Origin of the sequence: Escherichia sp. E14S1 (genome assembly GCF_004211995.1) — a bacterium.
Classification (GTDB): Bacteria; Pseudomonadota; Gammaproteobacteria; order Enterobacterales; family Enterobacteriaceae; genus Escherichia.
The window spans coordinates 1-56,762 of the sequence record NZ_RHJQ01000011.1; the positions used below are offsets into that span (position 1 = coordinate 1).

The 56,762-nt window shown below is 47.9% G+C and carries 61 protein-coding genes and 1 other RNA gene (1 of these 62 running past the window's edge); 33 read left to right on the forward strand and 29 right to left on the reverse strand.

The annotated features are described in order from the left end of the window. Window positions 1-363: 363 nt before the first annotated feature. From proX to D9734_RS13355, 8 genes are all read right to left on the reverse strand, one after another. Window positions 364-1,356 (reverse strand): glycine betaine/L-proline ABC transporter substrate-binding protein ProX, encoded by a 993-nt coding sequence (gene proX / locus D9734_RS13310; protein WP_130208065.1) that lies wholly within the window; start codon window positions 1,354-1,356, stop codon window positions 364-366. Window positions 1,357-1,412: 56 nt separating this feature from the next. Then, the gene (proW, locus tag D9734_RS13315) at window positions 1,413-2,477 is read right to left on the reverse strand and encodes a glycine betaine/L-proline ABC transporter permease ProW (RefSeq protein WP_130208067.1); all 1,065 of its coding nucleotides are present in this window, start codon (window positions 2,475-2,477) and stop codon (window positions 1,413-1,415) included. After that, on the reverse strand, window positions 2,470-3,672 hold the full coding sequence (proV, locus tag D9734_RS13320; RefSeq protein WP_000985481.1) for a glycine betaine/L-proline ABC transporter ATP-binding protein ProV: 1,203 nt from the start codon (window positions 3,670-3,672) through the stop codon (window positions 2,470-2,472). The genes proW and proV overlap by 8 nt, the downstream gene beginning before the upstream one ends. 481 nt (window positions 3,673-4,153) lie before the next feature. Next, entirely contained in the window at window positions 4,154-5,113 is a 960-nt protein-coding gene (gene nrdF, locus D9734_RS13330; protein ID WP_130208069.1) for a class 1b ribonucleoside-diphosphate reductase subunit beta, read from the reverse strand. A gap of 138 nt (window positions 5,114-5,251) precedes the next feature. Then, complete coding sequence (nrdE, locus tag D9734_RS13335; RefSeq protein WP_130208071.1) at window positions 5,252-7,396, reverse strand: class 1b ribonucleoside-diphosphate reductase subunit alpha; 2,145 nt, start codon at window positions 7,394-7,396, stop codon at window positions 5,252-5,254. Continuing rightward, a complete protein-coding gene (nrdI, locus tag D9734_RS13340) occupies window positions 7,369-7,779 on the reverse strand; it encodes a class Ib ribonucleoside-diphosphate reductase assembly flavoprotein NrdI (protein ID WP_000080944.1) in 411 nt (136 codons plus the stop codon). Before nrdI ends, nrdE begins: the two co-directional genes overlap by 28 nt. Continuing rightward, the gene (gene nrdH, locus D9734_RS13345; RefSeq protein ID WP_130208073.1) at window positions 7,776-8,021 is read right to left on the reverse strand and encodes a glutaredoxin-like protein NrdH; all 246 of its coding nucleotides are present in this window, start codon (window positions 8,019-8,021) and stop codon (window positions 7,776-7,778) included. Before nrdH ends, nrdI begins: the two co-directional genes overlap by 4 nt. 208 nt (window positions 8,022-8,229) lie before the next feature. Then, the gene (locus D9734_RS13355; protein ID WP_130208077.1) at window positions 8,230-8,661 is read right to left on the reverse strand and encodes a carboxymuconolactone decarboxylase family protein; all 432 of its coding nucleotides are present in this window, start codon (window positions 8,659-8,661) and stop codon (window positions 8,230-8,232) included. Window positions 8,662-8,748: 87 nt separating this feature from the next. On the opposite strand from D9734_RS13355, the gene D9734_RS13360 reads away from it, so the two are divergent. Beyond that, window positions 8,749-10,083, forward strand: a complete 1,335-nt coding sequence (locus tag D9734_RS13360) for a PLP-dependent aminotransferase family protein (protein WP_130208079.1) — start codon at window positions 8,749-8,751, stop codon at window positions 10,081-10,083. A 55-nt stretch (window positions 10,084-10,138) separates the two neighbouring features. On the opposite strand, the gene D9734_RS13365 is transcribed toward D9734_RS13360, so the two are convergent. Beyond that, on the reverse strand, window positions 10,139-10,468 hold the full coding sequence (locus D9734_RS13365) for a DUF883 domain-containing protein (RefSeq protein WP_001295174.1): 330 nt from the start codon (window positions 10,466-10,468) through the stop codon (window positions 10,139-10,141). Between the two features lie 151 nt (window positions 10,469-10,619). Between D9734_RS13365 and D9734_RS13370 the strand changes: the two genes are divergently transcribed. Next, entirely contained in the window at window positions 10,620-10,964 is a 345-nt protein-coding gene (locus D9734_RS13370; RefSeq protein ID WP_130208081.1) for a DUF2002 family protein, read from the forward strand. Window positions 10,965-11,001: 37 nt separating this feature from the next. Here the strand turns inward: D9734_RS13370 and alaE are convergent, their stop codons facing one another. Then, on the reverse strand, window positions 11,002-11,451 hold the full coding sequence (alaE, locus tag D9734_RS13375) for an L-alanine exporter AlaE (protein ID WP_130208083.1): 450 nt from the start codon (window positions 11,449-11,451) through the stop codon (window positions 11,002-11,004). Between the two features lie 662 nt (window positions 11,452-12,113). Between alaE and stpA the strand changes: the two genes are divergently transcribed. Further along, window positions 12,114-12,515, forward strand: coding sequence for a DNA-binding protein StpA (stpA, locus tag D9734_RS13380; protein ID WP_064529914.1), 402 nt, complete (start codon window positions 12,114-12,116; stop codon window positions 12,513-12,515). A 46-nt stretch (window positions 12,516-12,561) separates the two neighbouring features. On the opposite strand, the gene D9734_RS13385 is transcribed toward stpA, so the two are convergent. Together D9734_RS13385 and D9734_RS13390 are read right to left on the reverse strand one after the other, a co-directional pair. Next, the gene (locus D9734_RS13385) at window positions 12,562-13,086 is read right to left on the reverse strand and encodes a rhodanese family protein (protein WP_130208085.1); all 525 of its coding nucleotides are present in this window, start codon (window positions 13,084-13,086) and stop codon (window positions 12,562-12,564) included. A 9-nt stretch (window positions 13,087-13,095) separates the two neighbouring features. Continuing rightward, a complete protein-coding gene (locus D9734_RS13390) occupies window positions 13,096-13,395 on the reverse strand; it encodes a metalloregulator ArsR/SmtB family transcription factor (protein WP_130208087.1) in 300 nt (99 codons plus the stop codon). Window positions 13,396-13,577: 182 nt separating this feature from the next. Between D9734_RS13390 and D9734_RS13395 the strand changes: the two genes are divergently transcribed. Further along, window positions 13,578-13,736: a YqaE/Pmp3 family membrane protein gene (locus D9734_RS13395; RefSeq protein ID WP_000508177.1), complete on the forward strand. Its 159-nt coding sequence runs from the start codon at window positions 13,578-13,580 to the stop codon at window positions 13,734-13,736. Between the two features lie 82 nt (window positions 13,737-13,818). Next, complete coding sequence (gene kbp / locus D9734_RS13400) at window positions 13,819-14,265, forward strand: potassium binding protein Kbp (protein ID WP_064529911.1); 447 nt, start codon at window positions 13,819-13,821, stop codon at window positions 14,263-14,265. 6 nt (window positions 14,266-14,271) lie between these two features. Here the strand turns inward: kbp and csiR are convergent, their stop codons facing one another. The 6 genes from csiR to glaH all read right to left on the reverse strand — a co-directional run bounded on the left by csiR (window position 14,272) and on the right by glaH (window position 21,620). After that, the gene (csiR, locus tag D9734_RS13405; RefSeq protein ID WP_130208089.1) at window positions 14,272-14,931 is read right to left on the reverse strand and encodes a DNA-binding transcriptional regulator CsiR; all 660 of its coding nucleotides are present in this window, start codon (window positions 14,929-14,931) and stop codon (window positions 14,272-14,274) included. 20 nt (window positions 14,932-14,951) lie between these two features. Further along, window positions 14,952-16,352 (reverse strand): GABA permease, encoded by a 1,401-nt coding sequence (gene gabP / locus D9734_RS13410; protein ID WP_130208091.1) that lies wholly within the window; start codon window positions 16,350-16,352, stop codon window positions 14,952-14,954. A 237-nt stretch (window positions 16,353-16,589) separates the two neighbouring features. Then, window positions 16,590-17,870, reverse strand: coding sequence for a 4-aminobutyrate--2-oxoglutarate transaminase (gene gabT, locus D9734_RS13415; protein ID WP_130208093.1), 1,281 nt, complete (start codon window positions 17,868-17,870; stop codon window positions 16,590-16,592). Window positions 17,871-17,883: 13 nt separating this feature from the next. After that, the gene (gene gabD / locus D9734_RS13420; RefSeq protein ID WP_088128690.1) at window positions 17,884-19,332 is read right to left on the reverse strand and encodes an NADP-dependent succinate-semialdehyde dehydrogenase; all 1,449 of its coding nucleotides are present in this window, start codon (window positions 19,330-19,332) and stop codon (window positions 17,884-17,886) included. 22 nt (window positions 19,333-19,354) lie between these two features. Then, entirely contained in the window at window positions 19,355-20,623 is a 1,269-nt protein-coding gene (lhgO, locus tag D9734_RS13425) for an L-2-hydroxyglutarate oxidase (RefSeq protein ID WP_130208095.1), read from the reverse strand. A 19-nt stretch (window positions 20,624-20,642) separates the two neighbouring features. Next, entirely contained in the window at window positions 20,643-21,620 is a 978-nt protein-coding gene (glaH, locus tag D9734_RS13430; RefSeq protein WP_130208097.1) for a glutarate dioxygenase GlaH, read from the reverse strand. Window positions 21,621-22,248: 628 nt separating this feature from the next. On the opposite strand from glaH, the gene D9734_RS13435 reads away from it, so the two are divergent. From D9734_RS13435 to D9734_RS13525, 18 genes are all read left to right on the forward strand, one after another. Further along, window positions 22,249-22,932, forward strand: coding sequence for an ABC transporter ATP-binding protein (locus D9734_RS13435; RefSeq protein ID WP_130208099.1), 684 nt, complete (start codon window positions 22,249-22,251; stop codon window positions 22,930-22,932). Further along, on the forward strand, window positions 22,920-24,179 hold the full coding sequence (locus D9734_RS13440; protein ID WP_130208101.1) for an FtsX-like permease family protein: 1,260 nt from the start codon (window positions 22,920-22,922) through the stop codon (window positions 24,177-24,179). The genes D9734_RS13435 and D9734_RS13440 overlap by 13 nt, the downstream gene beginning before the upstream one ends. Beyond that, entirely contained in the window at window positions 24,172-24,918 is a 747-nt protein-coding gene (locus D9734_RS13445; protein WP_130208103.1) for an outer membrane lipoprotein-sorting protein, read from the forward strand. Before D9734_RS13440 ends, D9734_RS13445 begins: the two co-directional genes overlap by 8 nt. Next, entirely contained in the window at window positions 24,915-26,168 is a 1,254-nt protein-coding gene (locus D9734_RS13450) for a hypothetical protein (RefSeq protein ID WP_130208105.1), read from the forward strand. Before D9734_RS13445 ends, D9734_RS13450 begins: the two co-directional genes overlap by 4 nt. A gap of 208 nt (window positions 26,169-26,376) precedes the next feature. Continuing rightward, window positions 26,377-27,372: a histidine kinase gene (locus tag D9734_RS13455; RefSeq protein ID WP_165383285.1), complete on the forward strand. Its 996-nt coding sequence runs from the start codon at window positions 26,377-26,379 to the stop codon at window positions 27,370-27,372. Further along, window positions 27,365-28,156, forward strand: a complete 792-nt coding sequence (locus tag D9734_RS13460; RefSeq protein ID WP_130208109.1) for a LytTR family DNA-binding domain-containing protein — start codon at window positions 27,365-27,367, stop codon at window positions 28,154-28,156. Before D9734_RS13455 ends, D9734_RS13460 begins: the two co-directional genes overlap by 8 nt. Window positions 28,157-28,608: 452 nt before the next feature. Then, entirely contained in the window at window positions 28,609-29,388 is a 780-nt protein-coding gene (locus D9734_RS13465; RefSeq protein WP_130208111.1) for an SDR family oxidoreductase, read from the forward strand. Continuing rightward, window positions 29,388-29,777: an acyl carrier protein gene (locus tag D9734_RS13470; RefSeq protein ID WP_130208113.1), complete on the forward strand. Its 390-nt coding sequence runs from the start codon at window positions 29,388-29,390 to the stop codon at window positions 29,775-29,777. The genes D9734_RS13465 and D9734_RS13470 overlap by 1 nt, the downstream gene beginning before the upstream one ends. Then, window positions 29,774-30,841, forward strand: coding sequence for a hypothetical protein (locus tag D9734_RS13475; protein WP_130208115.1), 1,068 nt, complete (start codon window positions 29,774-29,776; stop codon window positions 30,839-30,841). Before D9734_RS13470 ends, D9734_RS13475 begins: the two co-directional genes overlap by 4 nt. 13 nt (window positions 30,842-30,854) lie before the next feature. After that, complete coding sequence (locus D9734_RS13480) at window positions 30,855-32,141, forward strand: beta-ketoacyl-[acyl-carrier-protein] synthase family protein (RefSeq protein ID WP_130208117.1); 1,287 nt, start codon at window positions 30,855-30,857, stop codon at window positions 32,139-32,141. Between the two features lie 10 nt (window positions 32,142-32,151). Continuing rightward, the gene (locus tag D9734_RS13485; protein WP_130208119.1) at window positions 32,152-33,558 is read left to right on the forward strand and encodes an AMP-binding protein; all 1,407 of its coding nucleotides are present in this window, start codon (window positions 32,152-32,154) and stop codon (window positions 33,556-33,558) included. A gap of 147 nt (window positions 33,559-33,705) precedes the next feature. Next, complete coding sequence (locus D9734_RS13490) at window positions 33,706-34,251, forward strand: hypothetical protein (protein ID WP_130208121.1); 546 nt, start codon at window positions 33,706-33,708, stop codon at window positions 34,249-34,251. A gap of 57 nt (window positions 34,252-34,308) precedes the next feature. Further along, window positions 34,309-34,971 carry a class I SAM-dependent methyltransferase gene (locus D9734_RS13495; protein ID WP_165383286.1) on the forward strand — a complete coding sequence of 221 codons (663 nt, stop codon included), beginning with the start codon at window positions 34,309-34,311 and terminating at the stop codon, window positions 34,969-34,971. Between the two features lie 171 nt (window positions 34,972-35,142). Next, complete coding sequence (locus D9734_RS13500) at window positions 35,143-36,183, forward strand: AMP-binding protein (protein WP_165383287.1); 1,041 nt, start codon at window positions 35,143-35,145, stop codon at window positions 36,181-36,183. Next, entirely contained in the window at window positions 36,183-36,992 is an 810-nt protein-coding gene (locus D9734_RS13505) for a hypothetical protein (protein WP_130208127.1), read from the forward strand. The genes D9734_RS13500 and D9734_RS13505 overlap by 1 nt, the downstream gene beginning before the upstream one ends. Before the next feature lie 3 nt (window positions 36,993-36,995). Further along, window positions 36,996-38,069 (forward strand): citrate/2-methylcitrate synthase, encoded by a 1,074-nt coding sequence (locus D9734_RS13510; protein WP_130208129.1) that lies wholly within the window; start codon window positions 36,996-36,998, stop codon window positions 38,067-38,069. Then, complete coding sequence (locus D9734_RS13515; RefSeq protein ID WP_130208131.1) at window positions 38,060-38,860, forward strand: beta-hydroxyacyl-ACP dehydratase; 801 nt, start codon at window positions 38,060-38,062, stop codon at window positions 38,858-38,860. The genes D9734_RS13510 and D9734_RS13515 overlap by 10 nt, the downstream gene beginning before the upstream one ends. A 543-nt stretch (window positions 38,861-39,403) precedes the next feature. Next, on the forward strand, window positions 39,404-39,907 hold the full coding sequence (locus tag D9734_RS13525; protein ID WP_130208135.1) for a DUF6622 family protein: 504 nt from the start codon (window positions 39,404-39,406) through the stop codon (window positions 39,905-39,907). Window positions 39,908-40,902: 995 nt separating this feature from the next. Here the strand turns inward: D9734_RS13525 and ssrA are convergent. Then, window positions 40,903-41,265, reverse strand: a transfer-messenger RNA (tmRNA) gene (gene ssrA / locus D9734_RS13535). Window positions 41,266-41,479: 214 nt separating this feature from the next. After that, window positions 41,480-41,962 carry an SsrA-binding protein SmpB gene (gene smpB, locus D9734_RS13540; protein WP_000162574.1) on the reverse strand — a complete coding sequence of 161 codons (483 nt, stop codon included), beginning with the start codon at window positions 41,960-41,962 and terminating at the stop codon, window positions 41,480-41,482. A gap of 170 nt (window positions 41,963-42,132) precedes the next feature. Between smpB and ratA the strand changes: the two genes are divergently transcribed. Beyond that, on the forward strand, window positions 42,133-42,570 hold the full coding sequence (gene ratA, locus D9734_RS13545; RefSeq protein WP_001339419.1) for a type II toxin-antitoxin system toxin RatA: 438 nt from the start codon (window positions 42,133-42,135) through the stop codon (window positions 42,568-42,570). Next, a complete protein-coding gene (locus D9734_RS13550; RefSeq protein WP_130208139.1) occupies window positions 42,560-42,850 on the forward strand; it encodes an RnfH family protein in 291 nt (96 codons plus the stop codon). The genes ratA and D9734_RS13550 overlap by 11 nt, the downstream gene beginning before the upstream one ends. Window positions 42,851-42,907: 57 nt before the next feature. Here D9734_RS13550 and bamE read toward each other — a convergent pair whose 3' ends face one another. The 3 genes from bamE to nadK all read right to left on the reverse strand — a co-directional run bounded on the left by bamE (window position 42,908) and on the right by nadK (window position 46,026). Next, a complete protein-coding gene (bamE, locus tag D9734_RS13555; RefSeq protein ID WP_064529892.1) occupies window positions 42,908-43,252 on the reverse strand; it encodes an outer membrane protein assembly factor BamE in 345 nt (114 codons plus the stop codon). A 148-nt stretch (window positions 43,253-43,400) separates the two neighbouring features. Further along, window positions 43,401-45,062 (reverse strand): DNA repair protein RecN, encoded by a 1,662-nt coding sequence (gene recN, locus D9734_RS13560; protein ID WP_130208141.1) that lies wholly within the window; start codon window positions 45,060-45,062, stop codon window positions 43,401-43,403. 85 nt (window positions 45,063-45,147) lie between these two features. Then, window positions 45,148-46,026: an NAD(+) kinase gene (gene nadK / locus D9734_RS13565; protein ID WP_001059169.1), complete on the reverse strand. Its 879-nt coding sequence runs from the start codon at window positions 46,024-46,026 to the stop codon at window positions 45,148-45,150. A gap of 122 nt (window positions 46,027-46,148) precedes the next feature. Between nadK and grpE the strand changes: the two genes are divergently transcribed. Continuing rightward, the gene (gene grpE, locus D9734_RS13575; protein ID WP_001296310.1) at window positions 46,149-46,742 is read left to right on the forward strand and encodes a nucleotide exchange factor GrpE; all 594 of its coding nucleotides are present in this window, start codon (window positions 46,149-46,151) and stop codon (window positions 46,740-46,742) included. A gap of 54 nt (window positions 46,743-46,796) precedes the next feature. On the opposite strand, the gene D9734_RS13580 is transcribed toward grpE, so the two are convergent. After that, on the reverse strand, window positions 46,797-48,083 hold the full coding sequence (locus D9734_RS13580; protein ID WP_010723175.1) for an HlyC/CorC family transporter: 1,287 nt from the start codon (window positions 48,081-48,083) through the stop codon (window positions 46,797-46,799). A gap of 20 nt (window positions 48,084-48,103) precedes the next feature. Next, window positions 48,104-48,895, reverse strand: coding sequence for an inner membrane protein YpjD (locus D9734_RS13585; RefSeq protein ID WP_024165303.1), 792 nt, complete (start codon window positions 48,893-48,895; stop codon window positions 48,104-48,106). A 166-nt stretch (window positions 48,896-49,061) separates the two neighbouring features. Between D9734_RS13585 and ffh the strand changes: the two genes are divergently transcribed. The 5 genes from ffh (at window position 49,062) to rplS (ending at window position 52,562) form a co-directional block, all read left to right on the forward strand. Next, a complete protein-coding gene (gene ffh / locus D9734_RS13590; RefSeq protein WP_000460035.1) occupies window positions 49,062-50,423 on the forward strand; it encodes a signal recognition particle protein in 1,362 nt (453 codons plus the stop codon). Window positions 50,424-50,559: 136 nt separating this feature from the next. Further along, entirely contained in the window at window positions 50,560-50,808 is a 249-nt protein-coding gene (rpsP, locus tag D9734_RS13595) for a 30S ribosomal protein S16 (RefSeq protein ID WP_000256450.1), read from the forward strand. Between the two features lie 18 nt (window positions 50,809-50,826). Beyond that, window positions 50,827-51,375, forward strand: coding sequence for a ribosome maturation factor RimM (rimM, locus tag D9734_RS13600; protein WP_000043330.1), 549 nt, complete (start codon window positions 50,827-50,829; stop codon window positions 51,373-51,375). Window positions 51,376-51,405: 30 nt separating this feature from the next. Beyond that, on the forward strand, window positions 51,406-52,173 hold the full coding sequence (gene trmD / locus D9734_RS13605) for a tRNA (guanosine(37)-N1)-methyltransferase TrmD (protein WP_000264781.1): 768 nt from the start codon (window positions 51,406-51,408) through the stop codon (window positions 52,171-52,173). Between the two features lie 41 nt (window positions 52,174-52,214). Continuing rightward, complete coding sequence (gene rplS / locus D9734_RS13610; protein WP_000065253.1) at window positions 52,215-52,562, forward strand: 50S ribosomal protein L19; 348 nt, start codon at window positions 52,215-52,217, stop codon at window positions 52,560-52,562. Window positions 52,563-52,638: 76 nt separating this feature from the next. Here rplS and D9734_RS13615 read toward each other — a convergent pair whose 3' ends face one another. The 4 genes from D9734_RS13615 to D9734_RS13630 form a co-directional block, all read right to left on the reverse strand. Next, the gene (locus D9734_RS13615) at window positions 52,639-53,121 is read right to left on the reverse strand and encodes an OmpA family protein (protein WP_064529888.1); all 483 of its coding nucleotides are present in this window, start codon (window positions 53,119-53,121) and stop codon (window positions 52,639-52,641) included. Window positions 53,122-53,136: 15 nt separating this feature from the next. Beyond that, the gene (gene dgcN / locus D9734_RS13620; protein ID WP_130208143.1) at window positions 53,137-54,360 is read right to left on the reverse strand and encodes a diguanylate cyclase DgcN; all 1,224 of its coding nucleotides are present in this window, start codon (window positions 54,358-54,360) and stop codon (window positions 53,137-53,139) included. Continuing rightward, entirely contained in the window at window positions 54,353-54,871 is a 519-nt protein-coding gene (locus D9734_RS13625) for a YfiR family protein (RefSeq protein WP_130208145.1), read from the reverse strand. The genes dgcN and D9734_RS13625 overlap by 8 nt, the downstream gene beginning before the upstream one ends. 150 nt (window positions 54,872-55,021) lie before the next feature. Continuing rightward, a complete protein-coding gene (locus D9734_RS13630) occupies window positions 55,022-55,384 on the reverse strand; it encodes a DUF2799 domain-containing protein (RefSeq protein ID WP_130208147.1) in 363 nt (120 codons plus the stop codon). Window positions 55,385-55,595: 211 nt separating this feature from the next. Here D9734_RS13630 and aroF point away from each other — a divergent pair, with 211 nt between their 5' ends. Beyond that, window positions 55,596-56,666 carry a 3-deoxy-7-phosphoheptulonate synthase AroF gene (gene aroF / locus D9734_RS13635; RefSeq protein ID WP_130208149.1) on the forward strand — a complete coding sequence of 357 codons (1,071 nt, stop codon included), beginning with the start codon at window positions 55,596-55,598 and terminating at the stop codon, window positions 56,664-56,666. 10 nt (window positions 56,667-56,676) lie between these two features. After that, window positions 56,677-56,762: the beginning of a bifunctional chorismate mutase/prephenate dehydrogenase gene (tyrA, locus tag D9734_RS13640; protein WP_130208151.1), read on the forward strand. The gene runs 1,036 nt beyond the window's last position; 86 of the gene's 1,122 nt are visible here — the first part of the coding sequence; it begins with the start codon at window positions 56,677-56,679; the stop codon falls past the right edge of the window.

Here is a 56,762-nt window from a genome sequence, read left to right on the forward strand (position 1 = left end):
CACAAATCTATGTACAGGCTCTTTGAAGGTGAAATATGTCACTAAGGCAAATGTTACGTTCACTTCCAGACTATAGCTACTTTGTCACTATTTTGCTGGTGAACGTGCCAAGGTGGCTCAGTCGCCACCACCCTGGCGACCCAGGCTTTTGGCACAAAATCGCCGCTACGCGGTACATTCGACTTATTTCTTACGGCTATCGGGTACGGGCGCGAGGTAACATCCCTGTAAGACGCGCCCTCGCCGCGCATCCCTGCGCGTCGCCCCGGCCTTCAGAAAACGTCTCATCGATTTTCAGCCGGATTAAAACCATCGCTGCAATTGTTTTACTCACATGAGCATTATCTGCGCGGTTATCAATATTTACTTCTGCGCTGCCAGCGCCTCCTTCACCCAGCCATCGAACTGCTGCTGGTGGGCTTTGATCCAGCCATCAACGTGCCCCTGAATATCGCCTTCTGAGGCTTTTCCGTCATGCATAATGGCGTTCTGGGCGTTAATATCTGCCACTGGCAACTGCATAATGGCAAATAGTTTGGCTGCCGCCGGATTTTTCTCGGCCCAGGCTTTGTTGGCAACGATATGCATGGTGCTGACCGGGAAGCCGTAATTCGCGCCATTCGGCAGCTTGGTGTCGGCATTTTTATCGCCCGGCAGTGCGGAGAACGGTACCTGCAACCAGACCACATCTTTCCCCGGCTTCAGTTCGTTACTCACCCAGTACGGCGTCCAGGTGTAGTAAAACACCGGTTTGCCCTCTTTGTAGCGACTGATGGTGTCGGCCATCATCGCCGCATAGTTCCCCTGATTATGCGTCACGGTGTTGGTCAGTTCATACGCAGCAAGCTGGTGGTTGATGGCTCCTTCGCAGCCCCAGCCAGGATTACAGCCGGTTAAATCCGCTTTGCCATCGCCGTTGGTATCGAACAGTTTAGCGAGCTTCGGATCTTTCAGTTGCGCGATGTTGGTGATTTTGTACTGGTCGGCAGTTTTCTTATCGATCAGGTAACCCTGCGCCGCGCCGTTAACAAATACCCCTTCACGATAAAATTTCTTATCGCCACCGGCAGCTTCGTACATGTTGTCATGCAGCGGCGTCCAGTTCACGGCGGTAAAGGTCGCATCGCCAGATGCAAGCGAGGTATAGCCAACGTTGTAATCCACTTCGCTGGGTTTATTGACGGTATAACCTAATTTCTCCAGCGCACGGCTGACCAGCAGCGTCTGGAAGGTTTCTTCAGTGATGGTGCTCTGAACTGGATTAACAGTAATGCCTTTGCCCGGCAGATCGGCAGCAAAAGTTTGTGTAGAGATAAGCGTGGCAAACGCTGTCGCAAAAAGTACGCTATGTCGCATTGTTATTCCTTTTTTTGGCAGGGTGATATGCCCGGCGTCACCGGGCAAGTGCAGAGTTACTTAATGAATGGACGGGTCAGCAGACCGACAGGGCCAGTGGTGTACCAGCGACGGTTGCCGCGGCTGCGTGAGTCACGCCCAACGGCCTGCGTCAGGCGATCGAGGATAATGGCGAGGATCACAATCCCGACGCCGCCTACGGTGGCAAGCCCCATATCCAGACGACCGATACCGCGAAGTACCATCTGACCCAGCCCGCCGACGGCAATCATCGAGGCAATGACCACCATAGAAAGGGCCAGCATCAGCGTCTGGTTAACGCCCGCCATAATGGTCGGCATCGCCAGCGGTAACTGAACTTTGAACAGCATCTGGCGCGGGCTGGCACCGAATGAGCGCGAGGCTTCAATCAGATCCGCCGGAACCTGGTTAATCCCCAGAATAGTCAGACGGATAATCGGCGGCAGCGCAAAGATGATCGTCACCACCACGCCCGGCACGTTACCGATACCAAATAGCATGACGATTGGCACCAGATAAACAAACGCTGGCGTGGTCTGCATGGCATCAAGCAGTGGACGAATAATTTTCGCCGCTCGCGGACTTCTCGCCAGCCAGATCCCCAACGGCAAACCGATGACGATACAGAACAGCAGGGCGGTTAACACCAGCGCCAGGGTAACCATGGCCTGCGACCAGGCACCGATTGCGCCGATGGCAATCAGCGAAACCAGCGTCGCGACGCCCATTCCGACACCGGAAATTTGCCAGGCGATGAGAGCGAATACGATAATCGCCACCGGCGCGGGCATACCCAGCAGCAGTTGCTGGAAACCGTTGAGGATATAATCGACCGGAACGCGCACGCCCTGGAAGACGGGACGGAAATGGGTAACGACCCAGTCGATCCCTTCAGTGACCCAACTGTCGAGTGGGATCAGCGTCTTATGGAACGGATCGAGAATATTAAAATGCTCGGCGTTTGGCGCAGGCGTGCTGGTCAGCCAGTCGGCGCCACCACCGTCAGTCGGTGTAGCAGCCGGTGTACCCCAGGCATCTGCGGATTGTGCGGCACTGTCCGCCGCTGGTGTGGTATCCCACGGATTATTTTGATCAGCCATTATTTACCCCCTCACGATCTAAAGCGCGCAGCAGCATTCCTTTCGAAATGATGCCGACATACTGTTGGTCCTCGTCGACCACGGGCACCGCACAGGGCGCCTGTCCGACATGAGAGAGCAATTCGCTAAGAGGCGTTTGCGCATCGACCGCTAACGGCGCATCAATCAGTGCTGCATCAAGACCTTGCTGCTGCGTTAATGCGGCCTTAAGCGAATCGATAGACACTGCGCCGACAAACTTATTACCGCGTTCGATAACGTAGCCATATTCGCGATCTTCATCCTGCAATAATTTCAGTGCCGAACGCGGGCCGAAGCCAGGGGTTTTACGAATTAAGCCATTAGGGCTGCGGCGGGCAATATCTTTCGCACTGAATACTTGACTAATATCGACGCCACGGAAGAAGGTGCGGACATAATCATTCGCTGGATTATTGAGAATTTCATCCGGTGTGCCGACCTGTACCACTTCACCATTTTGCATAATGGCAATTCGGTCGCCAATACGCATGGCTTCATCGAGATCGTGGGAAATAAAGACAATGGTACGCTGATGTTTCGCCTGTAATTTTACCAGCTCATCCTGCATCTCGGTGCGAATTAATGGATCGAGCGCCGAGAAGGCTTCGTCCATTAATAATATATCCGGATTAATCGCTAACGCGCGGGCTAATCCCACACGTTGACGCATCCCGCCAGAGAGTTCGTCCGGGTAGCTGTGGGCATAATTTTCCAGCCCGACCTGACGCAGTGCATCAATGGCTTTTTCCCGGCGTTCTTCGGCATTAATTCCGGCCAATTCCATACCGAACGCAGTATTGTCCAGTACGGTCATATGCGGCATTAAGGCAAAGGACTGGAAGACCATCGCAATCTTTTTTCTGCGCACCTCACGGAGTTCGGCGTCGGATATTTTGGCAATATCCACACCGTCAATCAGCACTTGCCCGCGGGTGGGTTCAATCAGGCGATTGAGAAGGCGTACCATTGTGGATTTACCCGAACCGGATAATCCCATGATGACAAATATCTCGCCTTCTTCAATGGCCAGACTGGCGTCTTTTACGCCAAGCGATAGCCCAGTTTTTTCCAGAATTTGTTCTTTTGAAAGTCCTTGTTCGATATATTTGAAAGCTCGCTGTGGATGCTCGCCAAATATTTTATAAAGATTTTTAATTTCTAATTTAATTGCCATGCAATAGAAAGATTCCTGTTATTTGTTTATGTCGATATATTACCCAATGGAAATAGTCACTTTTTTCTACCCTAACATACTGAGAATCTGAGGCAACCCCTGATGACAAATGTGGCATGAATATTGATACGAGCAAATTGCCGGAATTTCCCGTGATATAAGGGCTGAGAGCAAATCGAGAAAAGTTGATATTTTTTGTTATGGATAGTGAAAAAACGCCTGAATATTGTAGTTTCAGGCGAATAATGCAACAGAGAGTCAGTGTAGATCACCACAAATTATTTGCGTGATATAAAGCTATACTCTAAATAATTCGAGTTGCAGGAAGGCGACAAGCGAGTGAATCCCCATGAGCTTACATAAGTAAGTGACTGGGGTGAGCGAACGCAGACGCAGCACATGCAACTTGAAGTATGACGAGTATATTTGGCGGGAATTATTTCCCTGCTGCGGGTAGTGATATTTTTGAAAAATAACCCTGTCAGAAATTCCAGTCTTCATCTTCTGTTTCAACCGCTTTCCCCATCACATAAGAGGAGCCTGAACCGGAAAAGAAATCGTGATTTTCATCGGCATTCGGCGAAAGTGCGGCGAGGATTGCCGGATTCACTTCCGCCATTTCTGCGGAAAATAACGGTTCGTAGCCCAGATTCATCAACGCCTTATTGGCGTTGTAGCAGAGAAACGCTTTCACATCGTCAGCCCATGTGGTTTCGGCGTACAGCTCATCGGTGTATTGCAACTCGTTGTCGTAGAGTTCCAGCAACAAATCGAAGGCGAAACTCTTTAACTCTTCACGTTGTGCCTGGGAAATCTTTTCCATTTTTTTCTGATATTTATAGCCGATGTAGTAACCGTGGACTGCTTCATCACGGATAATCAGACGGATCAGGTCTGCGGTATTGGTCAGCTTTCCGCGACTGGAAAAATACATCGGCAGCCAGAAGCCAGAATAGAACAAAAATGATTCAAGAAAGACACTGGCGATTTTCTTTTTCAGCGGATTATCGCCTCGATAATGTTGCTGAATAATCTGCGCTTTTCGCTGCAACGGTGCGTTTTCTTCACTCCAGGCGTAGGCGGCATCGACATCTTTGGTCTGGCACAACGTCGAGAAAATCGAACTGTAAGAGCGGGCATGAACCGCTTCCATAAAGCTGATATTCGATAATACCGCCTCTTCATGAGGCGTGAGCGCATCGGGCATCAGCGAAGGCGCGCCGATAACATTTTGCAGCGTGTCGAGCAGCGTCAGGCCAGTAAAAACGCGCATCGTCAGTTGCTGTTCTACGACACTTAATGTCTGCCACGCAGGAATATCGTTCGATAGTGGCACCTTTTCTGGTAGCCAGAAATTGCTGGTCAGGCGATTCCACACCTCCAGATCTTTATCGTCAGTTATCTTGTTCCAGTTGATGGCGCTGATATGTGAGAGTTTCATAGATATTCCTTAAAGCCAGACTCATCAGACTCCGATTTTTGGCAATGTGCGCTTTGTTCCTGCCGGATGCGGCGTGAACGCCTTATCCGACCTACAAAATCATGCAAATTCAATATATTGCAATTATTTTTCAGTCTCTTAGAGCGAGCAGGAGACGCAGCCTTCAATTTCAGTGCCTTCCAGCGCCATCTGACGCAGGCGAATGTAATAGAGCGTTTTGATGCCTTTGCGCCAGGCGTAAATCTGCGCTTTGTTGATATCGCGAGTGGTAGCGGTATCGGGGAAAAATAGCGTCAGCGACAGCCCCTGATCGACATGGCGAGTCGCTTCGGCGTAGGTGTCGATGATCTTTTCTGCGCCAATTTCGTAAGCATCCTGATACAGCGCCAGATTTTCGTTAGTCATAAACGGGGCAGGGTAGTAAACGCGTCCTGTTTTGCCCTCTTTGCGTATCTCTACTTTCGCCACAATCGGATGAATACTCGACGTGGCATGGTTGATATAAGAGATGGAACCGGTTGGTGGCACCGCCTGGAGATTCTGGTTGTAAATGCCGTAGCGCATCACGTCGTCGCGCAGCTGCGCCCACATCTCACGGGTAGGTAACGTAATTCCGCTGCGGGCAAACAGTTCGCCAACTTTCGCCGTTTTCGGCTGCCAGTTACCTTGCAGATATTGGCTAAAATATTCACCACTGGCATAGCGTGACTGTTTGAACCCGGCGAAGGTTTCACCGCGTTCGCGCGCCAGCAACATCGAGGTACGCAGTGCGTGCCAGGTGATGGTGTAGAAATAGAGATTGGTGAAATCCAGTGCTTCCGGTGAACCATAAGCGATGCCTTCTCGCGCCAGATAACCGTGTAAATTCATCTGCCCCAGTCCGATGGCGTGTGAGGCGGCATTTCCGGCTTCGATGGACGGCACGCTGCGGATATGACTCATATCTGACACCGCTGTTAAACCGCGTACGGCAGTCTCTACCGTGCGGGCAAAGTCGGGGGAATCCATGGTGTGGGCAATATTCAACGAACCTAAATTGCAGGAAATATCATGGCCTGTGCGGGCATAGTCGAGATTCTCGTCATACTCTGAGGCGCTGTTAACCTGCAAAATCTCTGAGCAGAGATTACTCATATTTATGCGCCCGGCGATAGGGTTAGCACGGTTAACCGTGTCTTCATACATGATGTAGGGATAGCCGGACTCAAACTGGATCTCTGCCAGTCGCTGGAAGAAATCACGGGCGTTGATGTATTTTTTGCAGATGCGTTCATCGGCAACCAGTTCGTCATAGTGTTGGCTGATGGCGATATCGGCAAATGGCTTGCCATAAACTCGCTCAACGTCATAAGGCGAAAACAGTGCCATCTGCGCATTCTCTTTTGCCAGATGGAAAGTGATATCCGGGATCACCACGCCCAGGGACAGCGTTTTAATGCGGATTTTTTCGTCGGCATTTTCCCGTTTTGTATCGAGAAAACGCAGAATATCGGGATGATGGGCATGTAAATAGACTGCGCCAGCACCCTGACGAGCGCCGAGCTGGTTGGCATAGGAAAATGCGTCTTCCAGCATTTTCATCACCGGAATTACGCCAGAAGATTGATTTTCAATACGTTTAATTGGCGCGCCCGCTTCCCGCAGATTCGACAGCAAAAATGCCACGCCGCCGCCGCGTTTCGACAGTTGCAGTGCGGAATTTACCGCCCGGCCAATCGACTCCATATTGTCTTCAATACGCAGCAGAAAACAGGAAACCAGCTCGCCGCGCTGCTGTTTACCGCAGTTGAGGAATGTTGGCGTGGCAGGCTGAAAGCGTCCTGACAGCATCTCATCAGTCAGTTGCGTCGCCAGTGTTTCATCGCCTTGTGCCAGCGTCAGCGCCACCATCGTGACTCGATCGGCAAAATCTTCCAGATAACGCTTACCGTCGAATGTCTTCAACGTATAGCTGGTGTAAAACTTCCATGCTCCGAGGAATGTCTGAAAACGAAAACCGCTGGCGTGCGCGTGGGCAAACAGTGTAATGACAAAATCGCGAGAGTAGCGATTAAGAACGCTTTCATCATAGTAACCTTCGTTGACCAGCCAGTTCAGGCGCTGCTGCTGGCTACTGAAGGTCACACTGTTCGGGCGCACATGCGTCGCCATAAAGGCGTCAACGGCCTGGCGATCTTTATCGAACTGAATGCGACCTGCGCTATCGTAAAGGTTAAGCATCGCATTCAGCGCGTGGTAATCCATCGTTTCCTGCGTCAGGCGTTCTGCGGTTGTCGTTGCCAAAATTCGGTTACTCCTTTACGAACGTTTTCGATATCGCTTTGCGTACCCATGAGTTCAAAGCGGTATAGCCACGGCACGCCGCATTTTTGAGCAATCACATCTCCGGCGCGGCCATACGCCTCACCAAAGTTGCGATTACCCGAAGCAATCACGCCGCGCAGCAACGCCCGGTTATGCTCGTCGTTTAAAAAACGAATTACCTGTCGAGGTACCGCGCCAGCCGTACCGCCGCCGCCGTAAGAGGGCACGATCAGGATATAAGGCTCGTCTACCTGAATCCGTTCCCGCTCATTGAGCGGGATGCGCACCGCGGGCAGCCCTAAACGTTCGATAAAACGCTGCGTATTTTCGGAGCTGCTGGAGAAGTAGACGAGCTGGCTCATGCACTGGCCGCGTGTGGCGCTGGATGCAGACGGTTGATCATGTCCGGGCGGAAACCAGACCAGCTAAGATCGCCAGCAATTACCACCGGTAACTGGCGAAAGCCCTGAGCACGCAACGTTTCTGCTGCTTCAGGGACGTGATCGACATTAATCATTTCAAAGTCAAAGCCCCGGTTTTCCATCGCCCGTTTGGTGGCGTGGCACTGAACGCAATCGTTACGAGTGTAAATAGTAATGCGCATGATTCGTATTTCCGTTTAAAATGAAGATACGGCGCGATGATACGCGTCGGGTTGTCTCTCTGTTGATACAGAGATACTAGATGTAGTTGAAAAAAGATTCAACCATACAGGATATGGGAATTTTAGATTGATTACGCCACCGCTGAATGGCTCAACGGGGTAGGGGATTTTGTGTTTTTTGGCCGGGCTAATACCCGGCATCAAGAAGTTACATGCGCATGGAAACGGCCAGACGGTTAAAACAATTCATTAGCCCGATGGCAAACGTTAAGTCGCTGATCTCTGCTGCACTGAAATATTCAAGCAAAGGCTGATAAACCTCGTCTTCCGCATGGGTTCTGGCAATATCGGTCACCGATTCCGCCCATGCCAGCGCCGCCCGCTCGCGATCGTCAAAATGATGGCTTACGCGCCAGCCTGCCAGGGCGTCCAGTTTGTGCTGCGGCACACCGGATTTGCGTAATGCTTTGCTGTGCATCTCCAGACAAAATGCGCAGCCATTGATTTGCGAGACGCGCAAATAAATTAACTCCATCAGCGTGGTATCCAGCGCGCTATTTTCCAGTGCCGTTTTGGCCTGCACCAGTGCGTTATACACTGCCGGGCTAAGTTCGTAGTAAGGCTGACGTAATGTAGTCATACAGTTTCTCCTCTTATTAACGCCCGCAATGTAGCACTATAATGGACTGCTAAAGAGAGCCATAAATTACGTAAAAAAGCAGACCATATGCCACGTTATCAGGATATCGCCCGTCAGTTAAAAACGGCTATTGAGCAAGGGGAACTGAAACCTGGTGCAAGGCTACCTTCGAGTCGTACCTGGTCGCAGGAACTGGGTGTGTCTCGATCCACTGTCGAAAATGCGTATGCTGAGTTGGTGGCGCAAGGATGGCTGGTCAGACGGGGACAGGCTGGCACATTTGTCAGTGAGCAGATACATCCGCAACAATCTGCTGTGGATGTCGTGGCTTTTGCTGGTGAAAGTCAGCAGCCACTGCCATTTCAATTGGGATTACCCGCACTCGATCTCTTTCCGCGAGAGCAGTGGTCGCGGGTGATGGGGCGTCGCCTTCGTACCCAGACGCGTTTTGATTTGGCATTAGGCGATGTCTGCGGTGAGGCGGCGTTGCGCGAGGCAATAGTTGATTACTTACGCGTTTCACGCGGGATTGATTGTCAGCCAGAGCAGGTCTTTATCACTCATGGTTATGCGGCCTCAATGGCTTTAATTCTGCACGCGCTGGCGAAACCGGGAAACGGGATGTGGATGGAAGATCCCGGCTTTCCACTGATTCGCCCGATTGTCACTCGCCACGGTGTGGAAATTTTACCGGTGCCGGTTGATGACAACGGACTGGATGTCACAAGCGGAATACAAAATTATCCTGATGCGCGTTTTGCTCTGATTACTCCGGCACACCAGAGCCCGCTGGGCGTGGCGCTCTCTTTAGCGCGCAGGCACCAGATGCTGGAATGGGCAGAACGTAGTCAGGCATGGATTATTGAAGATGATTACGACAGTGAGTTTCGCTATCACGGTAAGCCGTTACCGGCACTAAAAAGTCTCGACGCACCGCAGCGGGTGATTTATGCCGGAACATTCAGCAAATCGCTATTTCCTGCACTGCGCTGTGCATGGCTGGTGGTGCCGGTGGAGCAGATTACGCAATTCCGGCAACAGGCGTCACTGGAGCCATGTGCGGTACCCGTACTGTGGCAGAACACACTGGCAGATTTCATTCGTGAGGGGTATTTCTGGCGGCATCTGAAGAAAATGCGTCAGCACTATGCTCAACGTCGGCAGTGGATTGAGCAGGCGTTGACGCAGCAGGGATTTCAGGTTGTGCCGCAAAAAGGTGGTATCCAGATGGTTATCAGCATGGTGGGCGACGATATTGTCCATGCTCGTAAAGCCAATGCTGCTGGCCTTGCGGTGCAGGCACTTAGCGACTGGCGTATCCGCTCAAATGGGGAAGGAGGATTGCTGCTCTCGTTTACCAATATCGTTAGCGAAAGTATGGCGCAGCAGGTGGCACAACAATTACGCAGTGCCTTAAGTTAAAAACCCCGAAGTCAGGCTTCGGGGCCAGGGACGTGTATTTATTATCATTGTTTCACTACGATTTACGCATGCTTAACAACGCGCCGATAAAAATACCTACCGCAGCAGCTGTTCCCACACTACACCAGGGTCTTTCACGAACAAAAGAGTCTGCGCAGCCAACAGCATCGCGCGCGGCTTGCTGGACGCGAGTTCGACCATGCATCCGCGCCCTGGTTTCTTTCAGTAAAGCCTGAGCTTTACTGCGTGCGGCTTCGGCTTCCCCTTTGGCGTCGCTGCCCCAGGACTTCAATACAGATTCCAGGCTGTCAGCTAATTGATTGACATCATTCTGAATATCCTGCACGCCATCATCGACGTCGTTACGGTTCGGTCTGTTAAACATATGATCTCCCATCAGGATTCAATGTAATTTTCAGTGTAGACCATAATTTTCTTAACAGAGATTCATCGTGGCTTTATGGACTTTTCTGAAAGCGTTGTGAATGCTCAATCAGGTAAGGTAGGGCCGCGGTAGATAATAACGAGGATAGAATATGTATTTACGACCAGACGAGGTGGCGCGCGTACTTGAGAAAGTCGGTTTTACCGTCGATGTGGTAACCCAGAAAGCTTATGGTTATCGCCGCGGGGAAAATTATGTCTATGTTAATCGCGAAGCGCGAATGGGACGTACCGCACTGGTAATTCATCCCACGTTAAAAGAACGTAGTTCGACACTGGCAGAACCGGCTTCCGATATTAAAACTTGCGATCATTACCAGCGGTTCCCGCTCTATTTAGCGGGTGAGCGTCACGAGCATTACGGCATTCCACACGGTTTCAGCTCGCGTGTTGCGCTTGAACGTTATTTACATGGATTGTTTGGCGAAGCCAATTAAAGACGCGACTGGCATTGCCAGTCGCGACAAAGAAGGATCAGGCTTTTACCTGCTGGTAATTGCTGACTTTGAACAGGCGGCGGCAGTAATCAAGGAAGTAGCCATAGACCGCACCCATCAACATCGAAACGACGATGTTTGAACTGACCGCTGCCATAATCTGGTGCCAACCCGCGCCCACGACGAGTAAGATTGCCATATATACCGGTGACTGGAACGTCACATAAGCCAGAATATCCGCAAGATTTTTTACCCAGCCCGACGAGCCAACTTTGCGTGCCATTCGCATAAATAGATCGCGGTACATACCGTATGGCCATGCAATTAAGATGTTCACCGGAATCGCTACCAGTCTGGAATAAAGGGACTGTTCGAAGCTCATTCCGGAGAGAAATACTTCGATAAACATGTTCACGACAGAACAGTAAACAACCATCGCGAACGTATCTGCTACTGCATGACGCAAGCGTGACTGCGGTGAGAACATGCCCATGCTCCTTAATAAACGCGAAATCGGATGAATGTGAATGCAGTGGTTTAAATTACCGTTTGCACTTTCGCATAGCGTATATCGCTGGCTATGACTTATCAATTAGTGAAAAATTTTTATTTCCTTGGTTTTTGTAGATAAAATATTCCGTAGTGGCGCATTTTTTGTACATTCTGGGTTTTTTTATGTCTTAAAGTATAATGTTATTTTAAATCATTATGTTATGACGTAGTTCAGATGTCTTTTGGCAGAGTGATCAAGGTGTGTTTACGCAGCAAAGCGTAGAGAATTCGGCTTAGGAGCGCGCCTGGCCTCATTCAGCATCTTTTATGTTGTAAAGCCTGTAATGGCAGCACAAAGTTTCAGGTTTGAATAACTAATATGTATTCTTTTTATATGCATATTTATGCTGCTTGCGTGTTCCATTATCGGCCGGGAGGTTGTATCGTACGCCGGAACACTCGCCAGTCGCTGTAATAAGTAAGTTAAATGACTGCTATATAATTTGCATATAAGCATTAATGTGTCAGCAAATAACGCACGAAATAATATCCCTTCGCGATTGTAAATATATTAAATTTTGTGGAAATATAATAAGTGATCGCTTACACTACGCGGCGAAATACTTTTTGTTTTGGCGTTAAAAGGTTTTCTTTATTATGTCTGTAATGTTACAAAGCTTAAATAACATCCGCACCCTTCGTGCAATGGCTCGCGAATTCTCCATTGACGTTCTTGAAGAAATGCTCGAAAAATTCAGGGTTGTCACTAAAGAAAGACGTGAAGAAGAAGAACAGCAGCAGCGTGAACTGGCAGAACGCCAGGAAAAAATTAGCACCTGGCTGGAGCTGATGAAAGCTGACGGTATTAACCCGGAAGAGTTATTAGCTAACGGCACAGCTGCACCGCGTGCAGGTAAAAAGCGTGAACCGCGTCCAGCAAAATATAAATTCACCGACTTCAATGGTGAAACCAAAACCTGGACCGGTCAGGGCCGTACGCCGAAGCCAATTGCTCAGGCGCTGGCAGAAGGTAAATCTCTCGACGATTTCCTGATCTAATCCCTGGCGCCGGATGCCGCCTCTATGGCGCATCCGGCGTTGCTTCTCAAGTTCGCTGATTCCACGGCATCTTATCTAATAGCCTTGCCATCCCGCAAAAACCACTGATTCCTGCAAACATTAATCCTGCGCCGACAAATCCACTTAATAAGAAGAAGTTGCTATTAATGGCATAACCCAGTACGACGCCGATTAATATTAAGCCGCCAGCGGCGATCTGTACCTGACGCATTAATGGCAACGGTTGAGATTTATTTTCTGCTACCGGCAATCCCGCTTTTTTCCAGCCATCGATCCCATCTTCCAGTAAAAAGACCTCTGCGGGGGCGGCAATCGCTGCTAATTTATCGGCGTTATTGCTGGTGCGTTTACCTGCCTGGCAGTGGAATATAATTTGTTCGCTACGCAATTTATCCGGAAGACCAGACTGTTCTATCACGGATAATGGTGCCAGACAGGCTGCTGGAATATGTTCACGAAGATATTCGTCGGCATCACGAATATCGATTAACTTTGCACCACGCGCGATTAATTCTTGCGCGTCATGCGGTGAAATTGTTATCAAAGCCATCGTCACTCCTTACGGACAATAGATATTTTTCAGGGTGGCGATAATGGCATTTACCGCCTCATTTTTAATGGAATAAAGAATGCGTTGGGCGTCCCGCTGGCTGTCAATAAGTCCCTCGTCACGCATGCGAGCCAGATGCTGTGACGTGGCGGAGGCGCTAAGTCCGGTAATGCGAGCCAGTTCTCCGGCGCTGGTCCCTGGTGACCCGCAAAGCATGCACAGAATCAACAACCGTTTGGGGTGACTCATTGCTTTCAGTAAGGCCGCAGCCTGTTCGGCGCTGGCCTGTAGTTGGGCGAGTTCAGTCATAGTTATTTAAGTATTTTCTAAATTAAGTGAATTCTAAACTAAAAATGCAACGTATACCAGCGTCAGCAGCGTAAATGAGGGTAAACGCGTAGGCTGAAACTGGCTGGTTCCGCTAAAATTATTACGCTTAAGAGATAAAATCTCTTTTTAAACAATGGTTAATTTTCTTATAGGGAGTAAATATGGGTTTCTGGAGAATTGTCATCACCATCATTTTGCCGCCGCTCGGCGTGCTGCTTGGCAAAGGATTTGGCTGGGCGTTCATCATTAATATCTTGTTGACGCTGCTTGGGTATATCCCTGGTTTAATTCACGCTTTCTGGGTGCAAACCCGCGATTAACTCTGTACTTACTCCGCGGCGTTAGTGCGCCGCGTTCCTCTGCTACACTTTCTGAGTGTTTCCGTTAACGAACGAGGTAACTATGGGTCTGTTCAATTTTGTGAAAGATGCCGGAGAAAAGCTCTGGGATACAGTTACTGGTCAGCATGATAAAGACGATCAGGCGAAGAAGGTGCAGGAGCATCTGAACAAAACCGGCATTCCAGATGCCGATAAAGTAAATATCCAAATTACCGATGGCAAAGCGACGGTGACTGGTGATGGTTTGAGCCAGGAAGCGAAGGAAAAAATCCTTGTTGCGGTGGGGAATATTTCTGGTATCGCCAGCGTCGACGATCAGGTAAAAACTGCGACACCAGCCACTGCCAGCCAGTTTTATACCGTCAAGTCTGGCGACACTCTTAGCGCCATTTCCAAACAGGTCTACGGCAACGCCAATCTGTACAATAAAATCTTCGAAGCGAATAAACCGATGCTGAAAAGCCCGGATAAAATTTATCCGGGACAAGTGTTGCGTATTCCAGAGTAATGGCGGTTAGTCCGCCATCGCCTGCTGGATAATGGGAATCGGCGTCAGCAAATGCTGGCGCATTAACTCACTGGCGCGCGCGGCATCCCGCGCCAGCACAGCTTCGGTTAAAATTTGATGTTGGTTGTGTTTATCCTCCAGCATTTCCACCGAAAGCACTGTTCGCCGCAGCCAGATAAATCGATAGCGCGCCGCCAGATCAAACAACCGTTCACGCATTTGCAGCAAATAGTGAGAACCACAGCCTGTCACAATTGCAGTATGAAACGCCTGATGACGCAGATCCCACTCATCAAGCATTTTCTCACTGGCGTCACGGGCCTCCAGCTTACTGAGCAGATGCGCCTTCGCAATAACGTCAGCCTCCCACTCATCGCCACCACGGGCAATCGCCAGACTCACCAGCATTGCTTCCATATTGGCGCGGGCATCGAAAATATCGAGCAACTCCTGCTCTGACATCGAGGCTACCCGATACCCTTTTTGATTCACCACCGTGACCAGTCGTTCTGCCACCAGTTGCGAAAGCGCTTCCCGCAACGGCCCGACGCCAAGTGCATAACGCGATGTCAGCAAACTCATCCGTAATTTTTCATCCGGCTGAAAATTGCCGCGAATAATATCGTTCTTCAGCCAGCGATAGCCATCCAGAGACGTAATGGTCATGGTGTGACTCCTGATCATTATCAGCGCGTATTATGAATGGGTGTTTTTTGCCACATTATCAGCTTTTTCCAGCGCGCCATAATTGGCACGGTACAGATAATCCCTATCGCTAATAAGCCGGTGGAGATCACTTCTAACTGTTGCGCCGGACGGAATAGCATCACCACCAACACAAAAGTAATAAAGCCAATCACCAGCCAGGTGAGCCACGGATAAAGCCACATCCGCAGGCGAATTTCTCCGCCTTCCGCCAGCAGAATTTTGCGCATTCGTAATTGCGAAACGGCGATGACTAAATAAACCAGCAGGGCGATAGCGCCGGAGCTGTCTATCAGGAATTTAAACACTTTCGCAGGCGCGTAATAGTTCACCACCACCGTTAAAAACGCCGCACCGGTGGAGAGTAATACTGCCACATAAGGGGTTTTGCTGCGGTTGATTTTACCCATTACTGCTGGCGCATCCCCACGACGGCTTAAGGAGTAGAGCATTCTTGACGCGGTATACAGCGCCGAGTTCAGACAGCTGGTTACGGAAAGTAATATCACGCAGTCCATGATTAATTTCGCATGGGGAATATTGAGCAATTCCAGTACCGAGCGATAAGAACCGACAGCTTTTAGTCCGGGCATATTCCACGGAATTAAGGCCACGACGACAAAAATAGAACACAAATAGAAAATAGAGATACGCCAGATAACCGAGTTGGTGGCGCGAACAATATGTTTATCCGGCGTGTCGGATTCTGCGGCGGCGATGGTGACAATTTCCGCGCCCATAAACGAGAACATGGTGATCAGCATCGCGCTTAATACCGCCCCGAAGCCGTTGGGCATAAAGCCGCCGCTATCCCATAATCTTGAAATACCGCTCACTTCTGCATATGGGTAAAAACCGCTAATCGCCACTGCGCCGAGGAAAATAAATGCCAGGATGGCAATCACTTTGCATATCGCCAACCAGAACTCAAATTCTCCGTAGTTTTTAACGCTTAATAAATTACTGCCGGTTAAGGCGAGGGTGATAACGAGGGAAAATAACCAGATGGGAATACCGGGAACCCACGAGTGCAGGATCATGGCGGCGATGTTGGCTTCCAGAGGTATAACCAGTACCCAAAACCACCAGTACAGCCAGCCGATGGTATAGCCCGCCCAGCGGCCAATAGCTTTATCGGCATAGGTGGAAAAGGAGCCGGTGTCGGGCGTGGCTACTGCCATTTCCGCCAGCATCCGCATAATCATAACCACCAGTAGCCCGGCGAACAGATAGGCCAGCAATACCGCCGGGCCCGCTTCGGCGATGGCGACGCTGGAACCGACAAACAGACTTGCGCCGATAACACCGGCAATAGACAACATGGTGACGTGGCGTGATTTCAGCCCGCCGCCTAACTCATGTGATTGCGATGATTGCCCCATCCTGAATCCTCTCGAAAGTGTGTCACTTGGGAGAGCGCCCCGACATTTCCCGCGTCGGGTCACGCGTTTAATTGTTATTGATTCTTTTTGCCGGAGAGCGGCTCCGCCTTATCCGGCCGACATAGATTTATTCCTGTTCACGTACAGATTGTCGGATGCGGCGTAAACGCCTTATCCGACCTGGATTCTCGTAGGCCGGACAAGACGCAAAGCGTCGCCTCCGGCATGGGTACGGACTTACTGTTTCGCCTCAGCAAAACACTGGCTGATGATATCCAGACCCTGCCGGATCTGAGCGTCTTCAATGGTGAGCGGTACCAGGATGCGCAGCACGTTGTAATACGGGCCGCAGGAGAGAAGAATCAGGCCTTTATCGCGCGCGCGCGCCACGATGTCGGCGGTGAGTTTGGCGTTCGGTTTGCTGTGATCGCCATCTTCAAACAGCTCGATGGCGATCATCGCCCCCAGCCCGCGTACGTCGCCGATCTCAGTGTGTTTTTCGGCGATCGCCAGCAATCCGTCTTTCAGCTTCTGCCCCAGGTCGTTGGCTTTTTGCAGCAGATTTTCCTGCTCGAACACCTTCAACACTTCCAGCGCCGCCACGCAGGCAATCGGGTTACCCGCATAGGTGCCGCCCAGCCCGCCCGGTGCGACAGCGTCCATCACTTCAGCGCGCCCGGTGACGCCTGCCAGCGGGAAGCCGCCTGCGATCGATTTCGCGAAGGTGGTGAGATCCGGCGCCACTCCCATTTGCTCCATCGCAAACAGCGTGCCGGTACGCCCCGCGCCGCTCTGCACTTCATCGGCAATCAGCATGATCCCGTGTTCGTCACACAGCGCGCGTAAACGTTGCATAAAGGCTGGCGTCGCGGCGTAGAAACCGCCTTCGCCCTGAACCGGCTCAATCACGATGGCGGCGATATCTTCCGGCGCCGCGTCATTTTTGAAGATCCGGTGGATACTGGCGATAGCGTCATCTTCACTGATGCCATGCAGCGGGCAAGGATAAAGCGCGCGATAAACGTGCCCTGGCATCAGGCCCATCCCCGCAGAGTAAGGATTCACCTTGCCGGTCAGCGCCAGCGTGTAGTGCGTGCGCCCGTGATACGCGCCGCTAAAGGCAATGGTGCCGCTACGTTTGGTGGCGGCGCGGGCGATTTTCACCGCGTTCTCCACCGCTTCCGAACCCGTGGTGACCAGCAGCGTTTTTTTGGCAAAATCGCCCGGCACCTTCTGATTCATAATCTCGCACAGCTCCAGATACGGCTCGTAGGCCAGTACCTGGAAGCAGGTGTGCGACAGTTTTTTCAACTGCGCTTCCACCGCGGCAACCACCTTCGGATGCAGGTGCCCGGTATTGAGCACCGCAATCCCGCCCGCGAAATCAAGATACTCACGGCCTTCAACGTCCCACACCCGGCAGTTTTCCGCGCGGTCAGCGAAAATCGGGTGAATTTGCCCAACGCCACGGGGAATCGCCTGACTGCGGCGCTGCATTAACTCTTTATTGCTGCTCATTCGCGTTCTCCAGTTAAAGACCGATGCACATATATTTGATTTCTAAGTAATCTTCGATGCCATACTTCGAACCTTCACGACCCAGACCCGAGGCTTTAATGCCGCCGAACGGGGCGACTTCATTGGAAATAATGCCGGTATTGATGCCGACGATGCCGTACTCCAGCGCCTCACCCACGCGGAAGACGCGGCTTAAATCACGGGCGTAGAAATAGGCGGCAAGGCCAAATTCGGTGTCATTGGCTTGCGCAATCACATCAGCTTCATCTTTAAAGCGAAACAGCGGGGCGAGGGGGCCAAACGTCTCTTCTTTCGACACTTTGGCGTTGGCCGGAACGTCCACCAGAATGGTCGGCTGGAAGAAGTTGCCGCCGCGTTCGTGTGCTTTACCGCCGCAAACCACGCGCGCGCCTTTCTCCAGCGCATCGGCGATATGCTCTTCCACTTTTGCTACCGCTTTTTCATCGATCAGCGGCCCGATGGTGACGCCTTTATCCAGCCCGTCGCCGATGTGCAGTTTGCTCACCGCCTGCTGCAATTTTTCGGCAAAGCGGTCATACACGCCGTCCTGCACGTATAAACGGTTGGCGCAAACGCAAGTTTGCCCGGCGTTGCGGAATTTCGAGGCCAGCGCGCCTTCCACGGCTTTGTCGAGATCGGCATCGTCAAAGACGATAAACGGCGCGTTGCCGCCCAGCTCCAGCGACACTTTTTTGATGTCTTTCGCGCACTGTTCCATTAACTGGCGGCCAATTTCGGTCGAGCCGGTAAACGACAGCTTGCGCACCAGCGGGTTGCTGGTCAGTTCGTTACCAACCGCGCCCGCCGAACCTGTGACCACGTTAAATACGCCAGCCGGAATGCCCGCGCGGATCGCCAGTTCTGCCAGCGCGAGCGCAGAGAACGGCGTCTGACTGGCGGGCTTCAGCACCATGGTGCAGCCTGCCGCCAGCGCCGGACCGGCTTTGCGGGTAATCATCGCCGCTGGGAAGTTCCACGGCGTGATGGCAGCGGTAACGCCAATTGGCTGCTTGATCACAATCAGGCGCTTATCGGCCTGATGACCGGGAATGGTGTCGCCATAAATGCGTTTGCCTTCTTCGGCAAACCACTCAATAAAGGAGGCGGCGTAGCTGATTTCGCCTTTCGCTTCAGCCAGCGGTTTGCCCTGTTCGAGGGTCATCAGGCGCGCTAAATCGTCCTGATGCTCCATCATCAAATTGAACCAGTTGCGCAGAATGGTGGCGCGTTCTTTGGCGGTGAGCGCACGCCAGGCGGGCAGGGCGCGGTTGGCGGCGTCGATAGCCGCGCGGGTTTCATCCGCGCCCATTTTGGGTACGCTACCCAGCTTGTCGCCGTTCGCCGGATTGGTGACGTCGATGACCTCGCCATTGTTGGCGTCCAGCCATTCCCCGTTAATCAACGCCTGCTGGCGGAATAAGTTACTGTCATTAAGTTTCATTGTTACGTCCTGTTTTCAAAGGTTATTGATTAAATGCGGCGTGTAAGGCATCCGCACTACGTGCCGCTCGCAGCGTGCGTCCGGGGTTACTCTGGCTTGCCAACAGCGTTTGTACCTTGCTGACAATATGCGCACCAATAGGAATTGCTGATGTCGCTGCCGGGGAGGGCGCATTGCAGGTGTGGATCGTGCGCGGGGTGGTGACAAACAGAAAATCGTCAATCAGCTTGCCGTCCGGCGATACTGCCTGCGCCCGCACACCGGCGGGCCAGGGCTGGAGATCGCTTAACGAAAGCCGGGGACAATACTTTTGCACCAGCCGCAGATAGCCGCTTTTGCACAGCGAGTTTTTCATCTCGCCCAGTCCTGAGCGTAGATGGTTTTGCAGCACCCGGCGAATCCCCGACGAGCCCAAAATTTCCAGCGTGTCGCTAAATGAGAAGTCGCGCTTGCGATAGCCTTCGCGTTTGAAAGCCAGCACCGCGTTTGGCCCGACGGTGACGCTGCCGTCGATCATGCGGGTGAGATGAACGCCCAAAAACGGCATTGCCGGATCGGGAATGGGGTAAATCAGGTGGTTAACAATGTGGTTATGCTCCGGCGCAAGGCGGAAATACTCGCCACGGAACGGGCAGATAATAAAGCCCGGTTCGAGGCCGAGCATTTTCACCAGCCGGTCAGCCATCAGCCCGGAACAGCTGATCACCGTTGACGCTTCATATTCGCCGCCCTGACGGGTATGTATCACCACGCCGTTTTTATGCTCATTAAGGCCGCTGACTTCGGCGTTATAGATAATCTCACCGCCTCTGGCCTGGAAGATTTTTGCCATCGCCGCCGTCACTTCGCGGTAGCTGACAATACCGCTGGACGGCACAAAAATGCCGCCGAGCCCGGTGATATTCGGTTCGCGCTCGCGCAGTTCGTCGGCGTTTAGCCATTCGCGCTCGATACCGTTCGCCGCTGTGCGTTCCCATAAGGCGCGCATCCGTTCCATTTCGAGATCGGACGTGGCAACCAGCATCTTGCCGCAGTTGTCGTAGCGAATGCCGTTTTGATCGCAAAAGGCTTTGGTGGCGCGGTTTCCCGCCAGGCAAAACTGCGCCTTCAGGCTGCCGGGCGTGTAATAGACCCCGGCATGGATCACGCCGCTGTTGTGGCCCGTCTGGTGACAGGCCGGGCCGGACTCTTTTTCCAGCAACGCAATGCGGGCGTCCGGATAGACATCAATCAGTTGCATGGCGGTCGACATGCCGATGATGCCGCCGCCAATAATCACAAAATCATACATCCGCTCAATTCCTTTGCGCTTACTGATGCGTCTGGTAGTGGTGAGTGGCGTAAGCGAAATAGCCGCGCTGGCGCATCAGTTCACGACGCAGATCCGGATGCGCGGTAAAGCGGTCGCGACCGTGCAGCCAGAACAGGTTGTTAATCAACAGGAATTTGCCAACGGGAACGGGCACAGAAAGAATGCCTTTGCTGGTTTCAATGGCGTCCGAAAGCTCGCTCAACCACACTCCTTCTTCGAAGTCTTTTGGCTGGACGAACTGGTCGATATAGCGCATCACTGGGCGACTCTGCTGATCGACGTCGAACACAGGATGGAATACATCTTTACTGACGTTTTTACTCGGCGGCGCGGCAAAGCGCATCGGGCGACGTGCCAGCGGATGGCGGAAATAATGGTCCAGATGTTCCCAGTCATCGAGATGCAGCAGCAGCGAGTTTCCGCCCTGCATGTTCTGCTCGTCGATTTTCATCATCAGCACGTAGTCGGTGATCTCTTCAACGTAGGTACCGTCGTTATGCAATTCCATCACACGGTGCGGCTGACGCAGGTAGCTGTCTGAGTTATCGACATTTTTCACTACAAAACGCGCGTAATACTGACCGCTCATGGCATCGAAATTGGAACGGCCAATCAGATGTGCCACCGCCGTTGCCAGTTTCACCATCTCATCTGCCTGCGCAACATCATCGACACCTAACGCGTTGATCAACAGCGCACCTTCAGCGCGGTTTAACAACGTTTTCAACAGCAACGGTTGCAGCTGATTCGCACACAGATCGTCGAGAATTTTGCCTACCCGAAAACGTAGAAACGATTTGTACTCCAGCGCCTGCACTGGCCATTCGGCAACCTGTTCGAGGAACTGTTTGGTCGTCTGCTTGGTGAAGGTAAGTTCCAGCAGACGCGGGGATTGCGCCGACGGGATGAGGGTGAATCCGCTATAGTCCTGGCCTGAATCGACAGCGTTATTTTGTACGGCGGTCAGTGCATTCATCAGAAGCGATCCTCTTATGAGATGTAGGGTGACATGGCGATGCTCATTTCGTAGCCATAATCTAAAAATATCTACATTTCTGAAAAATGCGCACAAAAGTTACATATTGTTTTCTTATTGTGATCGAAAGCAACAAATAATTAACATTCGATTGAATGGGTACAAGACACTTTTTAAGAGAAATAACTAGTTAAAACAATGCACTATTGTGGGCTGTAGGGGGTATAAGCATGATTTCAAACTCTGGAATAAACTTACCCTGCCATTTAATACAATGTGAACCAATTTGAGATAACCCATCGTAAGCAGGGTATTTTTAGTACTGCACTCTTTTTGCAGAGGGGTAACAAGAGTGTCTCCTTGCGTTTAGGCTCAACGAACACAAGGGGGATTTTCGTTGGGTCTATTAATGGCCTAAAAAGTTCGGATTTAAGTCAGGAACGTATTAATGCAATTCAGCACGGGACAATTTATTCAATAAAGCCTGTAGTTGTCTTTAACGCCTCAGCTCATCGCATTATATGACCATCCATCCCCAAATATAACAGTTTGTCGCATTACGAAGTATTTAGCGGCGATAGTTCTATATGCTTAAAGAAATTAATCTATCTGTTCGAGAGGAATAGATATGTTGTCATTCTTGAATATTGAAAAAGACTACATGTTGGGGACTCAGACTGTACAGGCATTAGGTGGCGTGAGTGGCGAAATCCGTCCCGGAGAGATGGTGGCATTGTGCGGTCCATCAGGTTCAGGTAAAAGCACTTTGCTAAACATTCTGGGCATGCTTGATATGAATTATCAGGGAAGTGCATTTATCAATGGCACACCTTTTCCCCGCAAAGTCAAAGAGGCGACTGAATTACGCCGAAGTAGTCTTGGTTTTGTCTTTCAGCGTTTCAATTTAATTCCGGTCATGACTGCTGTTGAAAATGTCACCTATCCATTAACACTGAATAAATTGAATCCGAGTCTAAAAAAAGAAAAAGCGGAACAAATGCTGGAGAAAGTCGGACTGGAAGATTTTCTTCAATATCGTCCGGATCATTTATCCGGAGGTCAACAACAGCGTGTCGCGATCGCAAGAGCGTTAGTACATCAGCCCCGTCTGGTTATTGCCGATGAGCCGACGGCCAGTCTGGATAGCCATTCAGCCAATATGATCATTCAGATAATGAGAACGCTCGGTCACGAAATGGGTACAACGTTCTTGATAGCCACGCATGATTCGCGGATGGCGAGCCAGTGCGATAGGCAAATCAATCTGGTTGATGGATTTATCTCCTCCGAGGAGATTCAATGGAACACCTGATGCCAATAAGTATTAAAAATGCATGGCTCAACCTGCAACGTAATAGCCGGAGATCGGCGTTATCAATCCTGATTATTGCTGTAGTTGTATTTGCATTATGTTGTACAGGCGGATTTGGTCTGTATACCTATCAATCGCTAATGAAGGAAACAGCGATGAGCATAGGTCATATAACCCTAAGCCAGCCGAACTATTTTGAGCAGGAAGAAGAGAAACCGTTGGAAAATGGTTTATCTGACTATTCTATGCTCGGTAAACAACTGAGTTCAATTCCGGGGGTTCATGCCATTCTACCGCGTATTGAATTTAATGGACTAATTAGCAATGGACGAAAATCAACAATTTATATGGGGACCGGGATCGATCCTCAGGAATTTGCCATTAAAGGTGAGTTTGTGGCTGTGAAGTCCGGGAAGGCGTTATATCCGCAGCGTGACAATCTGGCGGAAAAAGATGATCCTGAGGTGATGCTGGGAGCGAACCTCGCGAAAAACTTGAAAGTCACCGTTGGTGATGTTGTTACACTGCTATCAACCACCACGGATGGTGTGCTTAATGCCATGGATTTCAAAGTACAGAGTATTTTTTCTACCGGTGTTCCCGAGCTTGATAAACGACAGCTTTATATCAATATTGCCGCCGCGCAGGCGCTGCTCGCAACGCATAAAATCAGTACGTTATCCGTCTATTTATTTGAGACACGACAAACAGCGGCTGTACAAAAAGAAATCGATGAAAAACTCAAAGCTCTAAAACTGGATGAATCGATGATCACGACGTCATGGCAGAAATTAGCTGTCTTCTATGATGGTGTGAGAAATTTATACAACCGAATTTTTTCAATTATGGGGGGCGTCATGGCATTGGTTGTTTTTGCAGCGTTATTTAATTCCATGACTATGTCGGTAACGGAAAGAACCCGTGAAATAGGCACTTTGGCTGCTCTCGGAACGTATCCACAGGAAATTATCTGCGGCTTTTTACTTGAATCCGTGTTAATGGCAATGTGCGGCGCGATTGTTGGTGGAGGATTATCTGCGGGGATGGCAATGCTATTAACTGTTGTTGATATTAGAATGCCGCCTGCACCTGGTAGAACTGAAAGTTACCCGCTACATATTTATTTCTCTGCGGAGCTATTTATCTACGTGACGCTTACAGTAGCCATTATTTGTCTTGTCGTTGCATGGCTTGCCGCCCGTAAAGGTGTGAAGAAACCAATCATTGAGGCACTGAATTATGCGTGAAATATTTGTATTATTATTGGTTGGGGGTATTGCTTTCTCGGCGCAAGCAGAAACCGTGGGACAGATGTTACTAAAAGCAGATCAATACCGTTCCAGAGAGCCTTATGCAAAAGTTACCACTGTGGTTAAGCTATATCAAAATAACGAACTTGATACCACCCGAACGTATGATGTATATATCCGCCCAATGCGCGAGTCGCTTGTGTTATTTAAATCGAAAGCCGAAGATGGACAGAAATTACTGATGCTCGGGGATAATTATTGGCTGTTGATGCCGCAAAGTCATCGACCAATCAGAATCACGCCCATACAAAAACTTCTTGGTGATGCCTCGGTAGGGGATATTTCTACCCTTAACTGGAGCGAACACTATCAGGGAACATTGCAAGGGGCACAGGATATCGTAATACAAAATAAACACGTTATGTCAAACCATCTTGAGTTGACAGCAAAAGTGGCAAGTGAAACCTACGCCAAAATTCAATTATGGCTTGATGCGAAAAATGATTTTCCGCTAAAAGCAGATCTCTATTTGCTTTCACAAAAGATGGCAAAGCAGGCAATTTTTACTCCTGATAACCCACTTCACCCGCAAAAAATAGTTTCTATGACATTGCTTGATAGCATACAACCGGAAAAACAAACGGTAATTGATTACCAGAATGTCGTACCCTATCAGTTGGATGAAAAATACTTCAATCCAACCTATTTAATTCAACAACCAAGAGTGGATCTGTGACCGTTTCGGGTCGTCTGTGTCTACTATCCGTGCTGATTATTAGTGTGCGGGCTGAAGCGAAATTTGATGTTAACTGGACGTGGCAAAGCAGTTTTGAAAGCGAACAATATCGCCACACGAAATTAAACGAAACGTCCAGTGGGTCGATACAGTCTCTCAAGTCGTTAGTTACCGCAACCGTCAGGGGGGACAGCATAACCGGGATATTTGACCTGGAAGGTAATAATTTCTTAACCACTGACAGCCAAAGCTCTGTAGATAATAAATTGATAGTACAGGAGTTATTTTGGCAGCCGGAAACTGAACTGGCAGGTGTACCACTTGATTTGAGCATCGGTAAACAACGTCTGGACTGGGGCGTTGGGTATGGGTTCCGTCCCTTAGATATTTTTAAGTCTTATGGGCGAAATCCGGTTGGGATACAGGTTGATGAAGGCGTAGGTGCTGCAACGGTTTCCTATTTTGATGGCGTTGGCCAATGGGAACTGGTGGCGACTGATGAATCCTGGGCCTCAACTAATACGGGGCAGGTCAGTCTGGCGAAAAAACAACACGGCATCGGTCTTCGACGCTATGCCCTGGTGGAGAACACCGAATTACAGGGAATTGTGTACTTTGATCAGGTTCATCGGGGGACTGTCGGGGGGACTGCCGTTACTGTATTGACTCAGGCATTGGAGGTGCACAGTTCGTTTGCTTATGCACAGCGTTATCAAGCATATCAGCAAGGTGATATGAATGAACCGGTCCGGTGGGGATTTCACAACGATTCGTATCAATTTTTACTGGGTTTTAATTGGGCTAATACGGCGGGTTTGAATATTATCGGTGAATATTGGTATGACGGGCGTAGTTGGGATAAAAGCATGTGGAAGAAGGCAGTTAAACGCGAAGAAGAACTATCGCAACATAAGGCAACGATCGACTTGGCCAGAAGTTATTCATACGGGCTCGATAATACCAGCTTAGTTACGCAGAACGTTATGCTGCACTTTAAGATGAATATGTCTGCCTTACATCCCAAATATTTGTGGCTCGAGAAGTTAGAACCAAATCTGGATTTACTGGTTTCGCCAACCGATGGAGGTTTGGTTACAACACCAAGGCTTTCATACCTAGTGTATGAATCAGGAGAGTCTGATATGAAGGTTGAGCTGGTAAACCGGTTTTATACCGGTGCGGGAAATTCAGTATATAGCTATGTTCCCGATCGGGATTTGATTTTTATAAATTGTAAAGGAAATTTTTAGTCAATATGAGATAATCTCCTTAATGCAGTAGGGAAATAGGTTGGAACATACAAATTGGAACATAAAAACCACAAGCTGATAACATATGTCATAGTATAGAGCTAAAAGGAAATTCTGGATGCGCAGGCTATTACTAGTAAGCCAAAAATTTCGAACTCATCTATTACAAACAAGTTTGTATTGTATGGGCGTTGCTGGAATACTTATCTTGTTTGAATCGCCAGCAGATTTATCTCATGACTGGGCGTCCTTATTATTCCTAAAAATGATTATTAGTTTTGGTTATGGTTACAGCGCATTGTTCAGCGCATTACTGTTGAGATGGATAAAGCCATCACTGTCTGAAGCAAAAATTAACTGTATATCGTTAACCTGTTGTATCTTGTTAGGTAGCCTGAATGCCTATTTATGGTTCAGTCCCTCTTCTTATGACGAATTCTTCCTGAATCAACGTTCAACGCTGGTTCCCGGTTTCATTCTGGCCATCATTAGCTTTACATTCTTTTCTATACATGAACAAAAATTGAAAGCGCAGAATGCGCTCGAAGTCGCAAAGCGACAACAGTCAGAGCAGAAGAAATCGCTGGCATTAAGTCAACTGAAACAGCTTCAGAGCCAAATCGAACCCCATTTTCTTTTCAATACGATGGCGAATCTTGACGCCTTAATTGATAAGGACCCAGCCCTTGCAAAATTGTTACTGGTTAATCTGACAAGTTTGCTACGCGGCACCCTGAAAAAAAACCGCAACGATTTTGTTAATATTGATGAAGAGCTGGCGCTAATTGATGCTTATTTGTCTATCCAGAAAATAAGGCTGGGTACTCGTCTGGTTTACAAGATAAGGAATGAATTCAATGCCGGTGCTTTTTGTATTCCCCCCATGTTAATTCAGCCATTGGTTGAAAACGCAATCCGGCATGGTATCGAACCACAACACCAGGCCGGAGCTATCGAAGTTTTGGTGAGAAAAGTGGCGGAAGGCGCGTGTATCCAGGTGATTGATAATGGACGCGGCCTTTCTATGGCGACATCATCCTGCGGGCACGGTCTGGCTCTGGATAATATCCGGCAAAGACTGGATGTAATCTATATGGGTAAGGCGCAGTTATGCATCAAAGAAAATGCATCCCAGGGCGTCACTGCTGAAATTTTCATACCGCTAATGGCAACCAATTCAACGCCTGGAATGTTCAATGACTAAAACAATGACCGCAATTATTGCTGATGATGAGCCCTTATTGCGATATCAACTCAATAAAATGCTGGCGGATGTTTGGCCTGAACTGGATATACTCGCAAGCTGTGAAAACGGTAAAGAAGCGTTTGATGCGATCGCTGAGGAGCAGCCAGATATTGCCTTTCTGGATATCCGTATGCCTGAAATGGACGGTATGACCCTGATACGCAGAATCAACCAACTTGATAAATTTCCGTTAGTCGTTTTTGTGACGGCTTATGATGAGTATGCCGTGCGGGCTTTTGAAACCAATGCCATCGACTATTTGTTAAAACCGTTGAATGAAAAGAGGCTGGAACGATGTGTGTTGAAAATGAAGGCGCGCCTGAATGAGAATTCGGCAGAGAATACCATTCCCGATCTCAATGCGTTGATCGAAAAATTTCAGACCTTTCTTCCTGCTGAGCATAAAAGCTATTTGAAATGGGTCCGCGTGCAAAAAGGGGAAAATATTGAGTTAATCCATTGTTCAGATATCCAGTTTTTTAAGGCGGAAGATAAATACATATCGCTGTATAAGAAAGGTAAAACACAGTCAGACATTTTCCTGCTACGTGGTTCACTGCGGGAACTATTGCTTCAGCTTGATCCTGACGAATTCTGGCAGATTCATCGTTCTGTTGTTGTTAATGTTAACGCAATTGAAAAAATAAAACGAAACTGTACTGGTAAAATGCAATTAGTCATTGATGGGCATGTGTTACAGGTCAGCCGGGCAATGCAGAACAAATTTCTCTATAACATCTAAATCAATAATGAACGAATAGAGATCGCGTTCACTGCAAAATGCGTTTAATCAAAATCAATTATAAACCAGAGAAATACTGTATGAGATAAAAATTTCCATTGAAGAAAAGACTATACTAAATAAATATTATGGCATGTATTAGCAAGGTTGCTTGCGTAAAAATACCTGCGAATGACTATTTCTGAAATTACAGAGTGTTTAATATCTAAGTATTATTCTGATATTAAATTCTGTGGCTTTGTTTATTTTTGTTATTTGGTTTTTGGTAAATATCTTAAAGTAAAAGTGATTGCTTTTGTACAATTAGGTGCTATTTTTGAAAGCAATCAGGCATTGATTTTTTATATATCATCTACGAGGCTTAGGTTTGCATTGAGACTGGATGGTTTACTTTTTGTATAATATAAAACTTGTGGTTACGTTACGCTTTGATATAAGCAAGGAGAAGTATCATGAACCCTATTTTTAATGATATTATAAATAATTCTATAGATAATAAAAAACCTCTGGCGCTGGTAGTTGCAGGCACTGCTGAGATAGGGCGGAATGTCATTGACTCATTAATAAATGATGGTTATCTCGTTATTTTCACATGGTTCAGTAATGAAGCAGTGGTCAGTGATATGAAGCATCGATATCAAGGTGCAGTCTTGCCACTTCGCCTGGATTTGACCTCCGAGCAGGATGTAGTGCAATTTTGTACTACCTTAGAAAATATAAAAATTGACGTAGCTATCTACTGCGCTGGTAATAATCCGGCATGTCTGTGCGATGAGTTGGAACCCGAAAAGATTAGTACTACCACTCGCCTTAACTATCTGTCAGCCGTGCTGATTTTTAATACGATAGTCAAAACGATGAAGCAGTATAAAGAAAATGAAACCAAACTCGTGTTTATCAGTTCGGTAGCTGCAAAAAAAATCAGTGTGGGTAACTCACTGTATGGTTCTACGAAAGCAGCAATGGAAAGATATCTCTCCAGCGTCGCACTGGAAATGGCCCGATTCAATATCAGAACGTTATGCTTAAGACCTGGTTATATCAAAACAAAAATGCTCCAGGACTACTGCGCGAAAGAGGGGCGAAGTATTGCTAGTATAGAAAAAACGATTCCAATGAGAAAAATGCTGGCTACCCAAGATGTTGCGAATACCATCAGCTCATTTATTAATGGCACAATTATTACTACAGGCGTTTCATTAACGATCGGAAATGGTGAGGGGATAATCTAATGTATATTTCAATAATTAATCAGATTTTTAAAGATATCATGTACCTTGACGAGTCAGAAGAGCTTGATCCGCATAAGTCGTTATTCTCTGATTACGGAATGACCTCAATTGATTATATCGATTTTGCCTTCGAGTTAAAAAAACACTTTAAACTTAACGTTAGTCCTGAAAGCCTTTGGCCAGTAAACAAATGGGCCACAGTAGAAGAATTCTATTCATTTGATACCAAGGAGTGGACCAGTAAAGGTCTTACTGAAATCAATAACCTGTTGGGGTTAAAAGGCTCTGAATCTGTTGATAAAACAATTCAGTTCAAAGAACTTTACTCCTATTTCACGCTGAGCTATATCAACCGGCAAATATCCGCTGTCAAAGCACAGGTTGCATGATGGAAAAGGTCTATATAAAAAACTATGGTGTGCACCAGCAATTCGCCCAAAATAGTGCTGCGCTGAGACAGTTACTCGTCACAGAGAGTGACGTTAATCCTCGTGACATGGACTACTATCACTTTCCGACACCGTCTGTTGTGGAAAAGAAATTGGTCAACAGAGAGGACTACTCCGTACTGAATCATATGTCAAAAATGGCTATCAATGCGCTGATTGATTTTAAAAGCAAAGATTGTCTGGAAGAGCATGCAAAAGCCTTTCTATATACAGCATGTGATAGCGAGGAGCACAGTTTTAGCTCGCTTTTTGAAATTTGCCGAAAATATAACGATGATGGTTCAGTCTGGAAGCATATCCAGCAGTATAAAGAGATGAATAACCCTCTGGATATGTTGCGATTGCTGCCAACGAATGTGCTGTATCACACCTCAAAGTTTTTATTAGATCATGAGGAAGGTACGCCATTACGTGCCGCATCGTTAAGTGGTCTGGCTGCATTGAAACTGGCCCATGCAGACATTGCTAACTCAGTTGCAAAAGCTGGGGCGATGGTTATTAGCTCAGCAAATATGCTGACTTTTGATAGTCTGGCTGTGTTTAAAAAGTTTGGTGAAATTCGGCAAAATGATAAAGATGTTTCCGGTATTATCCCCAGTTGGGGCGCGGCGGTGATGTCTTTAGACAATAACAGTCGCAATGCGCTGGCTGAATTAACATCTGTGACTATTAGCTATTGCCCTAAAGTCCGATATGAGCAAGAGGACTGGGAAAGCCTGTTGAGCAAACAACGAGCGCAACAGGGAGAACCCGATGTTATTGTTAGTTATAACAATGGTATTCGTGCACAACAAATAGCAGAATATTCGGCACTGGAGAAATTTTTTCCACAGACACCGATTATTAATTATAAAGCTAAAACCGGATATACTGGAAAACTCAATAATATACTGGATATTTTATGCTGCCTTAATGATCCTGCTATTCCTTCAGGGACCCGGGTCATGCTGAATGGTGCCGGTATCAATTATGGTATCGGGAGCATTTTGTTAATTAAACACTGAGGAAAGGATCATAATGAATACACATTTCGATGCAGATACGTTATGCATAAGTGCATATGGTGCCGTCACGCCATTAGGCAGCAATCTGTATGAAATTCATGCCAGCTTTATGGATGAGAAAAGTGGCATACGAGAGATCAAAAAATTTGATCATCAGTATTTTCAGACTCATGAAGCAGGTATTCCTGTCGAAGGTAATGAATCTCTACGCTGGCCTAAAAAAAGCCCCTTTAGAAACGGCGAGCTTTTTTACGCGAGTTTAGCAGCAAAGAGGTTATACGAACGGCTGCATTTGCAGGAATATTATTCAGTAGAAGATATTGGCTGCATTGTGGGAATCGATGAACCAGCAATCGACATTGAACAGTGCATCGGTTTCTCGAAAAAGGTTCCCGTCGACGCGGATAAGCAATGCCTGGTCGATGCAGCGTTGGAACATTTTAAAATTGGTGATTTTCTCGATCTCGATACAACCGCAGTTCTGAAAACGATACATGAAATCATCCCCTTTGCGGGCCTAAGCTTTGCGCATTTAGGTCTTTGTTCTGCGTCAACACAAAGTATCGGCATGGCGATGCGAGCTATCCGCAGCGGCGAAATTAAAGCTGCGATTTGCGGCGGCGTTTCCGCCAAAGTCACGCCACTGAATCTTGCGCGATTAGAAGAAATGGGAGTGATCTCGACCGATCAAAACTACAGCGGCACCCAGCGTTCGCGACCCTTTGATCGGCACCGCAGTGGATTTGTTTTAGCAGAAGGCGCTGCTCTGTTCGTCATTGAAAAATTATCCAGCATACTGGCGCGTCAGGGCGAGCCGCTGGCCTATTTATTGGGTTATGGCGGCGCACTTTGTGCACAGCATATTGTGGTGCCGCATAGGGAAGATCTCGAAATGCAATTGTCGATGGAACGGGCCATCGAACATGCGGGCATTGACCGTAATGCTATCGACTTTGTGAATACGCATGGGACATCAACGTTACAAAATGATCAGCACGAAGCCAGCGCAATCAGGAAGGTTTTTGGTGCGCATAACCCAGCGATTGTGGCGACTAAATCCTGGCACGGGCATCTGATTGCAGCTGCCGGAGCGATGGAAATTATGGGAGTACTAGTTTCCTTCCAGAACGATGTTTTACCCAGAATTTTGAATTGCGATGAACCCGATCCTCAATTACCCAATGGTATTGCGCTTGTGAGGGAGCATCAGCACCGGCCGCTTAAATACGCACTGAAAAACTCATTTGGTATGGGAGGGGGCGCAGGCAGTCTGGTCTTAGGGAATCCAAAATATCTGTAAGGTACGCATCATGCTAACAATGAATTCATTATTAGAAAGAAACTGGCAATTGATTTGTCATGACAGTCATTATTCGTCAGAGGATATCACTACGTTGACAAAAGGCTGTGCAGGTAACGTGGTCAGATATTTTCACGACCGTCTGCCAGGGGAACAAAATAAGCTGTTTGTCTTTGTGATTAGAAATAATTTTGAAGGCATGATCAGCTATTTTGTTGCGTCTGTGCTGAAGTTGAAAGCATGGATCGTCAATGTTCATGATTTGTCCACTATTGATATGCTGGTTGATGCGGATTGTATTGCGGCTTTTGTAATGAGCCACGAAGTCAGGGATATCAGTACTATTAACCATCGGATTAATATCGCATTTGATCGCTGTCTTTCTCCTGCGAACGACAATCTGGATGATTTTACTGTATACCCATGTGCGCATTTCTATTTTTGTACCTCCGGAACAACCAGTACACCCAAGTTGATCCAATATCATGAAAATATGCTGATTGAAAACGCCTGCGCGGTGAGTCAGTATCTCAAGCTCAGCAATGAAGAACGCTCATTGTGTTATTTCCCCGTGCAGTATATGTATGGTCTTTCGACCATGCTGTGTGCCTTTCTATCGGAAAGCAAGCTGGTGTTCGAAAAATTTCAAATAAGCAATATTGGTGAACTTGTTTCGCACTATAGTATTACCAACTTGCCTTTAATTGGTGACTGGATGTTGCCAGTGAGCGACATTTTTACCAAAAGTCGAATTCACGTGAATAATATCCTGAATGCATCCGACCGTCTGCTTACTGTACAGGCGTCAAGTATCCTCTCATCATGCACTACGCTATGGAATAACTTCGGCCAGACCGAATCCGGGCCTCGCTTATTTCATAACAGGATCCGTTCGCTACGCGATATTGAAAGAACCAGCAAATATGGCGTTGTTGCACCGGGTAAAGTCATGACGAGCGACATAAAAATTGATTTACGCCCCGTTGATCCAGATGCTTCTGACTCAGTGTGCCGTATGTTTTATAAAACACCGTTCGCGTGTGATGGTTATGTTGATAGTTCCCTACAATTAAAGCCACGTGATGAATGGTTTGATTCCGGCGATCTGTTTGTTAAAGATGGATCTGAATGTTATTACTGGATAGCCAGAGCCGTTAATGAGTTCAAACACAATGGTAAGTTTATTCCCGTTCAACTGGTTTCAAATGATATTGTTAAGTATGCTGGATGTTTAAGGCATTACTTTTCAAAAGCGCAGAACGGTGATATTTATCTCAACCTTGATATGTCGGCAAACAGTACGCAGATCAAAATTATTACTAAAATATTGACGGATAAATGGTATCAGTATTCATTCAAGGTAAATATCAGAGAAATTGCCACGACTAAAACAGGGAAAATAAAATGTGCCGTTTAGAATAAGAGCCATGGCATGAACAGAGTGTATGTTAATCGTCAAGCAAACAATTATCTATGCATTGTGAGTCATTCTTTTTATACCTCTTTTTTAAATATCGACAGGTTTCATCGTTATTTACCTGTATCAACGAAACGGACATCGAGAATGATATTGCACCGTGAAATGGCGAAGGTGCTTTTTGTCGATATCTTTAAAATATTTTTTCCGGGCGTAAATATGGCACACAGTTCAGTAAGCCATGGACGGAGTGAAAGCATTATGATGATTAATAACGATCCACGGATTTTGTCTATCGGGGTTGATATTGAATTTATCGAGAAGGAAAAAGCACCGAGGCCATTTATGCTTGATTACTGCGAAAAATTCACTGGGCTTCCGGCAGAACAGGTTCAGGACAGTCGCGTATGCACCATGATATTTAGTTGCATGGAGAGTTTGTATAAAGCATTATGCGCCATCTCAGCATGTACTTTTGATATCAATGATTATTTGTTAGTTGAGCTTAACAGGGCGCGATGTGTTTTTCGTTATGTCGGGAATAAAACTACGTTTAAGGGAAGGGAATTTATTTGTAACTGCTATTACCTTTGTCAATCTGTCATAACCGTTGTTTTGCTAGATGCATGTTTGAAATCAATTGCTTTAGACGATCTATTATATGAAAACGTAAATGCCTATATTTCTGGTTAATTTCTGATTGCCCAACGAAAATAACCATAAATTAAATTCATTGAGAGGAAAATGTGTATGAATGATTTACTGGTAGATATCAGCCCTGAACACTATGAAACGTATGCCACTGAAGGTACGTTACCGTGGAATACGTATTTGATGGAAAGAATACTGGAAGAAGCATCCAGTATTCCTTCTGCAAAGAAAAAAATTCTCGATATTGGCATGGGAACTGGCCACATGCTTTTTAATCTGTACAACTCTCAAAAACTAACGGACTATTCCTTTTATGGGGTTGATATTGATCCCCGTATGGTTCAGTTTTGCGTTAAAAAATGTGCCGAGTTGACATGTCAGCATGTATTCAACATTGGTGAGGCCAGCGTCAGCAATTTACCGTTTCCCGATAATTCCTTTTCAATGATCTATGCCCGTTCCGTAATTCATCACTGGGCTGAACCTGAAAAAGGATTACAGGAGTTGTGCCGTGTTCTGGATAATGGCGGTCGCATTATTATCCATGAACCTCTGGCTGATGCAGAAGAAACAGCTCTGGGTGTTTTTAATCAATCGCGCAGTGAATGTGGTGTGATGGATATGTCCACGGAAGAAAAATTTACATTAGCGGGTATCAGCGATCTCTTACATTGCTGCGATCTTGACGGGATAAGCTGGACAGTGACGCGCGGAGAAGGTCTTGCTGCTCTGGGCTGTGAAATTTTCATTAAAAAGGTCTAATTCATCATGGATTATTGCTGTGCTGAGATGTATGCAAAAATACAACCACGGATAATGGCAATAACCGGATGCCAGGCATTCGATTATATTGCATTCCGTGATTCAGTCAGGATATGTACACACGTTTATTCGACCACTGGCGACAGTAGTTTTTTGACTCAACGGGATCCTGTGACTGAACAGCCGATGCTGCTTGGCGCCACAAGCGGTACGACTGGGGCCATGAAAATGGTCAGCGTCTGTTTAAAATCCAGTAAGGATACGGTTAGCTCGTCAGAGCACAACTTAATTTATAACCTGCGCGCGCGGCAGGTTTTTTCCCCGGGGGACGTCGTTGGCAACCTGTTTACGATTAACCTGTTTTCATCCTTACACTACTCAGCGTGTGAAATTCTCAAACATTGCCACGCACATGTAGTGCCGGTTGGCGATATTGCATTGTTGCTGAAGAGTCATTTCGATTTTCTGGCTGAAATTCGGCTCTCGGCGCTGTTTGGCGTGCCTGCGACCATTGTTCAGTTCGTGGAAACCATGAGCAGCCTTGGGGTTTCGCTGGAAATTAAAAAAGTGGTCTTTACTGGTGAACCGATGCTGGTCGCGCATGAAAATTATCTGCGCGAGGTACTGGGCGACGAGCTGCGGATAATCGGTTTGTACGGCTTGTCGGAGTGCGGTTTCATCGGTATGTCTGTCGAGGGTCAACATAGTCAGTATCTGCTCTTCAGTGATGATTTCTTCTTTGAATATGAAGATAAGAAAGGACTACTGGTGACATCGCTGGATCCGAATGCCTCGCGCAAACTTATCAGATATCCCGTAGGCGATATGGGCAAACTATCCGTTGAAAATAATGACATCTATTTTCAGGATATTAAACGTAATGCCATTGATTTTAATTTCATGGGGAATCTGATCAGCCATGAAAAAATATTCAAAATGATTAAGCGACGATTACCTGACGCGATTGTTCAAATTGTATTGCATTTATCAGCAGATAGGCAAGAGATTATGGATATTAACATCTGCTGCGAAGTACCTCATGACCTTGATTTGTCCGAAATGGAGGCCGAAATTTGTCATTTCCCGGATATATATGAAGCCTATATGAAAAATCGCGGACGTATTAATCTCGCCGTCGTTGAGTATAACGATTTGCTTTTCTCATCCAGAGGTAAATGCCTGCTGGTTTGTGACGCAAGGGAGGCTTGTTAATGCAACTTGATAATCTGCTTGATGAAATTGTGTCGGTGAATTCGCATGAGATAGATGAGCATTCGCTCTTTTCTATGGACTTTTATGACAGGCTACAGCATATCAGCACGCAGTTTTCTGCTGCGCGCCGGGAGAATGTCGCTGCTTTTAATACCTTCATTGATACCCACAAAGATCTTCTTGCGGAACTCGATCATAAAGCACTCGATTATGAAATGAAGTATGAAGGGAAGATGTCATTGATGATGTCCAGACGATTAGCTATCCCGCAATCTGAACTTGAGGGAATCAGTAATAACAGAAATAAGTTCATCGATTTTTACCGCAAACTCTATAATGCTGAAAAGGACCTTATCCGGATTAATGCGGGAAATGTTTGTCATGTCGGTTGTGGGCCGATGCCCACCAGCGTGTTGATGTGGGCAAAATATACAGCATTTCAAATAACTGCACTGGATATTATTCCAGATGTAGTAACGCAGGCACAGAATGTTTTCGATTGCTGGCGTATTCCGAAACGTGTAAATGCTGAACGTGTCCGCTTTTTATGCCAGCCGGGAGATATGTTTGATTATAAAGATATGGATGTGATCATTTTGTCTTCGTCCATTATGAATAAGAAAAACATCTACACTGCCATTAAAAGAACGATCACGAAAACCGTTGATGTGATAGAGCGTGAGCCTAACTTTCTTTATGAGCCGGGTTATCTGAATACCGATGAAATGCGTGAGCAGCTTATCGCTAAAATCTCGCTTAATAATGTCAACATCAGGCTTTACCGCCTGCCGCCGGAACAACAGGAGTAAATCATGTCAGATGATGTTATTGATAATTATGATTTAGATAGTAATGTATTGTTTATTCGTGGATGTAATTTGATCGAGATTGCCGACGAAAACCGTTATTTGCAAAACGCATGGTTTGCACTGACAGGCAAGCTCTTTAATGAAGAACAGATAGATCGATTTATTCAGAACGCCAACTGCGAACTGAAAAAAGTGGATCTTGCAGCTAAAATTCAGGCGATGCATCAGTTGATCAACACTTTGCCATCTCTGAGCGTAATGCAGCGATTTATGATGTTAATGTCGCAAGTTGAGGTGTCGTCAGCTCAGTGTAAGGTGATGGCTCCCATAAGCGACGGCGACTGTATGAAAATCATCTTGCTGATGCCGTGGATTATTTCGCTGGCGCGTTCCTTCCAACCATTTTCCGATTTGCCGACGATCGAAAATTGCAAAACCTTTGAGCGCGTTTTTTGGTTATCGTTAACCGGAAAGGAAGCGTCTTCCGACCGGGATAACGATGCGCTATGCCGCTTCATGTCTCTGCTGCTGGGCGGCTTTGGTACTGTGACACCCACAACCACCACGGTAAGGTTTATTGCTAGTACCAAGAGTGACGTCATTTCTGCATTAATAGGTGGGTTTTGCGCCACTGGACCCGCACATATGGGAGCCTGCAAGTATGCTATCATGCGGCTTTCCTCCGTACTCAATGAGGTTGAAGCAGGGAATAATGAGGTCGCGGTAACACACTATTGCAAGGACAAACCTTGGCCGGGGTTTGGTCATCCGATCATGCGGCATGATGTCCGGGTCGATTTCTTTTTTTCACGCTTTCAGGAGTCGATGCGACCCTTCAGTTTGCTTGCCCAATCCATTTCGGACAACTCCGGGCTGCAACCCAATGTCGATTTTCTAATTGCAAGCGTCATGAGCAAACATCGGGTTGCTCCTGAGTTGGGACTGCTGGCTTTTTTCGTCTGTCGGATGCCAATACTTCTCGCGCACTATCAATCGCGGTTTAGCTCTCACTCCTTTGGGTTGTCATCCGAGGATTTAAGAGAAAAATATAAAAAGGCCCCCCTATCATGGCTATAAGTTATCGCCCCGGGCCAAATTTCTTGGGCATATTCCAGGGGCTCGCCTTAACGGAACCGATGCGTGCATGCGGGCAAATCGATATTTCCCACTGGGATTTAGCTCATAACTATCTGAAACCTGGTTTGTTACTCGAAGCCTTACATCAGTTTTCAGTTCGATTTGCCACCGAGGTGGCTAAAAGCACGGATCCCACGTATCGTTATCTGCCTGTTATGGTTGAACAGTTTCTCTCTGCCGCTTATTTTGATAGCGATCAGTTACGCGTGGAAGGACATATTGAGCTTATTAATGACGCTTACCGCATTCACTGTACGGCCAGCCCACGCGACAATAGCAGCGTAGTTATTGCACAAGCAATCATCATTGTCAGTAAGGTCTGCTTACCTGACTCGACGTCTGAGAAAGCCGTTCTCTCCTTAATTAGCGATTTATGTCAGGTTTCTCCTTTAACCGGAGGCTTCTGCACTTTTTCCTTTAATGTGCATCACCCGCTTTTTGAGGAACATTTCCCCTCCCGCGCCGTATGTCCTGGTTCGCTATTGATTGATATGGTTCTCACTTTGGTCGCACAGGGTACGGCGGAAAATATTGCGTCTGTTGAGCTGGAAAAAGTGAAGTTCATTGAAGCTATTTATCCGGGAAATACTTATCACCTGACCATTAAGCAGGATATAGATTGTGAACCTGAAGGTGTCTTTTATATTCATACGAAACTTAAAAAACGATGCGCCTGCGGTAAGTTTTCTATCAAATATAAAAATGGTGATGCACTATGTTCAACATTATAATTTCCTTCATTCCGTGGAGTATTTATTCTTGGGTCGTCAATGAAAACGTTTTAACTCTCGTCGAACGATCTCTCATCTTAACTGTTATTTTATTGTTCATTATTGTTGTAAATATTAAAATTGTCCTACAAAGAGAACCAGTTATGATAACAAATATTCTGACGGTTATCATTCTGTTTTTTAATTATTTTGCAAGATGGTCTACGCTTTTGCTAAACTACCCTACAAGTTTTTGCTATCTGTCACTCACTCTCGTTTCATTGATTAGTCTATTGGTAAAGAAACCCTTTACCATTTTTTATTCCAGTACCGGTATTTCTGAGGAAAAACGAAATCATATCATGTTTTATCTTATCAATAAATATATTACATGGATTTGGGTAATCATATTTTTTGCCAATGGGCTGCTAAATGCGTTTTTTGCATGGACTCCCGAGCTTCGGTTAGTCACCATTGGTCTGGTCTGTGTTGGTATCCTTTTTTCTAAATTTCTTCCTAACATCATGCGATACTTTTATCGCGTCAAACACCATGGTGAATAATATGTCATTATTGAACATTTTGACCGGAACTCCTTTATGGGTCTGGATTCTGCTTATTTTTCTCATTGTGAGAGGGATAAACGCATTGAATGACCGGGAAATGGAAGTTAAACGTCTTTTCTTGTTGCCGCTAATCTTTCTTTTTTGGGGGGGGAGCGGTGTGATTAACGAGCTGGCATTCCCGCGTTGGGGGGGGATCTCAATGTTGGCAGGGCTGATCATCGGCGGTAGCGTTGGCTGGCTGCTCTGGCGTACTACTCCGCGTTTAAAAATCAAAGAGGGAACGAATTTAATTATCCGGCCTGGTACACCGTTGACGCTGATATTTATTATTATTGCTTTTGCGACAAAATTCACGTTGATTTTTTTTCTCAATGTTGAACCGGATTTGAAAAACGTACTTAATTTTAATCTTGTTTTTGGTTTGTTAACTGGGATCATTGATGGTGTGTTTTTTGGGGGGACATTAAATTTATATATGACATTTCGAAAAATTGTATATTAACTCCCACATCGTTAGATGTAAGTGCCCTCCTCAATAAGAACCTATCCCAATAGTTCTTATTTCTGATAACGATGCTGATGCAAATACAGCATCGCCTCATCGTTTCGGACCTTTTTCTCTCAGCGCGTGAATACGCAACGGTACAGGATTATTATTATGGAAACAAAAATTCATATTAAAATTAACTGAGTCAGTACGCGCCAGATCGTTTGGGGCAGTTTATCTGCCAGAGAAACAGTTGCTTACAGAAAACCACGAGGGGATTCAAGTTTTTGCAACCATCGACCCGGATTGCCATCATGTTTTTTTGCGCATCGCATTACTGCCGGGCACTATAAATAATGAACGTTCTCAGACTCCGGTTGCCATTTTTCGTCACAGAAGATAGCGGCTGCTTTCCGCCCGAGCTGTGCTGCCGGGGAACCAGCCATACCATACCGATAATTATCGCCCACTTGAGAATTGAGTGGCATAAACTTCACTGATAAGCGCTGCAGTAATCAGAGCTCCTACACCACGGAGCGTTAATAAATGACAGTAAATGGTCTATTGTGACTACTATAGTGCTGTAATTTCACTATCCAGGCTGGCGACACGTTCATTCAACGCCAGTGTATCTGTCTGCAATGAAGAGAACAGACGACGAAGAGTGAAGGTCAGACTGTTTGAGGCATCGTCAATCAGCTCTGGCAGCTATTACTGGAGACGCAGGAGCCCGACAGGAATGGTTAACCCATTTCAATGTAATGTTCGGGGGGCAAGCATTTGAGGTTGAATATGTGACCTCACCTTTCTGCGATTCTTCCCGGGCTAAACAGAGAATACAGCCAGACATTTGTTCTATTAGCGATGGTTTTCGCTCTATTGAAAAAGGAGAGAGAAGACTGTGAGTGTAAAGCAGAAACAGCAATACGGGAGCGTTAAATCCGTCGCCATTTTGCTGCCACTACCCAAGTAAAAAGGGGCTGCGTTTTCACGTAACCCCTTGATTTATTTGGTGGAGCTGGCGGGAGTTGAACCCGCGTCCGAAATTCCTACATCCTCGGTACTACATGCTTAGTCAGTCTTTACATTCGCTTGCCAGCTGCGGACGGACACGCCACTAACAAACTAGCCTGATTAAGTTTTAACGCTTCAACCCCAGGCAGGGCTTCCACGCGATCTCTTTTGGGTTTGACCTCTCTTGATCCCCGTCCTAAGAGCGGAGGCTAGGGAGAGAGGGCTCTAAGCAGGTTATTAAGCTGCTAAAGCGTAGTTTTCGTCGTTTGCGACTATTTTTTGCGGCTTTTTACGAGGCCAACCGCCCCTCGGCATGCACCTTGGGTTTCGCAAATCCCGTCGAATCCAGAATCAGCCCCAATGTGTAACGTTAAGTATACCAGATTTTTGAGCGCCATGACTAGCCCCAAAGGCGTTATCATCCTGGAATTAGCGCCTGCATAGTATGATTTTTCTTCGATTAAGCAATGGGATGGCTGCATCTGTGTCAGATTTGACAGTCGACAAGATGTTCATTCGCGCCACCGAATAGGGAGGCGCGGTGAAGATTTGATTAGTATCGCTTAGATAGGTTTAACGGTGCGCGTTTTTCATGATACGTGCTTTATCAACCTGCCATTCGCGTTCTTTGATATCAGAACGTTTATCGTGTTGTTTCTTACCTTTCGCGACGCCGATTTTTACTTTGCACCAGGCATTTTTCCAGTACAGGGAGAGCGCCACTACGGTATAACCTTCACGGTTCACTCGGCCATAGAGAGAGTCAAGTTCGCGCTGGTTGAGAAGCAGTTTGCGGGTGCGAGTAGGGTCGCACACCACGTGCGTGGAAGCCACTGCCATCGGCGTGATGTTTGCTCCAAACAGGAACGCTTCTCCGTCGCGCAGAAGGACATAGCTGTCGCTAATATTGGCTTTTCCTGCGCGCAGGGATTTAACTTCCCAGCCCTGCAGGGCAAGTCCCGCTTCGAACTCTTCTTCAATAAAGTATTCGTGACGGGCGCGCTTGTTAAGCGCGATGGTCGCTGAACCAGGTTTATGTGCTTTTTTCTTCGTCATAAGCGTCGTGAATCATCGGTAATCTGAAATCGAAAATACCCCATATCAATCCTGCGGGGGACAAGGCTCTATCTTAGCATGAACCGGATGTTACCCAGCGCCGGGATAGCGTTTTTTTTACTGCAGGATAAATGATATTATTTGTTGGATTTTTGTTGATGGAAATTGTTATGCCTCAGATTAGCCGGACCGCACTGGTACCCTACAGCGCGGAGCAAATGTATCAGTTAGTGAATGACGTTCAGTCTTATCCTCAGTTTTTACCAGGGTGTACTGGAAGCCGGATTCTGGAGTCCACTCCTGGGCAGATGACCGCTGCGGTAGATGTGTCTAAGGCTGGGATCAGCAAAACGTTTACAACCCGCAACCAGTTGACCAGTAACCAAAGTATCCTCATGAGTCTGGTTGATGGACCGTTTAAGAAATTGATCGGCGGCTGGAAGTTTACGCCGTTGAGCCAGGACGCGTGCCGTATTGAGTTTCATCTCGACTTTGAGTTTACCAATAAGTTGATTGAACTCGCCTTTGGTCGCGTGTTTAAAGAGCTGGCAGCTAATATGGTGCAGGCTTTTACTGTTCGTGCAAAAGAGGTCTACAGTGCCAGGTAAAATTGCCGTTGAGGTGGCTTACGCATTACCCGAGAAACAATACCTGCAACGGGTAAGATTGCAGGAGGGCGCGACGGTTGAAGAGGCGATTCGTGCAAGTGGTTTGCTGGAACTGCGAACTGATATCGATTTAACTAAAAATAAAGTCGGTATTTACAGTCGTCCGACGAAACTGAGCGATACCGTGCACGACGGTGATCGGGTGGAGATTTATCGCCCGCTGATTGCCGATCCGAAAGAGCTTCGCAGGCAACGAGCAGAAAAATCGGCGAATAAATAACAGCCAGAAAAAAGGTGCTCACTGAGCACCTTTTTTAATCGCTATAAACGGCAAATTTTATTCGTTGCCAGTCAGCGCAGGTTTGTTATCAATATTGGTCAACACACCGCTGCTGTTAAAGGTCAGCGTCAGCGTTTGCTGCGTTACACCTTCATGACCTGGTTGCTGACGGAACACATAGAACCAGGTATTCGTACCAAATGGATCGGACATCAGCGGTGTACCCAATGCGTACGCAACTTGTTGTTGCGTCATGCCAACACGTATTTTGGATACGTCGTTAGCGGTCAGATAGTTCCCCTGGTTGATGTCAGGACGGTAAACCACTCGCTCCAGAGTGGAACAGCCTGCGGTCAACATCAATAGTACTGCTGCTGCAGCAGTCAGCGTTTTACAGCGCATAGTGATTTGATTCCTTTTCGGGCCCGAGCAGTACGTGGCTCATCTGTAATATGCCGATGATAATAGACCTTTCATCACTTTAAAACCTTTTGCTTTCCGGTCTTACGGCGTTTTGCTGTTTACTCTGACCGTGAAGCAGGAAAAAAGTTTACGCCGCAAGCAGTTCTTTCGCATTCGCCAGTGTGTTACGTGTGACTTCACTGCCACCAAGCAGGCGCGCCAGCTCCTGTAACCGCGCTTTTTTGTCCAGCGACTCCATATGAGTTTCGGTCATCGCGCCATCGGTTTCTTTGCTGACAAAATAGTGTTGATGACCGCATCCTGCGACTTGCGGCAAATGGGTAACGCACATCACTTGGGTTGATTCGCCAAGCTGACGTAGCAGTTTGCCGACGACTGCCGCTGTCGGGCCGCTAATCCCTACATCCACTTCATCAAAAATCAGTGCCGGGGTTTCCATTTTACGCGCGGTAATGACCTGGATTGCCAATGCGATGCGGGACAATTCACCACCGGATGCGACTTTTGCAATAGGCTGCATTGGCTGACCTGGGTTGGTGGTTACCCGAAACTCAATACGATCGGCACCGTCAATGCCCAGGTGATGCTCATCAAATTTAACATCAATCGTAAACTGCCCATGCGGCATAGAGAGTGCATGCATACTATCGGTGATCAGCTGTGCCAACTCATTTGCATAATGCTGGCGTTGCTGGTGTAACGCGCGTGCCGTTTCCAGTGCTTGCTGATGATGTTTCGTTACCGCCAGCGCGAGCGTTTCTTGTGAGTCGGCCTGATCGTCCAGTTGCTGCTGTTCTTCCAGTAGCGACTGGTAATACTGTGGCAATGCCTCAGGGCTGACGTGATGTTTACGTGCCAGTGAAATCTGTTTTGAGATGCGCTGTTCAAGTTCAAACAGTCGGTTGGGGTCGAGATCCAGACGATCGCAGTAGTGGCGCAGTTCGTCGCTGGCTTCAGCAATCTGGATGGAAGCTTCTTCCAGCATATCAAGTACGCCGGACAGTTTGCTGTCCATGCCAATCAATTCGCTCACCAGCTGTTTAGCCGTGTAAAGCTGACTTTGCAGGTTTGCGTCTTCACCGTCGGCCATTAATGCCAATGCATTTTGGCTGGTAGTCAGTAATTGACCGCTGTTCGCCAGACGTTTGTACTCTTCGTCAATTTGCTCAAACTCTCCGGGCTGCGGATTAAATTCGTTAAGTTCTTTTAATTGGTATTGCAGCAGTTCCGCACGGGCGGCGCGTTCCTGACTTAGTTGTTGATGGTGCGCGAGGTCGCGGCAGCTTTGATGCCACAACTGATAACGTACGGTCATTTCCTGGAGCAGAGAGGTTTCATTGGCATAGCCATCAAGCAGGAATTTTTGGTGCTCGGATTTGGTGAGTAATTGATGAGCGTGCTGACCATGGATCTGAATCAGCAACTGACCCAGTTCGCGCAGTTGTGACAGAGGAACAGCTGTACCGTTGATGAAACCACGGGAGCGACCATCGCTACTGATTACGCGACGAAGCAGGCATTCACGGCCATCTTCCAGTTGGTTTTCTTCCAGCCAGCGCAGAGCCGCTGGCGTATCTTTCAGTGAAAAACGGGCGCACAGGTCAGCGCGAGCAGCGCCGGTACGCACCATGTCGGCTTCAGCGCGACCACCGAGACAAAGGCCGAGGGCATCTATCGCAATAGATTTACCCGCGCCGGTTTCACCGGTTATTACGGTCATGCCGCTGTGAAAATCAATCTCAAGCTCACGAACGATAGCAAAGTTGCTGATGGTCAGTTGTGCCAACATAGTCGTTTTCCTGTATGAAAAACCATTACTGTTATTGCGTACAGTATAGACTGGTTTTATATACAGTAAAGAGGCTGGCGTAAAATTAGAATAATTTTTTTGACCAGCCGAGCTTGGTGCTTAATGTATTGAAATAGCTGTAATCTTTCGGATGAATCAGATTCAGATGATAATCACAGCGACGAATCAGGACATCTTCACCTTCCTGAATCGGCAGTGCTATCTGACTGTCGCAGCTGATTTCCAGGTCGTTACGGCGATGCGAAAAACGCAGACGGATAGTGCTGCTGCTGTTTATCACCAGCGGCCGCGCTGACAACGTATGCGGGAACATTGGCACCAGGGTTATTGCATCCAGAGAAGGCGTCAGTATTGGTCCCCCTGCCGAGAGGGAATAGGCAGTGGAGCCTGTAGGTGTCGAAATAATCAAACCATCAGAACGCTGAGAAAACGCAAAGATCTCGTCGATATATACTTCGAACTCAATCATATGCGCAACTTTGCCTGGGTGAAGTACCACTTCGTTAATCGCTGTGCTGATGCGTTTCTGGCAATCTTGCTGGCAGACTTGTGCTTCCAGCAAAAAACGTTTCTCGCTGATGTAGTGGCCTTCCAGCACATCGGCTAATTGTTGCTGGGCGTTATCGGGGTCAAGGTCAGTCAGGAAACCCAGGTTGCCACGGTTGATTCCAATAACTTTAATATCGTAACGGGCGAGTGTGCGCGCCGCGCCCAGCATATTACCGTCGCCTCCAACAACTACCGCGAGATCAGCCAGTTGCCCAATCTCCGCGAGCGTGCCAGTTTTCACATTCTTCAGTTGCAGTTCGTGAGCGATTTGTTGCTCAACGATGACCTCGTAACCTTTTGTGCACAGCCAGCGGTAGAGCATTTCATGTGTTGTCAGTGCAGTAGGGTGCCGTGGGTGTCCCACAATGCCAATACACTTGAAATGATTATTCATTTTTCCGAGGTCCTTGTTGCGAAGATTGATGACAATGTGAGTGCTTCCCTTGAAACCCTGAAACTGATCCCCATAATAAGCGAAGTTAGCGAGATGAATGCGAAAAAAACGCGGAGAAATTCATGAGTAGTAAAGAACAGAAAACGCCTGAGGGGCAAGCCCCGGAAGAAATTATCATGGATCAGCACGAAGAGATTGAGGCAGTTGAGCCAGAAGCTTCTGCTGAGCAGGTGGATCCGCGCGATGAAAAAATTGCGAATCTCGAAGCTCAGCTGGCTGAAGCTCAGACCCGTGAACGTGACGGTATTTTGCGCGTAAAAGCCGAAATGGAAAACCTGCGTCGTCGTACTGAACTGGATATCGAAAAAGCCCACAAATTCGCGCTGGAGAAATTCATCAACGAATTACTGCCGGTGATTGATAGCCTGGATCGTGCGCTGGAAGTGGCTGATAAAGCTAACCCGGATATGTCCGCGATGGTTGAAGGCATTGAGCTGACGCTGAAGTCGATGCTGGATGTTGTGCGTAAGTTTGGCGTTGAAGTGATCGCCGAAACTAACGTGCCGCTGGACCCGAATGTGCATCAGGCCATCGCAATGGTGGAATCTGATGACGTTGCGCCAGGTAACGTACTGGGCATTATGCAGAAGGGTTATACGCTGAATGGTCGTACGATTCGCGCAGCGATGGTTACTGTAGCGAAAGCAAAAGCTTAATTTTTGTTTTCGTAATAAATCACGGCCCAGCATGCGAATGCCGGGCCGTTTTCGTTACTCCGCCACACTCTCGCGCAGCGGTTTTACAGGAAAAACTTTTACCTGCTTAATCATATTGTCCTGAACGTCGAGAATATCGATATCGTACTCGCCAATACGTACGCGGGTGCCAGCGACAGGGATCTCTTCCAGCGCTTCAAGAATGACGCCATTAACGGTTCGAGCATCATCTTCCGGTAGATGCCAGTTAAAGGCTTTGTTAATTTCTCGCACGTTGGCGGTGCCATCGATAATCACCGAACCGTCGTTTTGCGGAGTGACTTCTTCGGCAAGTGTTGGCGACATGGATGTGGTGAAATCACCGACTATCTCTTCCAGAATATCTTCAACCGTCACCAGCCCCTGAATGTCTCCATACTCGTTGACGACCAGGCCGACTTTCTTTTTGTTGCGCTGAAACTTGACCAGCTGCGTGCTGAGTGGCGTGCCTTCCGGGACAAAATAGATCTCGTCCGCGGCGCGTAGCATGGTTTCTTTGGTGAACTCTTTTTTCTCCGACATCAACCGCCAGGCTTCACGCACACGCAGCATACTGATGGCGTCGTCCAGCGAATCACGGTAGAGCACGATGCGCCCGTGAGGTGAGTGGGAGAGTTGGCGCAGAATCGATTTCCAGTCATCATTGATATCAATACCGATAATTTCACTGCGCGGCACCATGATGTCATCGACAGTCATTTTTTCCAGATCGAGTACCGAAAGCAGCATATCCTGATTGCGACGGGAAATTTGTGAGCGCGATTCGTGCACGATGGTGCGCAACTCTTCTTTGCTCAAAGAGCCGCTAACCACGATATCGGTTTTGATGCCCATCATGCGCATTAACATGCGGGTAATAGCGTTCAGCAACCAGACCAGCGGCATCATCAAAATTTGCAGCGGTGCTAACAGAAAACTACTCGGATAAGCGACTTTTTCCGGGTACAGCGCGGCAATGGTTTTCGGCAATACCTCAGCAAAAACCAGTACGACAAAAGTCAGCACACCAGTCGCAATTGCCACGCCCGCATCGCCGTACAAACGCATCCCAACAATAGTGCCGAGCGCGGAGGCAAGAATATTGACCAGGTTATTGCCGATTAACACCAGGCTTATCAGGCGGTCTGGCTTACGCAGCAATTTTTCGACGCGTTTGGCCGAGCGATTGCCCTGTTTTGCCATATGCCGCAGACGATAGCGGTTGAGTGTCATCATTCCGGTTTCGGACCCGGAAAAATAGGCTGAAATGACCACCATGATGATCAGAATAATGATCAACGTAGTAGTAGAAATGTGTTCCAGGGGAAACTCCTTTTCTGGGTTTAGCTGATTAACTGCTGAACAATTCGGCTGCCGAAGTAGGCCAGTGTCAGAATGACTGCACCCGCGACGTTAAACCAGACGACGCGGCGTCCACGCCATCCTTCATGATAATGTCCCCACAGCAGCACAATATAGACAAACCACGCCACGATAGAGAGCACAGCCTTGTCGATATTTTCCATGCTAAATAAGTTGTGCATGTAGAACAGGCCAGTGCAAAGAGTAAGCGTTAACAGCACCACGCCAATCTGCGTAATATGGAACATTTTACGCTCGATACTCATCAATGGCGGCATTTCCTGACTGAATGCCAACTTTTTGTTCTTCAGTTGGTAATCAATCCATGCCAGTTGCAACGCGTACAGGGCGGCAATTATCAGCGTGGCGTAGGAAAAGAGCGATAAGCCAATGTGCACCAGCATCCCGGGCGTGGCTTCCAGATGGGTGATGTATTCATTGGGCATGAAGGTCGCCAGCGCCAGGTTGATAAGCGCAAAGGCATAGACAATGGGTAGCAGCAACCAGCCACGATTGCGAGAAGCCACAATGGTCATTACCGTACAGATCATCAAACTGACCAATGAACCAACATTCAGCAGGCTGAGGTTTTGTCCGCTATCACCGTCGGGCAGGATGCGGGCTTCCAGAGCGATTGCGTGGCAGACCAGCGCGATGACCGCAGAAATAATAGCCATGCGCCGCCAGCCGCCGTTTTTTTGCAGCAGACCGGGAACAATCAGCGCAAGACTGACGGAGTAGGCGACAAGCGCGAGCAGAGCAAAAACGGGCATAGTAATGTCGACAGTTTGAGCAATAAGAAAGAGAAGCAGTATAGCGTCAGGTGAACGCTGCTCCAACCGTTGCATAACAACAAAGACGCCTTCATGTTATACTGCGGCAAAATACTGATGATGTGTCGCGATTGCGGCCAACCGTTTCCACCCCAGGCGAGAGACAATGTTTGATAATTTAACCGATCGTTTGTCGCGCACGCTGCGCAATATCAGTGGCCGTGGACGCCTCACTGAAGACAACGTAAAAGATACGCTGCGCGAAGTGCGCATGGCGCTGCTGGAGGCGGACGTCGCTCTGCCGGTAGTGCGTGAGTTTATCAATCGCGTAAAAGAGAAAGCGGTTGGTCATGAAGTTAATAAGAGCCTGACGCCGGGGCAGGAGTTCGTCAAAATCGTCCGTAACGAACTGGTTGCGGCGATGGGCGAAGAGAACCAGACCCTGAATCTGGCTGCGCAACCGCCTGCGGTCGTGCTGATGGCGGGCCTGCAAGGTGCCGGTAAAACAACCAGCGTGGGCAAACTCGGTAAGTTCCTGCGCGAGAAGCACAAGAAGAAAGTGCTGGTTGTTTCTGCCGACGTTTATCGTCCGGCGGCAATCAAACAGCTTGAGACGTTGGCAGAGCAGGTGGGCGTTGATTTCTTCCCTTCTGATGTTGGTCAGAAACCGGTAGATATCGTTAACGCGGCGCTGAAAGAAGCCAAACTGAAATTCTACGACGTTCTGCTGGTGGATACCGCCGGTCGTCTGCACGTTGACGAAGCGATGATGGACGAGATCAAACAAGTCCATGCGTCGATTAATCCGGTTGAAACCCTGTTTGTGGTTGACGCCATGACCGGTCAGGATGCTGCCAATACGGCAAAAGCATTCAATGAAGCGTTACCGCTTACCGGCGTAGTGTTGACCAAAGTGGACGGCGATGCCCGCGGCGGTGCGGCGCTCTCTATTCGTCACATCACTGGCAAGCCTATCAAGTTCCTCGGTGTTGGCGAGAAAACAGAGGCGCTGGAGCCGTTCCACCCGGACCGTATCGCTTCCCGTATTCTCGGCATGGGCGATGTTCTGTCGCTGATCGAAGATATCGAAAGCAAAGTTGACCGTGCGCAGGCAGAGAAATTAGCCAGCAAGCTGAAAAAAGGCGACGGCTTCGATCTCAACGACTTCCTTGAGCAGCTGCGCCAGATGAAAAATATGGGCGGCATGGCCAGCCTAATGGGCAAGCTGCCGGGCATGGGGCAGATCCCGGATAACGTCAAGTCGCAGATGGACGATAAAGTGCTGGTGCGTATGGAAGCCATCATCAACTCGATGACGATGAAAGAGCGCGCTAAGCCAGAAATCATCAAAGGTTCGCGTAAGCGTCGTATCGCTGCCGGTTGCGGTATGCAGGTGCAGGACGTTAACCGCCTTCTGAAGCAGTTCGACGACATGCAGCGCATGATGAAGAAAATGAAGAAGGGCGGAATGGCGAAGATGATGAGAAGCATGAAAGGGATGATGCCACCGGGATTTCCTGGTCGCTAAATGACCTTATGCGACAGAGTTATTAACTGCTGATTGCATTTTCTCCAGAAATCAGTAAAATTTTCGGGCTTTTAATATGACACCGGACTCCGTTCCTCGATGGGGTCCGGTTGTTTTATTCACACAAGAGGATGTTATGGTAACTATTCGTTTAGCACGTCACGGCGCTAAAAAGCGTCCGTTCTACCAGGTTGTTGTCGCTGACAGCCGTAATGCACGCAACGGTCGCTTCATCGAGCGCGTTGGTTTCTTCAACCCAATCGCTAGCGAAAAAGAAGAAGGCACTCGCCTGGATCTGGATCGCATCGCTCACTGGGTTGGCCAGGGCGCAACTATTTCTGATCGCGTTGCTGCGCTGATCAAAGAAGTAAACAAAGCAGCTTAATCTGTCACGGTGGTCATGATGAGCAAACAACTCACCGCGCAAGCACCTGTTGATCCCATCGTTTTGGGAAAAATGGGTTCGTCTTACGGTATTCGTGGGTGGCTCAGAGTGTTTTCTTCCACCGAAGACGCCGAAAGCATTTTTGACTATCAGCCCTGGTTTATCCAGAAGGCGGGTCAGTGGCAGCAAGTCCAGCTGGAAAGCTGGAAGCACCACAATCAGGACATGATCATCAAGCTGAAAGGCGTTGACGATCGTGATGCGGCGAACCTTCTGACGAATTGTGAAATTGTCGTGGATTCATCGCAACTGCCTCAGCTTGAAGAGGGCGACTACTACTGGAAAGACCTGATGGGCTGCCAGGTAGTAACCACTGAAGGCTACGATCTCGGTAAAGTCATTGACATGATGGAAACCGGATCCAATGACGTTCTCGTCATTAAGGCAAACCTGAAAGATGCGTTTGGTATCAAGGAACGTCTCGTACCGTTCCTCGATGGGCAGGTTATCAAGAAAGTCGATCTCACTACTCGTTCAATCGAAGTAGATTGGGATCCTGGTTTTTAAACCACCGGATAAACGGTAAAAGACGGCGCTATGTGGATTGGCATAATTAGCCTGTTTCCTGAAATGTTCCGCGCAATTACCGATTACGGGGTAACTGGCCGGGCAGTTAAAAATGGCCTGCTGAGCATCCAGAGTTGGAGTCCTCGCGACTTCACGCATGACCGGCACCGTACCGTGGACGATCGTCCTTACGGTGGCGGACCGGGGATGTTAATGATGGTGCAACCTTTGCGGGACGCCATTCATGCAGCAAAAGCCGCGGCGGGTGAAGGCGCAAAGGTGATTTATCTGTCACCACAGGGACGCAAGCTTGATCAAGCGGGCGTCAGCGAACTGGCAACGAATCAAAAATTGATTCTGGTGTGCGGTCGCTACGAAGGTATAGATGAGCGCGTGATCCAAACCGAAATTGACGAAGAATGGTCAATCGGCGATTACGTTCTCAGTGGTGGTGAGTTACCAGCAATGACGCTGATTGACTCTGTTTCCCGGTTTATTCCGGGAGTACTGGGACATGAAGCCTCAGCAACGGAAGATTCCTTTGCTGAAGGATTGCTGGATTGCCCGCACTATACGCGGCCTGAGGTGTTAGAAGGGATGGAAGTTCCGTCAGTGTTACTGTCGGGCAACCATGCCGAGATACGTCGCTGGCGTTTGAAACAGTCGCTGGGCCGTACCTGGCTTAGAAGACCTGAACTTCTGGAAAACCTGGCTCTGACTGAAGAGCAAGCAAGGTTGCTGGCGGAGTTCAAAACGGAACACGCACAACAGCAACATAAACATGATGGGATGGCGTAAGCCCCCGAGATATCAGTTTACCCAGGATAAGAGATTAAATTATGAGCAACATTATTAAGCAACTTGAACAAGAGCAGATGAAGCAGGACGTACCTTCCTTCCGTCCGGGTGATACCGTGGAAGTGAAAGTATGGGTTGTTGAAGGTTCCAAAAAACGTCTGCAGGCATTCGAGGGCGTGGTTATCGCTATTCGTAACCGCGGTCTGCACTCTGCATTCACTGTTCGTAAAATTTCCAACGGCGAAGGCGTTGAGCGTGTCTTCCAGACTCACTCTCCGGTAGTTGACAGCATTTCTGTCAAACGTCGTGGTGCTGTTCGTAAAGCTAAACTGTACTACCTGCGTGAGCGTACTGGTAAGGCTGCTCGTATCAAAGAGCGTCTTAACTAAGATTTCGCTTAAGCGACATCCTGTTAAGAAGGGCTGGCCAATTGGCTGGCCCTTTTTTTATTTATTGAAATTGCGTTTACGGTGCACTAATCACCACAGCGACGCGGCGGTTCTCGGCGCGACCCTGTGCGGTCTTGTTACTGGCGATGGGGTATTTTTTCCCTAAGCCCTGAGTGGTGAGATTGCTGCGAGGAATTTGTCCACCTTCTGCCCACGCATCGGCGACGACATTTGCCCGCTTCAGCGATAAAGCTTCGTTGTAACTGTCTTCGCCGTAATTGTCGGTATGTCCATCCATACGGGCATGGGTTAAGCCCGTGGAGGTCAGTTTTGCGGCCATGGTCTGGATCTGTTGCTGACTTTCCGGGAGCAGTTTGTAGTCATTTTTAGCAAACAGAATGGTATCAGATAAGCCCAGCGACCAGTCGCCAGCGGATTCAGTAAAACCATAAGACTGCATAGCGGCGACTTGTTCTGGAGTAAACTTCCCTTGTGGTGACTGGCAGCCAGTCAGTATCAGTGAAGAGAACACCAGGGGAACTACCAGTTGCTTTATCATGTAGATATTTCCTTGTTATTTCACCAGCTTTTTAGCGCGCTGGTGTTTGGCCTGATACATATTATGGTCGGCCAGCTCTTGTAATTTTTCGGCGGAGACGTGCTCAATGGTCATCGCGTAACCAATGCTTAATGTCATAGTGGTTTGATGGCCATTATTAAGATCGAATGGTCGATTAAAAATTTGTGTCAGTGCCGTGCAAATCCGCTGCACTTCAGATTCTGACTGCACGCCATAGAGGACCATAGCGAATTCATCGCCGCCAATGCGGTATGCCTGATGTCGCAGCCCACCAAATTCAGCTAATCGTTTTGCCACTTCAATTAAGACCTGATCTCCCGTCGCATGACCCCAGGTATCATTGATATATTTGAAATTATCGCCATCAAGAAACAGTAATGCCGACGTTTTTCGGGCATCAGTACTGTTCATCAACGTGTTGATGCCGCTACGAAACGCTGCGCGGTTAGCCAGCCCGGTTAATGGGTCATGTAGCGCGGTACGTAGAAGCTGCGCATTTTTGGCCTGTAAACGAAGCTGCCACTCTTCCATTTCATCTAGCAGACTGTTGAAGTCGAGAGCGAAGCGGTGAAACTCTGCGATACGTTCTTCCGAAACTCGTCGGGAAAAATTGCGGTTGGAACGCACATCATGTACGACATCGGTGATGTTTTTTAACGCTTCAACCAGACCATTGTGCAAATGGCGGGTGAGGGTAATCGCGATGCCTGATGCCAGCAGAATACATGCAGTCAGGACAGCGAGTGAAAACCAGATAAAATGGCTAATTGAGCTGTCGCGTGCGGTTAACTGCACTTCGCCAATGGTTTCGCCATTGTGGCGAATCGGCTGAATGACGGGAGCCGGAAAGAGCCAGTGACTAATGAAATTACTGAAGGTATCTCCCGGTTCTCTGGCAGTGTAGTGCCAGGAAGCAATAATGTTTTGCTGATTATCACGCACTTCTGCGGTTGAAAATTGGCCTTGCTGACCTAGTGCGGCCAGAGTTTCTGTTGCTGCAGGACCATCGGCAAAAACGACCGCAGCTTCCAGGCTGTAAGTCATTGTTGCAGCGGTTAGTGCCAGGTTTTTTTGCGCGTATTGTTTCAGGGTTAGCACTGACGTCACGGAAAGCAGCAGCCAGATCAGCGTCATAGTGATAAATATGCTGGTCATGCTGATGTTGCGTAATGCTCTTTTAAACGTGGGGCGCTTATGAAGAGAATTATCGTTATCCATCGTTTTTCTTCCGTGCGAGCATTAAGACATCCGGGTTGACCTTAACACCACTACGCGATAAGGCATCCAGGTTTACGGCAAACCTGACGTTATTATTGTTGATGACCAGACAAAATGCGCTGCCAATAATGCACTCGGTATTTTGTTCGGCAATTAATAATAACGCCTTAGACGGATATTGTTCGATTAATTCTGTCTGGAATGTCGGTGATTCGCTGCCAAAATAAAAACCATTGCAGCCTGAAATCATCGCCTCTTGTTTGTTGTTAACGATGACAGGCAGGTAAGGCAAAGGCGTCGCACCTTTCTCTTGCAGGGCGGTGCTAAATCGTGAAGATGAAAAAATACATAGTCTTGGTGGACCAGATACCGTCGGCCAGCGAGTGTAGCTTACGATACCGGAAACCATTAAACGCACATTTTTCGTAACGTCAGTGGTTTCCTGAGCGAGTAATGGCGCGCCTGCCAGAAGGAATAGCAGCAGTAAGAACAGTAGGTGAGAAAAGCGCATTCAGGGATCCTCACCATCTTCGCTCGAAACGCATCGAAAATTTTTCAGAATGTTCATTAAAATATCATTCTTTTGTGTGGTCGTCATCCAGAAGAGAATTAAAAATCGAATAAGTTAAATCTTATGATTAATTTTGTGGTGGGATTTAAATTAATTAAGTTTCATCGTGCGGGCATTTTCATCAGCTCCTTTTTGCCATACTTCATGCAATTGGCTGGCATTTTCTACATTGTTGCAGCTGGCAGGGAAACTTTTACCGGAAAGCCCTCGGACATAAGTAAAATCGACCTGGCAGGTTTTCTTTTGCCCTTCGGCATATCCTTTAAGATATATCCCCCGATCAGCCTGTGAATCGTTAAAAGCATCGTCATTTTTTATAGCAACGCCTGATATCGCATCTTCCATACCAACATCATACCAGTCAGTGCTGGTCAAGGTTGGTGCGTGAGTATAGGGATCAATCTGACAGCCGCTAACAACCAAAGCTAACAAAGGGGCGATAAAGTGTTTCATTGTTTTTTCTCCTTTTTCAAAGCATAGCGGATTGTTTTTATTGTGTATGTAAATTTATTTGTACATTTATTGGTGGTTAAAACGTATATGAATTGCTGGTGTAAACTATTATTTACTAAACATGGATTGAAATCTTTACTTGTTGTGATATCGTTGCGTCATCCTCGCTGAGGATCAACTATCGCAAACGAGCATAAACAGGATCGCCATCATGCAAAAAGACGCGCTGAACAACGTACATATTACCGACGAACAGGTTCTGATGACCCCGGAACAGTTGAAGGCAGCTTTTCCATTAAGCCGACAACAAGAGGCCCAGATTGCTGATTCGCGTAAAACTATTTCAGATATCATCGCTGGGCGCGATCCCCGGCTGCTGGTGGTGTGTGGTCCTTGCTCCATTCATGATCCTGAAACCGCACTGGAATATGCTCGTCGATTTAAAGCCCTTGCCGCAGAGGTCAGCGATAGTCTCTATTTGGTGATGCGCGTCTATTTTGAAAAGCCCCGTACCACTGTTGGCTGGAAAGGGTTGATTAACGATCCACATATGGATGGCTCCTTTGATGTTGAAACAGGATTAAAGATTGCACGTAAGTTGCTGTTGGAACTGGTAGATATGGGATTACCGTTGGCGACGGAAGCGTTAGATCCAAACAGCCCGCAATATTTGGGTGATCTGTTTAGCTGGTCGGCAATTGGTGCTCGTACCACGGAATCGCAAACGCACCGTGAAATGGCATCCGGGCTTTCCATGCCGGTTGGTTTTAAAAACGGCACTGATGGCAGTCTGGCGACAGCAATTAATGCTATGCGTGCCGCTGCACAACCGCATCGCTTTGTTGGTATTAATCAGGCAGGGCAGGTGGCGCTGCTGCAAACTCAGGGTAATCCGGACGGACATGTGATTCTGCGTGGCGGAAAAGCACCGAACTATAGCCCGGCGGATATCGCGCAATGTGAAAAAGAGATGGAACAGGCGGGACTGCGCCCCTCACTGATGGTAGATTGCAGCCACGGTAATTCCAATAAAGATTATCGCCGTCAGCCTGCGGTGGCAGAATCCGTGGTTGCCCAAATTAAAGATGGCAATCGCTCAATTATTGGTCTGATGATCGAAAGTAACATCCACGAAGGCAATCAGTCTTCCGAGCAACCACGCAGTGAAATGAAATACGGTGTATCCGTAACAGATGCCTGCATAAGCTGGGAAATGACCGATGCCTTGCTGCGTGAAATTCATCAGGATCTGAATGGGCAGCTGACGGCACGCGTGGCTTAAGAGGTTTATTATGGTTGCTGAGTTGACCGCATTACGCGATCAAATTGATGAAGTCGATAAAGAGCTGCTGAATTTATTAGCAAAGCGTCTGGAACT

Excerpts from the sequence above, each read along its gene's own strand:
- proX (WP_130208065.1), bottom strand. The coding sequence starts at position 1,356 with ATGCGACATAGCGTACTTTTTGCGACAGCGTTTGCCACGCTTATCTCT.
- proW (WP_130208067.1), bottom strand. The coding sequence starts at position 2,477 with ATGGCTGATCAAAATAATCCGTGGGATACCACACCAGCGGCGGACAGT.
- proV (WP_000985481.1), bottom strand. The coding sequence starts at position 3,672 with ATGGCAATTAAATTAGAAATTAAAAATCTTTATAAAATATTTGGCGAG.
- nrdF (WP_130208069.1), bottom strand. The coding sequence starts at position 5,113 with ATGAAACTCTCACATATCAGCGCCATCAACTGGAACAAGATAACTGAC.
- nrdI (WP_000080944.1), bottom strand. The coding sequence starts at position 7,779 with ATGAGCCAGCTCGTCTACTTCTCCAGCAGCTCCGAAAATACGCAGCGT.
- nrdH (WP_130208073.1), bottom strand. The coding sequence starts at position 8,021 with ATGCGCATTACTATTTACACTCGTAACGATTGCGTTCAGTGCCACGCC.
- D9734_RS13355 (WP_130208077.1), bottom strand. The coding sequence starts at position 8,661 with ATGACTACATTACGTCAGCCTTACTACGAACTTAGCCCGGCAGTGTAT.
- D9734_RS13360 (WP_130208079.1), top strand. The coding sequence starts at position 8,749 with ATGCCACGTTATCAGGATATCGCCCGTCAGTTAAAAACGGCTATTGAG.
- D9734_RS13365 (WP_001295174.1), bottom strand. The coding sequence starts at position 10,468 with ATGTTTAACAGACCGAACCGTAACGACGTCGATGATGGCGTGCAGGAT.
- D9734_RS13370 (WP_130208081.1), top strand. The coding sequence starts at position 10,620 with ATGTATTTACGACCAGACGAGGTGGCGCGCGTACTTGAGAAAGTCGGT.
- alaE (WP_130208083.1), bottom strand. The coding sequence starts at position 11,451 with ATGTTCTCACCGCAGTCACGCTTGCGTCATGCAGTAGCAGATACGTTC.
- stpA (WP_064529914.1), top strand. The coding sequence starts at position 12,114 with ATGTCTGTAATGTTACAAAGCTTAAATAACATCCGCACCCTTCGTGCA.
- D9734_RS13385 (WP_130208085.1), bottom strand. The coding sequence starts at position 13,086 with ATGGCTTTGATAACAATTTCACCGCATGACGCGCAAGAATTAATCGCG.
- D9734_RS13390 (WP_130208087.1), bottom strand. The coding sequence starts at position 13,395 with ATGACTGAACTCGCCCAACTACAGGCCAGCGCCGAACAGGCTGCGGCC.
- D9734_RS13395 (WP_000508177.1), top strand. The coding sequence starts at position 13,578 with ATGGGTTTCTGGAGAATTGTCATCACCATCATTTTGCCGCCGCTCGGC.
- kbp (WP_064529911.1), top strand. The coding sequence starts at position 13,819 with ATGGGTCTGTTCAATTTTGTGAAAGATGCCGGAGAAAAGCTCTGGGAT.
- csiR (WP_130208089.1), bottom strand. The coding sequence starts at position 14,931 with ATGACCATTACGTCTCTGGATGGCTATCGCTGGCTGAAGAACGATATT.
- gabP (WP_130208091.1), bottom strand. The coding sequence starts at position 16,352 with ATGGGGCAATCATCGCAATCACATGAGTTAGGCGGCGGGCTGAAATCA.
- gabT (WP_130208093.1), bottom strand. The coding sequence starts at position 17,870 with ATGAGCAGCAATAAAGAGTTAATGCAGCGCCGCAGTCAGGCGATTCCC.
- gabD (WP_088128690.1), bottom strand. The coding sequence starts at position 19,332 with ATGAAACTTAATGACAGTAACTTATTCCGCCAGCAGGCGTTGATTAAC.
- lhgO (WP_130208095.1), bottom strand. The coding sequence starts at position 20,623 with ATGTATGATTTTGTGATTATTGGCGGCGGCATCATCGGCATGTCGACC.
- glaH (WP_130208097.1), bottom strand. The coding sequence starts at position 21,620 with ATGAATGCACTGACCGCCGTACAAAATAACGCTGTCGATTCAGGCCAG.
- D9734_RS13435 (WP_130208099.1), top strand. The coding sequence starts at position 22,249 with ATGTTGTCATTCTTGAATATTGAAAAAGACTACATGTTGGGGACTCAG.
- D9734_RS13440 (WP_130208101.1), top strand. The coding sequence starts at position 22,920 with ATGGAACACCTGATGCCAATAAGTATTAAAAATGCATGGCTCAACCTG.
- D9734_RS13445 (WP_130208103.1), top strand. The coding sequence starts at position 24,172 with ATGCGTGAAATATTTGTATTATTATTGGTTGGGGGTATTGCTTTCTCG.
- D9734_RS13460 (WP_130208109.1), top strand. The coding sequence starts at position 27,365 with ATGACTAAAACAATGACCGCAATTATTGCTGATGATGAGCCCTTATTG.
- D9734_RS13465 (WP_130208111.1), top strand. The coding sequence starts at position 28,609 with ATGAACCCTATTTTTAATGATATTATAAATAATTCTATAGATAATAAA.
- D9734_RS13470 (WP_130208113.1), top strand. The coding sequence starts at position 29,388 with ATGTATATTTCAATAATTAATCAGATTTTTAAAGATATCATGTACCTT.
- D9734_RS13475 (WP_130208115.1), top strand. The coding sequence starts at position 29,774 with ATGATGGAAAAGGTCTATATAAAAAACTATGGTGTGCACCAGCAATTC.
- D9734_RS13480 (WP_130208117.1), top strand. The coding sequence starts at position 30,855 with ATGAATACACATTTCGATGCAGATACGTTATGCATAAGTGCATATGGT.
- D9734_RS13485 (WP_130208119.1), top strand. The coding sequence starts at position 32,152 with ATGCTAACAATGAATTCATTATTAGAAAGAAACTGGCAATTGATTTGT.
- D9734_RS13490 (WP_130208121.1), top strand. The coding sequence starts at position 33,706 with ATGATATTGCACCGTGAAATGGCGAAGGTGCTTTTTGTCGATATCTTT.
- D9734_RS13495 (WP_165383286.1), top strand. The coding sequence starts at position 34,309 with ATGAATGATTTACTGGTAGATATCAGCCCTGAACACTATGAAACGTAT.
- D9734_RS13505 (WP_130208127.1), top strand. The coding sequence starts at position 36,183 with ATGCAACTTGATAATCTGCTTGATGAAATTGTGTCGGTGAATTCGCAT.
- D9734_RS13510 (WP_130208129.1), top strand. The coding sequence starts at position 36,996 with ATGTCAGATGATGTTATTGATAATTATGATTTAGATAGTAATGTATTG.
- D9734_RS13515 (WP_130208131.1), top strand. The coding sequence starts at position 38,060 with ATGGCTATAAGTTATCGCCCCGGGCCAAATTTCTTGGGCATATTCCAG.
- D9734_RS13525 (WP_130208135.1), top strand. The coding sequence starts at position 39,404 with ATGTCATTATTGAACATTTTGACCGGAACTCCTTTATGGGTCTGGATT.
- smpB (WP_000162574.1), bottom strand. The coding sequence starts at position 41,962 with ATGACGAAGAAAAAAGCACATAAACCTGGTTCAGCGACCATCGCGCTT.
- ratA (WP_001339419.1), top strand. The coding sequence starts at position 42,133 with ATGCCTCAGATTAGCCGGACCGCACTGGTACCCTACAGCGCGGAGCAA.
- bamE (WP_064529892.1), bottom strand. The coding sequence starts at position 43,252 with ATGCGCTGTAAAACGCTGACTGCTGCAGCAGCAGTACTATTGATGTTG.
- recN (WP_130208141.1), bottom strand. The coding sequence starts at position 45,062 with ATGTTGGCACAACTGACCATCAGCAACTTTGCTATCGTTCGTGAGCTT.
- nadK (WP_001059169.1), bottom strand. The coding sequence starts at position 46,026 with ATGAATAATCATTTCAAGTGTATTGGCATTGTGGGACACCCACGGCAC.
- grpE (WP_001296310.1), top strand. The coding sequence starts at position 46,149 with ATGAGTAGTAAAGAACAGAAAACGCCTGAGGGGCAAGCCCCGGAAGAA.
- D9734_RS13585 (WP_024165303.1), bottom strand. The coding sequence starts at position 48,895 with ATGCCCGTTTTTGCTCTGCTCGCGCTTGTCGCCTACTCCGTCAGTCTT.
- ffh (WP_000460035.1), top strand. The coding sequence starts at position 49,062 with ATGTTTGATAATTTAACCGATCGTTTGTCGCGCACGCTGCGCAATATC.
- rpsP (WP_000256450.1), top strand. The coding sequence starts at position 50,560 with ATGGTAACTATTCGTTTAGCACGTCACGGCGCTAAAAAGCGTCCGTTC.
- rimM (WP_000043330.1), top strand. The coding sequence starts at position 50,827 with ATGAGCAAACAACTCACCGCGCAAGCACCTGTTGATCCCATCGTTTTG.
- trmD (WP_000264781.1), top strand. The coding sequence starts at position 51,406 with ATGTGGATTGGCATAATTAGCCTGTTTCCTGAAATGTTCCGCGCAATT.
- rplS (WP_000065253.1), top strand. The coding sequence starts at position 52,215 with ATGAGCAACATTATTAAGCAACTTGAACAAGAGCAGATGAAGCAGGAC.
- D9734_RS13615 (WP_064529888.1), bottom strand. The coding sequence starts at position 53,121 with ATGATAAAGCAACTGGTAGTTCCCCTGGTGTTCTCTTCACTGATACTG.
- dgcN (WP_130208143.1), bottom strand. The coding sequence starts at position 54,360 with ATGGATAACGATAATTCTCTTCATAAGCGCCCCACGTTTAAAAGAGCA.
- D9734_RS13625 (WP_130208145.1), bottom strand. The coding sequence starts at position 54,871 with ATGCGCTTTTCTCACCTACTGTTCTTACTGCTGCTATTCCTTCTGGCA.
- D9734_RS13630 (WP_130208147.1), bottom strand. The coding sequence starts at position 55,384 with ATGAAACACTTTATCGCCCCTTTGTTAGCTTTGGTTGTTAGCGGCTGT.
- aroF (WP_130208149.1), top strand. The coding sequence starts at position 55,596 with ATGCAAAAAGACGCGCTGAACAACGTACATATTACCGACGAACAGGTT.